The organism is Arthrobacter sp. C152, from assembly GCF_054890965.1.
Genome location: NZ_JBTZSU010000005.1, coordinates 110506 through 165936, shown reverse-complemented (window position 1 = coordinate 165936; position 55431 = coordinate 110506). Strand labels below are relative to the sequence as shown.

General features: G+C 67.3%; 53 protein-coding genes and 2 riboswitches (2 of these 55 cut by a window edge). Of the genes, 23 read left to right on the top strand and 30 right to left on the bottom strand.

Annotation, left to right across the window (positions count from 1 at the left end):
* On the bottom strand, positions 1-32 hold the start of the coding sequence (locus tag ACYSM9_RS05565; protein ID WP_461856012.1) for an MFS transporter. 1372 nt of this gene lie to the left of the window's left edge; the window shows 32 of its 1404 coding nt (coding positions 1-32); its start codon is at positions 30-32; the stop codon falls past the left edge of the window.
* A 194-nt stretch (positions 33-226) separates the two neighbouring features.
* On the opposite strand from ACYSM9_RS05565, the gene ACYSM9_RS05560 reads away from it, so the two are divergent.
* From ACYSM9_RS05560 to mnhG, 6 genes are read left to right on the top strand one after another with little or no spacing between them, the layout of a single operon-like run.
* Positions 227-3277, top strand: coding sequence for a Na+/H+ antiporter subunit A (locus tag ACYSM9_RS05560; protein ID WP_461856011.1), 3051 nt, complete (start codon positions 227-229; stop codon positions 3275-3277).
* Entirely contained in the window at positions 3274-3810 is a 537-nt protein-coding gene (locus ACYSM9_RS05555; protein WP_461856010.1) for a Na(+)/H(+) antiporter subunit C, read from the top strand. The genes ACYSM9_RS05560 and ACYSM9_RS05555 overlap by 4 nt, the downstream gene beginning before the upstream one ends.
* Positions 3807-5408, top strand: coding sequence for a Na+/H+ antiporter subunit D (locus tag ACYSM9_RS05550; RefSeq protein WP_461856009.1), 1602 nt, complete (start codon positions 3807-3809; stop codon positions 5406-5408). Before ACYSM9_RS05555 ends, ACYSM9_RS05550 begins: the two co-directional genes overlap by 4 nt.
* Positions 5405-5950 (top strand): Na+/H+ antiporter subunit E, encoded by a 546-nt coding sequence (locus tag ACYSM9_RS05545; protein WP_461856008.1) that lies wholly within the window; start codon positions 5405-5407, stop codon positions 5948-5950. The genes ACYSM9_RS05550 and ACYSM9_RS05545 overlap by 4 nt, the downstream gene beginning before the upstream one ends.
* Positions 5947-6225, top strand: a complete 279-nt coding sequence (locus ACYSM9_RS05540) for a monovalent cation/H+ antiporter complex subunit F (RefSeq protein ID WP_461856007.1) — start codon at positions 5947-5949, stop codon at positions 6223-6225. The genes ACYSM9_RS05545 and ACYSM9_RS05540 overlap by 4 nt, the downstream gene beginning before the upstream one ends.
* Positions 6215-6625 (top strand): monovalent cation/H(+) antiporter subunit G, encoded by a 411-nt coding sequence (gene mnhG, locus ACYSM9_RS05535; protein WP_461856006.1) that lies wholly within the window; start codon positions 6215-6217, stop codon positions 6623-6625. Before ACYSM9_RS05540 ends, mnhG begins: the two co-directional genes overlap by 11 nt.
* A gap of 3 nt (positions 6626-6628) precedes the next feature.
* Here mnhG and ACYSM9_RS05530 read toward each other — a convergent pair whose 3' ends face one another.
* Entirely contained in the window at positions 6629-6892 is a 264-nt protein-coding gene (locus ACYSM9_RS05530) for a DUF4235 domain-containing protein (RefSeq protein ID WP_461856005.1), read from the bottom strand.
* An 82-nt stretch (positions 6893-6974) separates the two neighbouring features.
* Positions 6975-7517 carry a heme-degrading domain-containing protein gene (locus tag ACYSM9_RS05525; protein ID WP_461856004.1) on the bottom strand — a complete coding sequence of 181 codons (543 nt, stop codon included), beginning with the start codon at positions 7515-7517 and terminating at the stop codon, positions 6975-6977.
* A gap of 87 nt (positions 7518-7604) precedes the next feature.
* A riboswitch (TPP riboswitch) is annotated at positions 7605-7744 on the top strand.
* A gap of 63 nt (positions 7745-7807) precedes the next feature.
* On the opposite strand from ACYSM9_RS05525, the gene ACYSM9_RS05520 reads away from it, so the two are divergent.
* The 5 genes from ACYSM9_RS05520 to ACYSM9_RS05500 all read left to right on the top strand — a co-directional run bounded on the left by ACYSM9_RS05520 (position 7808) and on the right by ACYSM9_RS05500 (position 13696).
* Complete coding sequence (locus ACYSM9_RS05520; protein ID WP_221387407.1) at positions 7808-8431, top strand: ECF transporter S component; 624 nt, start codon at positions 7808-7810, stop codon at positions 8429-8431.
* Positions 8431-9981 (top strand): ABC transporter ATP-binding protein, encoded by a 1551-nt coding sequence (locus ACYSM9_RS05515; RefSeq protein WP_461856003.1) that lies wholly within the window; start codon positions 8431-8433, stop codon positions 9979-9981. The genes ACYSM9_RS05520 and ACYSM9_RS05515 overlap by 1 nt, the downstream gene beginning before the upstream one ends.
* Complete coding sequence (locus tag ACYSM9_RS05510; RefSeq protein WP_461856002.1) at positions 9978-10778, top strand: energy-coupling factor transporter transmembrane component T family protein; 801 nt, start codon at positions 9978-9980, stop codon at positions 10776-10778. The genes ACYSM9_RS05515 and ACYSM9_RS05510 overlap by 4 nt, the downstream gene beginning before the upstream one ends.
* Before the next feature lie 100 nt (positions 10779-10878).
* Entirely contained in the window at positions 10879-12402 is a 1524-nt protein-coding gene (locus tag ACYSM9_RS05505; RefSeq protein ID WP_461856001.1) for a UDP-N-acetylglucosamine 1-carboxyvinyltransferase, read from the top strand.
* Positions 12403-12469: 67 nt separating this feature from the next.
* Positions 12470-13696: a glutamate--cysteine ligase 2 gene (locus ACYSM9_RS05500; RefSeq protein ID WP_461856000.1), complete on the top strand. Its 1227-nt coding sequence runs from the start codon at positions 12470-12472 to the stop codon at positions 13694-13696.
* Here ACYSM9_RS05500 and ACYSM9_RS05495 read toward each other — a convergent pair.
* From ACYSM9_RS05495 to ACYSM9_RS05480, 4 genes are all read right to left on the bottom strand, one after another.
* A complete protein-coding gene (locus tag ACYSM9_RS05495; RefSeq protein ID WP_461855999.1) occupies positions 13693-14319 on the bottom strand; it encodes a hypothetical protein in 627 nt (208 codons plus the stop codon). The two genes, ACYSM9_RS05500 and ACYSM9_RS05495, sit on opposite strands and share 4 nt — an antisense overlap.
* 108 nt (positions 14320-14427) lie before the next feature.
* Positions 14428-15636 (bottom strand): O-succinylhomoserine sulfhydrylase, encoded by a 1209-nt coding sequence (locus tag ACYSM9_RS05490; RefSeq protein WP_461855998.1) that lies wholly within the window; start codon positions 15634-15636, stop codon positions 14428-14430.
* Positions 15637-16047 (bottom strand): rhodanese-like domain-containing protein, encoded by a 411-nt coding sequence (locus ACYSM9_RS05485; protein WP_461855997.1) that lies wholly within the window; start codon positions 16045-16047, stop codon positions 15637-15639.
* Entirely contained in the window at positions 16044-16319 is a 276-nt protein-coding gene (locus tag ACYSM9_RS05480; protein WP_461855996.1) for a DUF1737 domain-containing protein, read from the bottom strand. The genes ACYSM9_RS05485 and ACYSM9_RS05480 overlap by 4 nt, the downstream gene beginning before the upstream one ends.
* Before the next feature lie 13 nt (positions 16320-16332).
* A riboswitch (SAM riboswitch) is annotated at positions 16333-16448 on the bottom strand.
* 169 nt (positions 16449-16617) lie between these two features.
* On the opposite strand from ACYSM9_RS05480, the gene opgC reads away from it, so the two are divergent.
* Positions 16618-19098, top strand: coding sequence for an OpgC domain-containing protein (gene opgC / locus ACYSM9_RS05475; protein ID WP_461855995.1), 2481 nt, complete (start codon positions 16618-16620; stop codon positions 19096-19098).
* Between the two features lie 19 nt (positions 19099-19117).
* Here opgC and ACYSM9_RS05470 read toward each other — a convergent pair whose 3' ends face one another.
* Positions 19118-19372: a hypothetical protein gene (locus ACYSM9_RS05470; protein ID WP_461855994.1), complete on the bottom strand. Its 255-nt coding sequence runs from the start codon at positions 19370-19372 to the stop codon at positions 19118-19120.
* Positions 19373-19597: 225 nt separating this feature from the next.
* Between ACYSM9_RS05470 and ACYSM9_RS05465 the strand changes: the two genes are divergently transcribed.
* Positions 19598-20308 carry a TetR/AcrR family transcriptional regulator C-terminal domain-containing protein gene (locus tag ACYSM9_RS05465; protein ID WP_461855993.1) on the top strand — a complete coding sequence of 237 codons (711 nt, stop codon included), beginning with the start codon at positions 19598-19600 and terminating at the stop codon, positions 20306-20308.
* Between the two features lie 7 nt (positions 20309-20315).
* Here ACYSM9_RS05465 and ACYSM9_RS05460 read toward each other — a convergent pair whose 3' ends face one another.
* On the bottom strand, positions 20316-20780 hold the full coding sequence (locus tag ACYSM9_RS05460; protein ID WP_461855992.1) for a pyridoxamine 5'-phosphate oxidase family protein: 465 nt from the start codon (positions 20778-20780) through the stop codon (positions 20316-20318).
* A 62-nt stretch (positions 20781-20842) separates the two neighbouring features.
* Positions 20843-21772, bottom strand: coding sequence for an aminodeoxychorismate lyase (locus ACYSM9_RS05455; RefSeq protein ID WP_461855991.1), 930 nt, complete (start codon positions 21770-21772; stop codon positions 20843-20845).
* 93 nt (positions 21773-21865) lie between these two features.
* Here ACYSM9_RS05455 and cls point away from each other — a divergent pair, with 93 nt between their 5' ends.
* Positions 21866-23341, top strand: coding sequence for a cardiolipin synthase (gene cls, locus ACYSM9_RS05450; protein ID WP_461855990.1), 1476 nt, complete (start codon positions 21866-21868; stop codon positions 23339-23341).
* A 21-nt stretch (positions 23342-23362) separates the two neighbouring features.
* Here the strand turns inward: cls and pabB are convergent, their stop codons facing one another.
* From pabB to ACYSM9_RS05415, 7 genes are all read right to left on the bottom strand, one after another.
* Positions 23363-25429, bottom strand: a complete 2067-nt coding sequence (gene pabB, locus ACYSM9_RS05445) for an aminodeoxychorismate synthase component I (RefSeq protein ID WP_461855989.1) — start codon at positions 25427-25429, stop codon at positions 23363-23365.
* Positions 25430-25544: 115 nt separating this feature from the next.
* Positions 25545-26084 (bottom strand): low molecular weight protein-tyrosine-phosphatase, encoded by a 540-nt coding sequence (locus tag ACYSM9_RS05440; protein ID WP_461855988.1) that lies wholly within the window; start codon positions 26082-26084, stop codon positions 25545-25547.
* A gap of 142 nt (positions 26085-26226) precedes the next feature.
* Positions 26227-26850 (bottom strand): LysE family transporter, encoded by a 624-nt coding sequence (locus ACYSM9_RS05435; protein WP_461855987.1) that lies wholly within the window; start codon positions 26848-26850, stop codon positions 26227-26229.
* A 33-nt stretch (positions 26851-26883) separates the two neighbouring features.
* Positions 26884-27273 (bottom strand): type II toxin-antitoxin system VapC family toxin, encoded by a 390-nt coding sequence (locus ACYSM9_RS05430; RefSeq protein ID WP_461856051.1) that lies wholly within the window; start codon positions 27271-27273, stop codon positions 26884-26886.
* Entirely contained in the window at positions 27273-27572 is a 300-nt protein-coding gene (locus ACYSM9_RS05425; RefSeq protein ID WP_461855986.1) for a type II toxin-antitoxin system Phd/YefM family antitoxin, read from the bottom strand. The genes ACYSM9_RS05430 and ACYSM9_RS05425 overlap by 1 nt, the downstream gene beginning before the upstream one ends.
* Positions 27573-27635: 63 nt before the next feature.
* Positions 27636-28454: a methyltransferase domain-containing protein gene (locus ACYSM9_RS05420; protein ID WP_461855985.1), complete on the bottom strand. Its 819-nt coding sequence runs from the start codon at positions 28452-28454 to the stop codon at positions 27636-27638.
* Between the two features lie 40 nt (positions 28455-28494).
* The gene (locus ACYSM9_RS05415; protein WP_461855984.1) at positions 28495-29007 is read right to left on the bottom strand and encodes a MarR family winged helix-turn-helix transcriptional regulator; all 513 of its coding nucleotides are present in this window, start codon (positions 29005-29007) and stop codon (positions 28495-28497) included.
* 188 nt (positions 29008-29195) lie between these two features.
* Between ACYSM9_RS05415 and ACYSM9_RS05410 the strand changes: the two genes are divergently transcribed.
* From ACYSM9_RS05410 to ACYSM9_RS05380, 7 genes are all read left to right on the top strand, one after another.
* Positions 29196-31379 (top strand): MMPL family transporter, encoded by a 2184-nt coding sequence (locus tag ACYSM9_RS05410; RefSeq protein ID WP_461855983.1) that lies wholly within the window; start codon positions 29196-29198, stop codon positions 31377-31379.
* Positions 31380-31426: 47 nt separating this feature from the next.
* Positions 31427-31654, top strand: a complete 228-nt coding sequence (locus tag ACYSM9_RS05405; RefSeq protein WP_461855982.1) for a hypothetical protein — start codon at positions 31427-31429, stop codon at positions 31652-31654.
* A 247-nt stretch (positions 31655-31901) separates the two neighbouring features.
* Entirely contained in the window at positions 31902-33773 is a 1872-nt protein-coding gene (dnaK, locus tag ACYSM9_RS05400) for a molecular chaperone DnaK (RefSeq protein WP_461855981.1), read from the top strand.
* A 2-nt stretch (positions 33774-33775) separates the two neighbouring features.
* Entirely contained in the window at positions 33776-34492 is a 717-nt protein-coding gene (locus tag ACYSM9_RS05395) for a nucleotide exchange factor GrpE (RefSeq protein WP_461855980.1), read from the top strand.
* A 94-nt stretch (positions 34493-34586) separates the two neighbouring features.
* Positions 34587-35558: a DnaJ C-terminal domain-containing protein gene (locus tag ACYSM9_RS05390; protein ID WP_461855979.1), complete on the top strand. Its 972-nt coding sequence runs from the start codon at positions 34587-34589 to the stop codon at positions 35556-35558.
* Between the two features lie 15 nt (positions 35559-35573).
* A complete protein-coding gene (locus ACYSM9_RS05385) occupies positions 35574-35999 on the top strand; it encodes a heat shock protein transcriptional repressor HspR (RefSeq protein ID WP_221387433.1) in 426 nt (141 codons plus the stop codon).
* A 195-nt stretch (positions 36000-36194) separates the two neighbouring features.
* Positions 36195-36581, top strand: a complete 387-nt coding sequence (locus tag ACYSM9_RS05380; protein ID WP_461856050.1) for a hypothetical protein — start codon at positions 36195-36197, stop codon at positions 36579-36581.
* Between the two features lie 63 nt (positions 36582-36644).
* Here the strand turns inward: ACYSM9_RS05380 and ACYSM9_RS05375 are convergent, their stop codons facing one another.
* A complete protein-coding gene (locus ACYSM9_RS05375; protein ID WP_461855978.1) occupies positions 36645-38054 on the bottom strand; it encodes an aldehyde dehydrogenase family protein in 1410 nt (469 codons plus the stop codon).
* A gap of 373 nt (positions 38055-38427) precedes the next feature.
* On the opposite strand from ACYSM9_RS05375, the gene ACYSM9_RS05370 reads away from it, so the two are divergent.
* Entirely contained in the window at positions 38428-39987 is a 1560-nt protein-coding gene (locus ACYSM9_RS05370) for a right-handed parallel beta-helix repeat-containing protein (RefSeq protein ID WP_461855977.1), read from the top strand.
* Positions 39988-40087: 100 nt separating this feature from the next.
* Here ACYSM9_RS05370 and ACYSM9_RS05365 read toward each other — a convergent pair whose 3' ends face one another.
* Genes ACYSM9_RS05365 through ACYSM9_RS05335 form a run of 7 tightly spaced genes read right to left on the bottom strand, consistent with a single transcriptional unit; the run spans position 40088 to position 48022 of the window.
* Positions 40088-41596, bottom strand: coding sequence for an NAD-dependent succinate-semialdehyde dehydrogenase (locus ACYSM9_RS05365; protein ID WP_461855976.1), 1509 nt, complete (start codon positions 41594-41596; stop codon positions 40088-40090).
* 21 nt (positions 41597-41617) lie between these two features.
* The gene (locus tag ACYSM9_RS05360) at positions 41618-42439 is read right to left on the bottom strand and encodes an HpcH/HpaI aldolase family protein (protein ID WP_461855975.1); all 822 of its coding nucleotides are present in this window, start codon (positions 42437-42439) and stop codon (positions 41618-41620) included.
* On the bottom strand, positions 42424-43209 hold the full coding sequence (hpaH, locus tag ACYSM9_RS05355) for a 2-oxo-hept-4-ene-1,7-dioate hydratase (RefSeq protein ID WP_461855974.1): 786 nt from the start codon (positions 43207-43209) through the stop codon (positions 42424-42426). The genes ACYSM9_RS05360 and hpaH overlap by 16 nt, the downstream gene beginning before the upstream one ends.
* Before the next feature lie 2 nt (positions 43210-43211).
* Positions 43212-44297, bottom strand: coding sequence for a 3,4-dihydroxyphenylacetate 2,3-dioxygenase (hpaD, locus tag ACYSM9_RS05350; protein WP_461855973.1), 1086 nt, complete (start codon positions 44295-44297; stop codon positions 43212-43214).
* 37 nt (positions 44298-44334) lie between these two features.
* Complete coding sequence (gene hpaE, locus ACYSM9_RS05345) at positions 44335-45846, bottom strand: 5-carboxymethyl-2-hydroxymuconate semialdehyde dehydrogenase (protein WP_461855972.1); 1512 nt, start codon at positions 45844-45846, stop codon at positions 44335-44337.
* Positions 45847-45876: 30 nt separating this feature from the next.
* The gene (locus tag ACYSM9_RS05340) at positions 45877-46566 is read right to left on the bottom strand and encodes a GntR family transcriptional regulator (protein ID WP_461855971.1); all 690 of its coding nucleotides are present in this window, start codon (positions 46564-46566) and stop codon (positions 45877-45879) included.
* Positions 46559-48022, bottom strand: a complete 1464-nt coding sequence (locus ACYSM9_RS05335; RefSeq protein WP_461856049.1) for a fumarylacetoacetate hydrolase family protein — start codon at positions 48020-48022, stop codon at positions 46559-46561. Before ACYSM9_RS05335 ends, ACYSM9_RS05340 begins: the two co-directional genes overlap by 8 nt.
* 225 nt (positions 48023-48247) lie before the next feature.
* On the opposite strand from ACYSM9_RS05335, the gene ACYSM9_RS05330 reads away from it, so the two are divergent.
* Positions 48248-50176 (top strand): FAD-binding monooxygenase, encoded by a 1929-nt coding sequence (locus tag ACYSM9_RS05330; protein ID WP_461855970.1) that lies wholly within the window; start codon positions 48248-48250, stop codon positions 50174-50176.
* Here the strand turns inward: ACYSM9_RS05330 and ACYSM9_RS05325 are convergent.
* The 5 genes from ACYSM9_RS05325 to ACYSM9_RS05305 form a co-directional block, all read right to left on the bottom strand.
* Positions 50149-51003 (bottom strand): prephenate dehydratase, encoded by an 855-nt coding sequence (locus ACYSM9_RS05325; protein ID WP_461855969.1) that lies wholly within the window; start codon positions 51001-51003, stop codon positions 50149-50151. The two genes, ACYSM9_RS05330 and ACYSM9_RS05325, sit on opposite strands and share 28 nt — an antisense overlap.
* Positions 51004-51111: 108 nt before the next feature.
* On the bottom strand, positions 51112-53028 hold the full coding sequence (locus ACYSM9_RS05320) for an alpha-amylase family glycosyl hydrolase (protein WP_461855968.1): 1917 nt from the start codon (positions 53026-53028) through the stop codon (positions 51112-51114).
* A 69-nt stretch (positions 53029-53097) separates the two neighbouring features.
* The gene (gene ppgK, locus ACYSM9_RS05315; protein ID WP_461855967.1) at positions 53098-53952 is read right to left on the bottom strand and encodes a polyphosphate--glucose phosphotransferase; all 855 of its coding nucleotides are present in this window, start codon (positions 53950-53952) and stop codon (positions 53098-53100) included.
* Positions 53949-54884 (bottom strand): carbohydrate ABC transporter permease, encoded by a 936-nt coding sequence (locus ACYSM9_RS05310; RefSeq protein ID WP_461855966.1) that lies wholly within the window; start codon positions 54882-54884, stop codon positions 53949-53951. Before ACYSM9_RS05310 ends, ppgK begins: the two co-directional genes overlap by 4 nt.
* Positions 54881-55431 carry the 3' portion of a carbohydrate ABC transporter permease gene (locus ACYSM9_RS05305; protein ID WP_461856048.1) on the bottom strand. 379 nt of this gene lie beyond the right edge of the window, so 551 of the gene's 930 nt are visible here — the last part of the coding sequence; its start codon lies off the right edge, out of view; the stop codon is at positions 54881-54883. Before ACYSM9_RS05305 ends, ACYSM9_RS05310 begins: the two co-directional genes overlap by 4 nt.

Below are 55431 nucleotides of genomic sequence, written 5' to 3'. Positions count from 1 at the left end.
TGCATCGCCCCGGGAGCGCTGGCGCTGTTCATACGGTGCATCGTATCCGCCCGTGGCGAACACCTGGCGGACGCCGGGCCCCTGACAGCGGGGAATTCCGCGCCAGCACCGGGCGGGGCCAGGGGGTTGGCGCAAGAGCCTTGATAAACTGGCCACTCCCGGATCCAACTTTTTGCCGCCTGCTCCAACTTTTGACAATCGAATCCCTGACGTTGCGGAGAAACCAGTGATAACAGTCCTTGCCGTGCACTTTTCGGTGGCTGTCCTGGCGCCCTTCCTCTTCCGGGTGTGGGGGCGCAACGCTTTCTATGCACTGGCCGCTGTCCCCGCTGCCTCGTTCGGCTGGCTTCTCCTCCAGCACGGCCCCGTCTACTCCGGATCCGGTGCGGTGGCAGAGGTCTTCGAGTGGATCCCCGGGCTGCACCTTGAGCTTGCCTTCCGGATGGATGCGCTGGCCTGGGTCATGTCCCTGCTGGTCCTCGGCGTCGGTTCGCTGGTCCTGGTGTACTGCGCCCGGTACTTCAAGAAGAAGGACCAGGACCTCGGCGCCTTCGGCGCCCAGCTGCTGGCCTTCGCCGGGGCGATGTTCGGCCTGGTGGTGGCCGATGACCTGCTGCTGCTGTTCATCTTCTGGGAACTGACCACCATCCTGTCCTACCTGCTGATCGGCTTCGCCCGCACGCGGCTGGCGGCCCGCCGGTCCGCGCTGCAGGCCTTGATGGTCACCACCGCTGGCGGCCTGGCGATGCTGGTGGGCCTGGTCATGCTCGGCTATGCCGCCGGAACCTACCGCGTCTCCAGCATCCTGTCGCAGGCGCCCACGCTCGTGTCCGGCCCGTACGCCGCCATGGTGGGCACCGCCGTCGTACTCATCCTGGTGGGCGCCATCACCAAGTCGGCGCTGGTGCCTTTCCATTTCTGGCTGCCCGGCGCCATGGCCGCGCCCACCCCGGTCAGTGCCTACCTGCACGCCGCCGCGATGGTCAAGGCCGGCATCTACCTCGTGGCGCGGCTGGCGCCGGGCTTTTCGGACACCGCCTACTGGCAGCCCGTGGTCCTCGGGCTGGGCCTGGCCACCATGCTGGTGGGCGGCTACCGGGCGCTGCGGCAGACCGACATCAAACTCATCCTCGCCTACGGCACCGTCAGCCAGCTGGGCTTCCTCACCATGGTGGTGGGCCTCGGCACGCCCGATGCCGCCCTGGCGGGCCTGGCCATGCTGCTGGCCCACGGCCTGTTCAAGGCCACGCTCTTCCTGGTGGTGGGCATCATCGACCACCAGTCGGGGACCCGCGACGTGCGCAAGCTGTCCGGCGTCTTCACCTCGTCGCGGGCGCTGGGCATCGTGGCGGGCATCGGTGCCGCGTCGATGGCGGGGGTTCCGCTGCTGGCCGGGTTCGTGGCCAAGGAATCGGTGCTTGAAGCGTTTGTCCACCATGCCGCGGACCCGCACTCCGGGCCGTGGGGGATGGTGGTCCTGGCCGGCCTGGTGGTGGGGTCCATCCTGACCTTCGCCTACAGCGCACGCTTCATGTGGGGCGCGTTCGCGGCCAAACCGGGGGTGGAGCCCACGCCGTTCAAGCCCATCAGGCCCTCCTTCCTCGCCGCCCCCGCGGTCCTCAGCCTCCTCACCATCGTGTACGGCGTGTGGCCGGTGCCGGTGGACGCATGGATCCAGCCGTACGCTGCGCTGTTCGCTGCCACAGCGCCCGACGCCGGCACCCCCGGAGAGCAGGCAGGGCACCTCGCGCTGTGGCACGGGTTAACCCCGGCGCTGGGCTTGACGGCCGTCACCTTCGTGCTGGGCGTGGCCATGTATGCCGGGCGCCGGACCGTGGCGCGGCTGCAGTCCCTGGTCCCGGCCTGGGTGGACGGCGACCGCGCCTACCAGCTCACCATCGGCGCGCTGGATGATGCCGCCGTGTGGATCACCGGCCGGACCCAGCGCGGTTCGCTGTACTACTACCTGGCCGTGATCCTCAGCGTGGCGTTCGTACTGCCGCTCGCCGCGATCCTGCTGGCCGGCAAGGACCTGCCGGCGAACATCTACCTGGTGGACCCCAACTCCCCGCTGCAGCTGGTGGCTGGCCTGGGAATCGTCATCGGCGCGCTGGCCGCCGTCCGGGCCAACAAGCGCTTCCTGGCCGTGCTGATGGTGTCCGTGACCGGCTACGGCATCGCGCTGCTGTTCGCCCTCCAGGGCGCCCCGGACCTGGCCCTGACCCAGATGCTGGTGGAGACGATCATCCTGGTGGCGTTCGTGCTGGCCATGCGCAGCCTTCCCGCCGAGCTCCGCGACCGCACCGGCGGCAAATACCGGGTGGTGCGCGTCATCATCGGGCTGGGGTTCGGCGTGACCATGGTGTTCGCGGCCATCTTCGCCATGGGTGCCAGGACCGCCATCCCGGTCTCCCACCAATTCCCCGAGCTCGCCTATGAGGGCGGCGGCGGCCTGAACGTGGTCAACGTGACCCTCGTCGACATCCGGGCGTGGGACACGTTCGGCGAAATCAGCGTCCTGGCGCTCGCCGCCACCGGTGTAGCGAGCCTGATCTTCGTGCGCGGCCGGGGCGAGCGCCTGCAGTCCTCCGCGTCCGTGGCGGAGGGCACGGTCGGTCGCTTCCACGGCGTGGACCCCGGGTCCCGCGACGGCGCCGCGCTGGCCGTGAGCCGGAAGTTTGCCGCCGCCGCGCGCGACCCCTGGATCGTTGCCGGGCGGACGCTCGCTCCGGAACGGCGGTCCATCATCTTCGAGGTGGTCACCCGCCTGATCTTCCACTCCATGATCATCTTCTCCCTGTACCTGCTGCTGGCCGGCCACAACCTGCCCGGCGGGGGCTTCGCGGGCGGCCTCACCGCCGGCCTCGCCCTGACCATCCGGTACCTGGCGGGCGGGAGGTTCGAACTCCGGGAGGCAGCGCCCCTGAGCGCCGGCGCGCTGCTGGGTACCGGCCTGGCGCTCGCCGCCGTCTCCGGCGTGATGCCCCTGCTGCTGGGCGGCCAGGTGTTCCAGTCCGCCATCATCGAAATCTGGCTCCCGGTATTCGGGGACATCAAGTTCGTCACCTCCACCATCTTCGATATCGGCGTGTACATCGTGGTGGTTGGCCTGGTGCTGGATGTGCTCCGGAGCCTGGGCGCGGAAATCGACGAGAACTTCGAGCAGCGCTCAGCCGCGTCAGGGCGCGAACGGGGCCGGCAACACGCCCCCGAACTGCCACCGGAAGAGGCGCCGGGCGCGATGCCTGCCGAGACCACCGCAAAGGGCAAAGCATGAGCATCAACCTGACCCTGCTGATCGTCATGGGTGCCCTGTACGCCTGCGGGATCTACCTGATCCTGGAACGCAGCCTGACCCGCGTGCTGCTGGGCCTGATGCTGCTGGCGAACGCCACCAACCTGCTGATCCTGGCTACGGGCGGCTACGCGGGCCTGGCCCCGCTGTTCGCCAAGGACATCCCGGCCCGGGACTACAACGATCCACTGCCGCAGGCCCTGATCCTGACCTCGATCGTGATCTCCTTCGCGGTCACGGCGTTCATGCTCGGCATCATCTACCGCACCTGGGTGCTGGCGCGCCAGGACGACATCCAGGACGACGTGGAAGACCTCCGGGTGGCCGAAACTCCCAGCTTCGACGCCGAGGACGACGCCGAGGTGCCCGCCGAGACATCCGAGTTCCCGCTGGCAGCGGCCATCGTCGGGGGCCGGGAAATTCCCGCGGAGGATGCCGCGTCGGAGGAACAGCCCGGCTCACTCAACGTCGATCCCCGGCCCATCAAACGCAGCCCGGAAGGAGGCGGACAGTGAACATCGCAACCCTGGCTCCGCTCGCCGTCGTACTTCCCATCCTGGGCGCCGCCCTGACCTTCCTGCTGATCCGGCACTCACGAGCCCAGCGGGCGGTCAGCATCGCGCTGCTGTCCCTGACCCTGGCGCTCGAATGCCTCCTGCTGGCCTCCGCATGGGAGAGCGGGACCGCCGCGGTTTCCATCGGCGGCTGGCTGCCGCCCTGGGGCATCGTGATGGTGGTGGACCAGTTCTCCTCGCTGATGCTGGTGGTCTCCTCCGCGGTGAGCCTCGCCGTGCTGGTCTACGCCACCGGGCAGGGCATGGCCGACGGCGACCAGGACGCCCCCGTTTCGATCTTCCACCCCACCTACCTGATCCTGGTGGCGGGGGTGTCCAACGCCTTCCTCTCCGGCGACCTGTTCAACCTGTACGTCGGGTTCGAAATCCTGCTCACGGCGAGCTACGTGCTGATGACCCTGGGCGGCACCGGCCCGCGCATCCGGGCCGGCGTTACCTACGTCGTGGTGTCGGTGGTGTCTTCGGTGCTGTTCCTGATCGCCATCGCCATGGTCTACGGCGCCACCGGAACCGTGAACATGGCCGACCTCGCCATGAAGCTGGGCGACCTGGACCAGGGCACCAGGACGCTGCTGCACGTCATGCTGCTGGTGGCGTTCGGCATCAAGGCCGCCGTGTTCCCGCTGTCCTTCTGGCTTCCGGACTCCTACCCCACGGCCCCCGCCCCGGTCACCGCCGTGTTCGCGGGCCTGCTCACCAAGGTGGGCGTCTACGCGATGGTCCGGACCGAGACGCTCCTGTTCCCCGGCGACGCCTTGAACACGGCCCTGATGGTGGCGGCGCTGCTCACCATGGTCGTTGGCATCCTGGGCGCGCTGGCGCAAAGCGACATCAAGCGTCTGCTCTCGTTCACCCTGGTCAGCCATATCGGCTACATGGTGTTCGGCCTGGCCATGTCCTCCGCCGCCGGGCTGGCGGCGGCAGTCTTCTACGTTGCACACCACATCACCATCCAGACCAGCCTGTTCCTGGTGACCGGGCTGATCGAACGCCGCGGCGGCAGTTCCTCCGTGGACCGGCTGGGCGGCCTGGCCAAGCTCTCGCCCCTGCTGGCGCTGCTGTTTTTCATCCCCGCCATGAACCTCGCCGGGATCCCGCCGTTCTCGGGGTTCCTGGGCAAGGTGGGGCTGCTGCAGGCCGGCGTGGAACTGGGAACACCGCTGGCTTACGCCCTGGTGGTCGGCGGGGTTGTCACCAGCCTCCTGACCCTGCTGGCCATCGCCCGCGTATGGAACCGTGCCTTCTGGCGGAGCCCCACCGACGCCGAGCATCCTGACCCCGTCCTCCTTGCCTCCCCGTCCAGGGTGTCCGGGCCCGGAGCCAAGCTCAACAACGCCGTGACACTGCTGCCGCGCACCATGGTGGGGTCGACCATGGGGCTGGTGGCCATCGGCGTTGCGCTGACCGTCTTCGCCGGGCCGCTGTTCGAGCTGTCCGGACACGCGGCACGGGACATGCTGGACCGCACCCCGTACATCCAGTCGGTCCTGGGCGGTTCCCCCGTCCCGGCCACGCCCGTCGTGGGAGGAGGACGATGAGCCGGCAAAGAATTTCCCTGCGCCAGGAGCTGCCGCTGCTGGTGTGGCTGGTGATCGTCTGGGGGGCGCTGTGGCAGGACTTCAGCCCCGGCAACCTGCTGTTCGGCGCGCTCCTGGCGGTGGGAGTCGCCAGGCTGTTCTACCTCCCGCCGGTGGAGCTCAGTGGCCGGTTCAACATCCTCTATGCCGTGCCCTTCGCGCTGGCATTCCTGGGCAAGGTGGCGGTGGCCAGCGCCCAGGTCCTCTACCTTGCCGTGGCCCGCGGCCCCAGGGTCACCAACGCGGTCGTCGCTGTCACGCTGCGGAGCCACCAGGACCTGATCGTCACCGCGACGGGGCACGTGATCTCCCTGATCCCGGGTTCCTTGGTGGTGGAGGTGGACAGGTCCACGTCCACCCTCTACCTGCATGCCATCAACATCACCTCCCGGGACGACGTGGAAAGCCTGCGGAACGAGGTGCGGTCCATCGAGGCCGGCCTGATCCGCATCATGGGCTCCCGCGAGGAACTCGAAGCCGTACGAACGGAGGCAGCCGCATGATGCAGGCAGTCCTGGCCGTGACAGCCGTCATCCTTTCCCTGGCCGCCGCGGGGGCGATCATCAGGATCGCGCGCGGCCCCTCGCTGCTGGACCGGGTACTCGCGGCCGACGTGCTGCTCGCCATCCTGGGCGCCGCCCTGTGCATCGACATGGCAGTGAACCGCCACCTGAACAACCTCATGCTGGTGGTGGCCATCTCCATCATCGGCTTCATCGGGTCCGTGACAGTGGCCCGCTTCGTTGCCGACCGGAGGGTTGACCCCAATGAATCCTGACTTCTCCGGCCCCGATGCCTGGATCGACGTGGCCTCGGCCGTCTTTATGGTGGTCGGCGCCCTGATGTCCCTCGCGGCCGCCGTCGGCCTGCTGCGCTTCCCGGACCTGCTGACCCGGATGCACGCGGCCACCAAGCCCCAGGTCCTGGGCCTGTTCCTGCTGCTGGCAGCCATAGGCCTGCAGCTGAGGACGTGGTGGGTGTGGCCGGTGCTGCTGGTGGCCTGGATCTTCCAGCTCCTCACGGTCCCCGTGTCCGCGCACATGGTGGGCCGGGCGGGATACCGCACCAAGCACCTGCACCGGGAACTGCTCAGCGCGGACGAACTCGAGGCCGTCGTGCAAAAAGCCGCCGCCGAGGCTGCCCGCGGGGACGGCTCCGGCGACGGCGGTGCGCGCTAGGTCCTAGACGATGTCCTGGCTCTTGGCGAAGCGTGCGATGGCGCGCTGGGTGCCGCGGTTGGCCAGGACCTGGATGATGGCGCTGACCGACGCCGAAATCAACGCGAAGGTCAGGGCCGAACGCAGGCTGGTGGGGACATCCTCGTTCTTGCCGGTGGGCGCTTTCTGCCCGGTGGTCTTTTCCCAGACGGTGTTGACCACCTTGGTTCCGGCCAGGCCCGCGAGCAGGCTCACCCCGGTTCCGAGCAGCTTGATGAAAAGGTTCATTCCCAGTACTCCTTGACGGCGGAAAGCGGACTGCCTCCAGCCTAACCGCTGACCCCGGGCGGCCCGGCCAGGCCCGCCCGCCCTATCCGTCCAGAGCCGAGCCGAGGACGTCCCGGAGGGCTTCCACCACCAGGTCGTGGTCCTGCACCTGGGGCAGCCCGGAAACGGTGACGGTGGCCACCGCTCCCACTCCCGTGACGAAGATGGGGAAGGCACCCCCGTGCGCGGCGTAGCGGGACTGGTCGAACCAGGCGTTGTCTTCAATCCGGCCGCCGCCCAGCCGGCCCCGCAGGCCCACCAGGAGCGACGGCACCTCGTACCGTGCGGCGGTGCGCTGCTTGGCCCGGATCCAGTGGCCGTTGTCAGGCGTGGCGCCCGGCAGTGCGACATGGAAGAGGACTTGCTCGCCCTTGGTGATGTCGATGGCGATGGGAAGGTCCCGCTCCTTGCCCAGTTCCACGAGGAGGAGGCCAAGGTTCAGGGCGTCATCCGGGGAAAACCCGGGGAACTGCAGCTCCCGGACCTCCGCCTCGACGCGGGCGATCAACGCCTCCAGGGACCCTTCGGGCTGCGTGTCGAGGGAATCCGGATCGAACTCGGTCACATGCGGCGGATTGGCACTCATGCCCCACAATCTACCCCTCGCCAGGTGTAAACTTGACCACGCCCGCAAGGGCTGAAATACACGCCTGAATTGAACCAAAACCACCATTTACAACGACAGGGGAGCGCCGCCGTCGGCATCCCGGCCAGGCCGGGAAACCGCAGGTGGGCGCTGAGAGTGCGGACCGCCGCAGACCCTCGAACCTGATCCGGTTAGTACCGGCGCAAGGGAGTCGAGTTCTCGAAGTGATTGGCAACGGCAGTCAATGCCGGATTGCCTCGCTTTCCCCTCCTGTTACCCAGGAGGATCACATGAGCACAGCAGCAATCAAGAAGACCACCAGCAAGTCCTGGCGCGTCGTGGACATTGTGGTGGCGGCCCTCGTCGCCATCGCCGGCGGCGTCATTTTCTGGGCCTGGTCCCAGGGCGCGGCCGCGGTATCCGTGCCGATGAACGCGGCCTACCCGCCCCTGACCGGCCTCATCGCCGGCGGCTGGATGATCCCGGGTGTCCTGGGGATGCTGATCATCCGCAAGCCCGGAGCCGCGCTGTTCTGCGAAACCGTGGCAGCCACCGGTGAACTCCTCATGGGTTCGCAGTATGGCACGTCCGTCCTGTTCTCCGGCTTCGTCCAGGGCCTGGGCGCGGAGATCGTCTTCGCGATCTTCGTCTACCGCAAGTTCAACCTGCCCGTGTCCCTGCTGGCCGGTGCGGCATCCGGCCTGTTCTGCGGCCTGAACGACTCCTTCGCGCCCTGGGGCTGGAACATCGCCTACTCCGGCGCGGACAAGCTGGCCTACATCGTCTTCTGCATGGTCTCCGGAGCCATCATCGCCGGCGCTCTGTCCTGGATCGCGACCCGCGGCTTGGCCCGCACCGGGGTCCTGAGCTCCTTCGCCTCGCGCAAGGCCGCAACGGAGCCCGTCTTCTCCTGATGCCCGCCGCTTCCCAGGACGCCGGGGCTCCCGCCAGGCCTGCCGCCATCACCGCCCGAGGCTGGGGCTGGCGGCATGCCGGCAGGTCCAAGCCGGCCGTCAACGCCCTCAACCTTGACATCAGCCCGGGGGAGCGCGTGCTCCTGCTGGGTCCCTCCGGCGCCGGAAAGTCCACGCTCCTGCATGCCCTTGCCGGGGTGCTGGGGGATGTGAATGACGACGGCGAGGCGGGGGATGCCGACGAGGCGGGTTCGCTGCTGGTCGACGGGGAGTCCCCGCGCGCCCGGCGCGGCCATGCCGGGCTGATGCAGCAGGACCCGGAGACCCAGGTGGTCCTGTCGCGGCTGGGTGACGACGCCGCCTTCGGCGCCGAGAACCTCGCGGTGCCCCGCGACGCCATCTGGGCGCGCGTACACGAGGCGCTGGACGACGTCGGGCTTGCCCACCTTCCGCTGGACCACCCGACGTCGGCCTTGTCCGGCGGGCAGAAGCAGCGCCTCGCGCTGGCCGGCATCCTTGCCATGCGCCCCGGACTGATCCTGCTGGACGAACCCACCGCCAACCTGGACCCGGACGGAGTGCTGGAAGTCCGCGACGCCGTCGCCCGCTGCCTCGACAAGACCGGGGCCACGCTGGTGGTGGTGGAACACCGGGTATCCGTGTGGAAGGACGTCGTGGACCGGATCGTGGTCCTGCAGCCCGGCTCCGCCACTGAGGATGCCGTACTCCTGGACGGCCCGCCGGACCGCGTCCTTGCAGAGGCCCGGACCATGCTCGCTGCCGCGGGAGTCTGGGTGCCCGGTTACGTGCCGGCAACCCGAAGCCGTGCGGCAGTTCCGGCCGCCGGGGCGGGCAACCTCCTGCTGGCCGCCGAGCAGCTTGCCGTTTCCCGCGAGCGTCCGCGCCGCAGCGGCTTCCGGAAGGTGCCGCCGGTCCCGGTCCAGGAAGGCCTCACGGCCCAGGTCCGGGCGGGGGAGGCGCTGGCCATCACCGGGCCGAACGGTGCCGGTAAATCGACCTTCGCCCTGACGCTCGCCGGCCTGCTGGAACCGGTGGCAGGGACGGTGTCCGCCACGCTGGACCTGAGCCGCGGCGCGGGCATCGATCCGTACAAGTGGAAGGCCGAACAGCTGATTTCGCGGGTTGGCACCGTGTTCCAGGAGCCGGAGCACCAATTCGTGACGGGCAAGGTGCTCGATGAACTGCGCTTCGGCCCACGCCACCTGGGCCACGGCGGGGAACGGGTCGACGAGCTGCTGGAGCGGCTCCGGCTGACCGCCCTGGTGGATGCCAACCCGTACACCCTGTCCGGCGGCGAGAAGCGGCGGCTGTCCGTAGCCACCGTCCTGGCCGCCAGCCCGCAGGTCCTGGTGCTGGACGAGCCCACCTTCGGCCAGGACGCCAACACCTGGGCGGAGCTGGCATCGTTCCTGTCCGAACTACTGGACGCCGGCACCGCGGTGGTCTCCGTGACGCACGATGCCGAGTTCACCGCCGCCCTGGGCGGGGCCGAACTGCGGATGGCCGCGGCGGAAGCGGTGGCGCCATGAGGCAGCAACTCACCCTGCGCGGCAACCACGCGCTCCTGACCCGGGCCAACCCGCTGAGCAAGTTCGCCGCCGTCGTGCTCATCACGGCGGTCCTGGCGCTGTCCATCGACTGGGTCTCCGCCTCGGTGGCCCTGGCGTTCGAGGTGCTCCTGTTCCCGCTTGCCGGCCTGACGCCGTCCCTGTTGTGGCAGCGCGGCTGGCCGCTCATCCTCGCCGCCGCCATCGGGGGCTGGAGCACCTCCATCCTGGCTCCGGACAGCGGGAGGATCCTGCTCGACGTCGGCATCTGGAGCATGAGCGAGGGGTCCCTGCAGCTGGGGATCGGGTTTTTACTCCGCGGGTTCGCCATCGCGCTTCCCGCGGTGCTGCTCATGAGCTGCACCGATCCCACGGACCTCGCCGACGCGCTGGCGCAAAAGGCGCGGCTGCCGCACCGCTTCGTCCTGGGAACCCTGGCCGCGATGCGCCTGGTGGGCCTGATGGCTGAGGAATGGCAGACCATCGGCATGGCCCGCCGGGCCCGTGGCGTTGGCTCCCGCGGCAACGTGGCCCAGCGCGTAAAGGCAACGCTGGGGCAAAGCTTCGGCCTGCTGGTGCAGGCGATCCGCCGTGCGTCCCGGCTGGCGATGACCATGGAGGCCAGGGGATTCGGGGGCGGGCCGCGGACCTGGGCCCGAGAATCCACCTACAGCGCACTGGACGTGTGGGTGCTCGCCGGCGGTGTCCTGGTGGCCGGGCTTGCCCTGGCGGCCGCCGTATCCGCGGGGACGTGGAACATGGTCTGGCTCGGCAGCTAGCGCCGGCAGCCTATCGCATCTACCGGGTAGTACCTGACTCCTTGTTGCTCTCCGGTCGCGTCGGGGCGCCGGGATAACTCATAAATGATATATTTGTGTCATGACGCAGGAGACCGCCGAACACGTTGCCGCCATGCTCAGGGACGCCCGGAGCGAGAAGGGCTGGACCCAGGGCCAGCTCGCCGCCGAACTCGGCACCAGCCAAAGTGCTGTCGCCAGGATGGAGCAGGGCAAGCAGAACCTGAGCCTGAAGATGATCCAGCGGCTGGAGAACATCTTCGAGCGGAGCATCGTCAATGTGGGCAAGCCGCAGATGACCCACCTGCGCGTGGAGGGCGGACGCACCCTGTCCGGCGCCGTGGACGTGAACAGCAGCAAGAATGCCGGCGTGGCGCTGCTGTGCGCCAGCCTGATCAACCGCGGCACCACCGTACTCCGCCGCCTCGCCCGCATCGAGGAGGTCAACCGCATCGTCGAGGTGCTGACCAGCATCGGCGTCGAATGCACGTGGCTTAACGACACCGACCTCCGCCTGCGCCGCCCTGCAGTCCTTGACCTGGACGCCATGGACGTTGACGCGGCACGCCGCACCCGCAGCGTCATCATGCTGCTGGGGCCGCTGCTGGACGAGTCCAGGGAGTACCGGCTGCCCTACGCCGGAGGCTGCGATTTGGGTACCCGGACCGTGGAGCCGCACATGCAGGCGCTGCGCCAGTTTGGGCTTTCGGTGGAGGCCAGCGCGGGTTTCTACACGGTCCAGGCACCGCCCGCCGATACCCGCGACCGCTCCTTCGTCCTCACCGAACGCGGCGACACGGTCACCGAGAATGCGATCATGGCGGCCGCCCACCGTCCGGGAACCACCGTGATCCGCAACGCCAGCCCCAACTACATGGTGCAGGACCTGTGCTTCTACCTCCAGATGCTCGGCGTCACCATCGAGGGCGTGGGCACCACCACCCTGAAGATCACGGGGCGTCCGGTGATCGACGCCGAGATCGAGTATTTCCCCTCCGAGGACCCCATCGAGGCCATGAGCCTCATCACCGCGGGCATCGTCACCAACTCGGAGGTGACGGTCCGCCGCGTACCCATCGAGTTCATGGAGATCGAGCTCGCCACGCTGGGCCAGATGGGCCAGCAGCTGGAGGTCTCCGAGGAGTACATGGCGCGCAACGGCCGCACCCGGCTGGTCGACGTGACCACCAAGCCCTCCGAGCTGAAGGCGCCGGAGGACAAGATCCACCCCATGCCGTTCCCGGGGTTGAACATCGACAACCTGCCGTTCTTCGCGGTCATCGCCGCGAACGCCACGGGCCAGACGATGATCCACGACTGGGTGTACGAGAACCGGGCCATCTACCTGACGGAGCTGAACCGGCTGGGCGCCCAGGTACAGCTGCTGGATCCGCACCGTATCTACGTCAACGGCCCCACCCGGTGGCGTGCCGCTGAGGTGGGCTGCCCGCCCGCCCTGCGTCCGGCCGCCTGCCTGCTGCTGGCCATGCTCGCGGCCAGGGGCGTCTCCGAACTGCGGAACATCTACGTGATTGAACGCGGATACGAGGATCTGGCCGAGCGGCTGAACACCATCGGGGCCAAGGTGGAGTACTTCCAGGACTGACCATTCACGGTTCGTCATGAAGGGCGGGGCGGCTTCACATCCACCGCCACTGTCGCAGAATGAACCTATGCGTACATTCGGCGTCGAGGAAGAACTCCTGATTGTTGATCCGGAGTCCGGAGAACCGCTTGCCCTGGCTGACGCGCTCCTGGCCGGCAAGAGGGTGGCGGCGGACGATTTCCCCGCGGACCCCGCGCTGCACCACACCGGAAAGCAGGGGGAGCACGACGACGAGATGGGCTTGAGTGCCGAGCTCAAGCTGGAGCAGATTGAGACACAGACCCGGCCCTGCCTCGATTACGACAGCCTGCTCGTCCAAATCCGGGCAGGCCGGACGCTCGCCGACCAGGCGGCCCAAAAACACGATGCCCGGGTGGCCGCGCTGGCCACGTCGCCGTTGGCGTCCACCAGCCACACCACCCCCGACCCCCGCTATGCCAGGATGCTGGAGCGGTTTGGCCTGACCGCACAGGAACAGCTGACCTGCGGCTTCCACGTCCACACCTACATCGAATCCCCCGAAGAGGGCGTAGCGGTCCTGGACCGCATCCGGGACAAACTCGCGGTACTGACGGCGCTCAGCGCCAACTCGCCCTTCTGGAACGGCGTCCCCACGGGTTTTGAAAGCTACCGCACGCAGGCCTGGAACCGTTGGCCCACGGCCGGCCCCGCAGGCATTTACGGGACGTACCCGGCTTACCGGCGGGTGGTGACGCGCCTGCTGGAGACCGGCGTCATGCTCGACGAGGGCATGCTGTATTTCGACGCACGGCTCTCCCGCAACCATCCCACCGTGGAAGTGCGTGTGGCCGATGTGTGCCTCCGCGCCGAGGACGCCGGGCTCATCGCTGTCCTGGTCCGGGCGCTGGTGGAATCGGCCAGCAGGGAATGGCGCCAGGAAGTGGACCCGGCGCCTGTTCCGACCGTGCTGCTGCGCATGGCCTCATGGCAGGCCAGCAGCGCAGGGCTCAGCGGTGAACTCCTGGATTTCGGCAACTTCCAGCCGGCGCCCGCCACTGACGTTGTCCGGTCCCTGGTGGACTACCTTGCGCCCGTCCTGGACGAACAGGGCGAGCTTGCCCTGGCCCGGCAGGGCATCGAGGACATCATCGCCCGGGGAACCGGGGCGGCCGAACAGCGCCGGGCCCGCGACAAGGCCCTGGCCGGGCCGCCGCCGGAGGACATGGGCTTCGGCGCCGTGGTCCGGCAGGCCGTCAACGTGACCATGCGCGGCGCGCTGGACCTCGCAGAGGTGGAAGGCGCGCCGGAACTGCTGAGGGTGCGGCAGTCCTAGGCTTCCCGGGCGGCTGTGGTGAAGCGCAGGAGCCTGACGCCGACGGCGATCTCCACCAGGTAGAACACGAACGGGGGGATGTCCTTGTAGCGCACGAGGATGCCGGCGAAGAGCGGCGCACTGGCGGCCGCACCCAGGGAGGTCCTGCCTTTGAGGGGTGAGGACTGCAGCGCCGCGCCCAGCAGGCCGACGCCGCAGGTTTGGAGGCCTGAGTACGTCAGGAAGGGCCACGCTGCGCCCCTTCGGTAGGCGAACTTCTCGATGTCCGCGGCACGGTTGGCCAGCGCCCAGACGAACAAGGGGCTGCCCGCCAGCAGGGCGGCGGCAGCGGCGGCCGCGAGATTCCGGGCCCGTACACGCTCCGCTTCATGGTCTGCGCCGTGGTTTTCCTGCCGCAGTTGCCGGGCAAGCCGCAGGAAACCCATGGGCGCGGCAGCCGTTCCCGCCGCCGCGAGGAACTGCCCCAGGGTCCACAGGCCGCGGTGGCGTTCGAGCATGGCCAGCCGCTGCTCTGCGCTCCTGGTGGAGTGGACGTTGCCGACCATGGCGATTCCCAGCAGCCAGCACGCGCCCGCCGCGATGCTGACCGCTCCCGCCCTGGCATATGGTTTTGACTGGGACATGGCCCGCCTCCTTCATAAACATTTTCGCCGCGCAGATTCCTTGTCGCAGCCCTTATTTTGGCGGCGACAATGACGTTCCGCGTCGAAAACGAAGAAAGTGTGCGGAAACTAGACCTGCTTGAGCGCCTGCTCCAGGTCGCGGATGAGGTCGTCCGCGTCCTCGAGGCCCACCGAGAGGCGGACCACGCCGTCGCCCAGGCCGATGGCAGCGCGGCCCTCGGGACCCATCGCCCGGTGCGTGGTGGTGGCCGGATGCGTGATCAGAGACTTGGAATCGCCAAGGTTGTTGGAGATGTCGATGATCCGCAGCCCGTCCAGCAGCGCGAACGCGGCGTCCTTCGCCGAACGGCCCGCGGAAGGGGCCAGTTCCAGGGTGAGGACCGTGCCGCCGGCACTCATCTGCTTCGCCGCCAGCGAGTACTGCGGGTGGGACTTCAGGAGCGGGTACTTCACCCAGCTCACCGCGGGCTGCTCCTCCAGCCACTCGGCCAGCCGCAGCGCGGTGGCGGAGGAGTGGCTGACGCGCAGGCTCATGGTTTCCAGGCCCTTGGTCAGCACCCAGGCGTTGAACGCGGACAACGCGGGGCCGGTGTGGCGCATCAGCTGCTTCACGGGGCCGTCGATGAACGCCTTGGTGCCCAGGATGGCGCCGCCCATCACCCGGCCCTGGCCGTCGATGTGCTTGGTGCCGGAGTAGACAATGACGTCGGCGCCGAGGTCGCCGCAGCGCTGCAGCAGGGGGGTGGCGAAGACGTTGTCGGCCACAACCTTGGCTCCGGCGGCGTGCGCCAGCTCGCTGACGGCCGCGATGTCCACGATTTCCTGCATAGGATTGGACGGGGATTCGAAGAAGACGGCGGCGGTGGGTTTGGACAGGGCCTCGCGCCACTGGTCCAGGTCCGGGCCGTCCACAAAGACGGTTTCCACGCCCCAGCGGGGGAGGATTTCGTTCAGGATCACGAAGCAGGAACCGAACAGGGACCGGGCGGCGACGACGCGGTCGCCGGCAGCCAGCAGGGCACCCAGGGCGGTGAAGACGGCGGACATGCCCGACGCCGTCGCAAAGCATGCTTCGGTGCCTTCGAGCAGGCGGAGCCGTTCCTGGAAGGTGGCGACGGACGGGTTGCCGTAACGGGAGTAGACGAACCGCTCATCCTCGCCGGTGAACGCGCGTTCGGCGGCTGCCGCGGACTCGTACACGAACCCGGAGTTGAGGAAGATGGCCTCGGACGTTTCCTGGAAGTTGGTGCGGTCGAGTCCGCCGCGGACGGCCTGGGTGTCTGCGCTCCAGCCGGAGGCGTCTGGGTTGAAGGTCACTTAGTTCTTTCCGAGGTTGGTGGGCAGGCCGCGGTTCTTCCAGCCGTTGACGGTCCGTTCGCCGTAGCGGTCAGGCTCCCCCTCGAAGCCCTCCAGCACGTTGTAGGACGTGAAGCCGGCCTGGGTCGCTGCAACGGCGGCGGCGATGGAGCGCTGGCCGGACCGGCACAGGAACACCAGTTCCGCGGTGGGGTCCTCGGGTGCCTGCTCCTTGAGGTCCTTGACGAAGTCGGGGTTGGGGATGCCGCCGGGGAAGGTCCACTGGATGAAGAGCGGATCATTGTCCGTCGCCTTGGTATCCGGGATGCCGATGTGCGCCCATTCACCTTCGGTGCGGACGTCCACCAGGATGGCGCCCTGCTCGAGCTTGGCCCAGGCTTCCTGCGGTGTGAGGTCTCCTGCGTAGCTCATGCGTGGCCCTCGCCGTCGAACTCGCCCTCAAAGTCGCCGTCGAGCTGGTCCACTGCGGTGGCAACCGCGGCGTCGGCGGAGGCGATGGCGGCCGGCAGGACCACTGCCTGGGCGACAATGACGCTGCTGCCGTTGAAGGTGGCGGCCGGGCTGCCGTGCAGCACGTAGCCTTCATCCAGGGCCGCGGAGATCCGCTCACAGAACGATCGGTCGTCCGGGCCAGTAATCAGGCGGTAGGACAGCTTGTCCTCAGGGGCAGGTGCGTCAGACACGACGGATCTCCTTCTCTCACGCTTGCAGCTCGAATCGGTCGATATGCCGAGTATTCACCTGAGGCACCCCGCCGCGAAAGGGAGGGTTGCCGACCGGCCAGTCAGGGCTTAGCGCCGGTACTCATTACTCCCCAGAAACGTAACATCTGACGCGCGGAGCCGCATTGCCGCCGTCGTCATGTTCCGTAATTGAGCGCCGGCCGCGCCCCTGCCCGCCGCCGGGCCCCGGACCGATAAAGTTCGTACCGGGGACCAACGCCCCGCGTCCACAGCATGAGTACCGGGGGGTCTTGCCAGCATGCGAGCATTCACGTCCTATCGCCACCGCGGGACCACCGTGGCCCGGCTTCGTCCGGCAGGAGCACTCCTTGCCGTGCTGCTGATGGCCGTCCTGGCTGTGCTGGCACCTGCGGGGACGGCCCGCGCCGCGGAGGGCGTTGGACCGGCCGCGCCGGAGGAGGGCAAGCCCTGGCTTGGGGCCACGCTGGAATGGGGCGAAGACACCGCCGCGGGCTTCGCGGACCGGCTGGGTGCGGTGCCGGCCGTCTTCGGGCACGACATCGCCATCCCGTTCCGCGACTCCGGGCGGAACGACATCGATGGCTTCCTGCGGCAGACGGCCGGCAAGGGAGCCAACGCCATGTTGACCGTAAAGCCAAGCGTTCCGCTGGACACGATCGGCGCTGCGGAAGCTGACGCCTTCGCCGCCGAAGTACGGGACCAGGCGGCGGGCTTCAACGGCCACTTGCTGGTCCGGTTCGCCCCGGACATGAATACCAGCTGGGTTGCCTGGGGCCAGCAACCGGCCGCGTACCGGCAGGCGTTCCAGGCCGTCGCCGGAGCGTTCAGGGCGTCCGACGGCGGCAAGGTCACCATGGTGTGGGCGCCTTACCTGGGCACGGGCTACCCCTTTGACCGCAGCCGCAGCGCACCGCAACCGGGGAGCGACGGCTTTGCGCTGCTGGACACCAACGGCGACGGCACCTGGAACGGCTCCGACGCCGCCTACGCTCCGTACTATCCAGGCGACGACGCCGTGGACTGGGTGGGACTGACCGCATTCCACGACGACACCGCCGGCGGGGCCGCCGTCAACACCGCTCCCCGTGCCGGCGAGCTCCAGGAGATGCTGACCGGGTCCGGCGGCGAAAACTTCTACGGCACGTACGCGGCCGGCCGGAACAAGCCGTTCCTGCTGCAGACCGCGGCCTTCTACAGCCCTTCCACCGGCGGCGCGCCGGAGGCCGACATCAAGGTGGGCTGGTGGGACCAGGCCGTGGGAACCGCCACGTCATCTGCTTTTCCCAAAACCGCGGCTGTGGTGTGGGACGAACGGACCAGCACCCGGGACACGGGTGTGGCCAGCATCAACTGGCTGCTCACCGGGAGCCCGGACATCGCCAAAGCCGCGCTGGCGAGGCTGAAGGCGTCCCCCATGGTGACCGGGCCGGTCAACGCGGTGGCTCCGGCGGAAGCCTATGTCCGCGCCAACACCCTCGGCGGGGCCGCCGTCTGGACGGTTGCCGCTGCCATGGCCATCCTCCTGGCAGCACTCTGGCAGATTCCGCGCCGGATCGGCGCGGCGACGGCGTGGAGCTACCGGGACCCGTCCGCGAGGGACTCCCGGGTGGACCTGCTGCGGGGCATGGCGATCGTGTTCGTGGTGGTCAACCACCTCGGCATGGCTTCACTGTTCCAGTTGCTGACGCAGGAGGCGGTGGGCTTCGTTTCCGGCGCCGAGCTTTTCGTCCTTTTCTCCGGGCTGGTGGTGGGCATGGTGTACGGGCCCAAGGCCCGGGAGGATTTCGGCACGGTGGTGGACCTGACGTCGCGCCGGGCCGGCAAGCTGTACCTGACGGCGCTGGCTGTGCTGGTCGGCGTCTTCCTGCTCTCGCTGCTGCCGGTCTTCAACGCCGCGGCTCTCACCACATTCGTGGACCAGGGGACAGGCGGCGCGGGGCACACCGGTGCCGGCCGCACCTACAACCTTTACCAGGGGATGGAATCGCTGTTCCAGTTCCCGGTGCCGCCCCAGGTGCTGCCGGCCATCCTGCTCCTGCAGTTCGGGCCATGGCAGTTCAACGTCATGGGCCTGTATGTGGTGCTCCTGCTGGCAAGCCCCCTGATCCTCGCGGCGCTCAACCGCGGCAAGGCGGTCTGGGTGCTGGCTGCCACGCTCCTGGTGTACGCCGTGGGCGCCGCCACCCGGTTCCGGATCCTTCCCTCGCAGTTCGAGGACTCCTTCCCGTTGCTGGTGTGGCAGGTGCTGTTCGTCATCGGCCTCGTGGCGGGCTACCACCGGCGCAGCATCCTGGCCTGGCTGCAGGCGCACACCTGGGTGGTGGCTGCCTGCACCGTGGCCGCCTTCGCGCTGGCCTTCCTGTCCTGGGGCAACCCCTACCTGGCCAACAGCTACGATGTCCGGCTGGCCCTGTTGCCGGACGCGGCCTACCGGTCCATGTACGATTCACTCTTCGCCCGCACGTACCTGGCTCCGGGCCGCCTGCTGAATGTCTTTGTCCTGGTGGTGGCCGCCTACGCCTTCCTCAGCGCGTACTGGACGCCGGTGCAGCGGGCCCTGGGATGGTTCCTGATTCCGCTGGGCCGGGCCACCCTGTACGTGTTCATCATGCACGTGGTGCTGATCGCCGTCGTCGCCAACATCCCGGCCCTGCAGCAGGGCAGCATCCTCCTCAATACCGCGGCCTACGTGGCGGTCCTGGGGTTGCTGTGGGTGATGGTCCGTACCAGGTTCCTGTTCCGGATCATCCCCACGTGAGCCGGGGCGGACCGCGGGCTTAGACCAGCTCGGGATATGAGGTGACGATGTAGTCGGCAGCCGCCGGGCCGGTCATCCGCAGGCCTTTGCGGCCGTCCGGGATCTTGTCCTTCATGGCCGCCCAGAAACTGGATTCGGGCCCAGGAACGTGCTGGTTGATGAAGCACCAACTCATGTAGAGGCCGAAGAACCGGTCCCGGTCAAGGGTGGATTCAGATGCCTGGTCGAAGTAGATGGCTTCCTGGAGAAACAGGTCGAACTGCGAATGCGCCATGACGGCTTCCCTTCGCTAGGTGCGTGGTGCCGCCGTGAGGCTACAGCAGCGAACCTCGATGCCCTGCACGGGGGCAAAGGATGGTGTAGGGGCATCGTCCCCGAAGATTGGGTGATGCATCAGTGCTCACACCACTGTTTCTACACTGTAGACTTTACGCGTAGACTACAGATCCGGCAAGCGACCTACTCCCCGGTACGCGCGCCATCGAGTACAGGAAAATGCATGGTTGCCCCAAAAAATCCCGGCTTGGCTCCGGCCGGAGCCAAAAGGCCACTCAGCAGGGGGATCGTGCTCGCCAAGGCCCTGGAACTCGTGGATGCCGAGGGCCTGGACGCCCTCACCATGCGCCGCCTCGGCCAGGAACTGGGCCGGGATCCGATGAGCCTTTACCGCTACGCGGAAAACCGCGCCGCACTGCTGGACGGGGTCGCGGAACTGGTCCTCGGACAGCTCAGCGTTACCGCCGATGATGCCGACTGGAAAGCCCGACTGCGCACCATCGCCCATGGCCTGCGCCTGCTGGCCCTGAAGCATCCCAATGTGGTGCCGCTGCTGGTGACCAGGCCGCTGTCCACCCCCCTGGGCCTTCGTCCGCTGGGCACGCTCAGGCCGCTGGAACACATCCTGTCGCTGCTGGTGGCGGCCGGATTCCGGCCCGCTGACGCGCTGCACGTCTACCGCGCCTTTTATGGTTTCCTGTACGGCCACATCCTCAACGAACTGCAGGAGTTCGTGGTGGACCCGGAAGAAAACGAGGCGCTGCTGCGGCTGGGGCTCCACCGGCTTCCCGCCAAGGAGTTTCCCCGGCTCCGCGCGCTGGCGCCGTCGCTAGCGGAATACGACGGCGAGGCTGAGCTGGACCAGGGGCTCACCATCCTGCTGTCCGGGCTGGAGGCGCAGCTTTCAGGGCAGGCAGCCGGTTCCGGCGCCTGAGGAAGGGCTACTCGAACGATGCCCTCCGCCGGTCCTGCAGCCGGGTCTTCCAGACGTCGGGACGGTTCACCTTGAACCGCCGGCCTGTCAGGGCCCTGGCGTTCAGCCGGACGTAGTTGGCCTTCTCCCCGGGCTGCCACGGCTCCAGCCCCAGGCTGTCCACCGCGTCCCTGTCCGCCTGGTCCTCGAGGATTTCGGTGTCGCCGCGTACCACCACGCTCCATGCGAGTTCGGTGGCGGGATCGTAGCCGTCGATTTCCAGGGCTGCTGCCCGCTCCATCCTGGCGCCCCAGAACTTGGTGCCCGGGGCCGTGCGGAAGACGATGCTCCGCAGATGGACAACGTAGTTCACCGGGAAGATTTCGGGGTGGCCGTCAACCACGATGGCCAGCCGGCCCACGGTATCGCCGTCAAGGAGGTCCCAGCAGTCGTCGAAGGACAGTTTTTCGATGGGCAGGTTTTGCGAGTCCATGGTCCACACCTTACGGGTGATGCTGAACAGGGAAAAGACCCGGCCCCGGGATGTGCGCGGGCCTAGTTGATGCCGGCGAACAGTTCGCCCAGCTCGGCGGTCAGCTCCTTCTGGACAGCCGGGGTGCCGATGTCCTTGCTGTCGATCCGGTTGACCGGGGCGAGCAGCCGCACGCTGGAGATCAGCCACACAGCATCTGCGTCGAAAAGGTCCTGCGGCTCCAGGGGCCCGTACCCCAGCTCCCAGCCCGCCGCCTTGGCTGCGGTGAAGAGTGCGCCCTGGGAGGTGCCGGGCAGGATGCCGCTGTCCAGCTGCGGCGTGATGAGGCGCTTGACCGTCGTGCCGTCGTCGGACTTTTCCACATGGGCCAGCAGCACCGTGGACGTGGGACCTTCAAGGACGCGACCATCGGAGGACAGGAAGATGACGTCGTCGGCGCCCTGCTTGTGGGCGTGGCGCAGCGCCGCCATGTTGACGGCGTAGGAGAGCGTCTTGGCGCCAAGGAGCAGCCAGGGCGCCCGTTCGGCCACGCCACTGTCGTAGCCCCGGTCAAGGAGGATGACATCTATGCCCGTCTCACGCTGCCGGCGGCCGGCCGCTCCGGCGGGCGAAACCTGCACCCAGGAGGTGGGGGCGGGGGCACCTTCGGCGCCGCGGGTCACCACCAGTTTGACCACCACTTCGTCGGCGGCGGGATCAGCTGGCGGATGCTCCGAGCGGTGGCCGGCAACAGCGGTGGCTATGGCACGCTGCCACTCGTCCCGGCCGGGAATCACCAGGTCCAGCGCCTCGGCAGACCCGGCGAGCCTGTCCAGGTGCGCCTGCATCTTCCGCACCACGCCGCCTACGGCCAGCATGGTCTCAAAGACGCCGTCGCCGCGCGTGACGCCCAGATCCGTGACCAGCAGCTGGGGTTTTGAGGCGTCAGCCACCCGTCCGTCCGGAAACGCGGGGTCGAGGAAGACGAGGGCCACGGGCGCTGGAGAGCTCATGGCACCAGCTTAGTGCGGCCCCGCGGATAAGCTGGGCGGAGTGTCCCGGCCGGAAGCCGTCCGCCGGAACCTCATCTTCCCGGGGGTACTTCCGTGTTGTGGCCTTTTTCGCTTGCCGGCACAGCGCCGACGTGGGTCGTCGTGCTTCTGGGTTTCGTCGACCTCGCCATTCGGGTCCTGGCATTGGGCATCATTCCGGGCAACAGGCGGCCCACTACGGCCATGGCCTGGCTGCTGGGAATCTTCTTTATCCCCTTTGTGGGGATTGTCCTGTTCCTGCTGTTCGGCAACTTCCAGTTGTCCAGCCGGCGGCGGGAGCAGCAGCAGCAGGTCAACAACCGGGTGCGGGCAGGAATCACCGCGCTGTCGGATGCCGAAAGCGACTACCCCGGCCCCGAATGGGTGAAGTCCGCCGCGGAGCTGAACCGCACCCTCGGTTCGCTGCCCATGGTGGACGGCAACTCCGTGGAGCTGATCCCGGGGTACCCGGACTCCATCCTGGCCATGACCCAGGCCGTGCGGAAGGCGAAGAAGTACGTCAACGCCGAGTTCTACATCATGAGCACGGACCACGTCACCAACGACCTGATCACCGCCATGGAGGAAGCGGCCGAACGGGGCGTGGAAGTGCGTCTCCTGTTCGACCACATCGGCACGCTCCGGATCAAGGGCTACAGGAACCTGCTCAGGCGGCTGCGGTCCGGGAAGATCCAGTGGAAGCGCATGCTTCCGCTCCTTCCCATCCACGGCCAGTGGCGCCGGCCGGACCTGCGGAACCACCGCAAGATCATGGTGGTGGACGGGGAGGTCGCCTTCACCGGCTCGCAGAACCTGATCGAGCCCTCCTACAACAACCCGCGCCACCGCAAGGCCGGGCGCGAATGGGTGGAGCTGATGGCGTGCCTGCGCGGACCCATCGTCACCACCCTGAACGTCGTCTTCGCCACCGACTGGCTCGGCGAAACCGACGAGTCGCTGGAGCACCAGCTGCAGCCGCCGTCGGACCCGCATCCCGGCGCCGTCACGGCCCAGGTGGTCCCCAGCGGGCCCGGGTTCAGCACCGAGAACAACCTGCGGCTCTTCAACACCCTGATCTATTCCGCGCAGCACCGGGTCTCCATCTGCAGCCCCTACTTTGTCCCGGATGATTCCCTGCTCTACGCGATCACCACCGCAGCGCAGCGTGGCGTCGATGTGGAGCTGTTCGTCTCGGAGAAGGGCGACCAGTTCCTGGTCCACCACGCCCAGCAGTCCTATTACGAGGCCCTGCTGGAGGCCGGCGTGCGGATCTACCTGTACAAGGCCCCGTTCGTGCTGCACGCCAAGCACTTCACCATTGACGACGAGGTGGCCGTCCTGGGCTCCAGCAACATGGACATGCGCTCCTTCTCGCTGAACCTCGAAGTATCCGTCATGCTCCTGGGCGAGGACATCGTCAACAAGATGCGGGCCGTGGAGGACACCTACCGGGGCATCTCGCATGAGCTGAAATTGGCCGACTGGCGGAAGCGTCCCCTGGCCGCCCGCTACGTGGACAACGTGGCCCGGCTGACGGCCACGGTGCAGTAGCCAGTCCTCCGGGATCTCTGCTCAGTCCTCCGGGAACGTGGTCCCGAGGGTTGAGAGCACGCCGAAGGCCTTGGTGCGGATTTCCTCGTACTCATCGTCCGGGACGGAGTCGGAGGTGATGGCGCCGCCGACGCCGAGCGAGAGTTGCCCGGTTCCGTCACCGCCGGCGTGAATCACCAGGGTCCGGATGGCGACGGCGAGGTCGGTCGCCGCGTTGAGCGAAAAGTAGCCGATGGCGCCGGAGTAGATTCCGCGGGGACCGGCTTCCAGCCGGTCCAGGATGGCCATGGTGCTGATTTTCGGGGCGCCGGTCATGGAACCGGCCGGGAAGCAGGCTGCCACCGCCTCGGCGCGCGGCGAACCGGGCAGCAGCCGGGCGTCGATGGTGCTGACCATTTGGTGCACGGTGGCATAGCTTTCGATGGCACAGAGCCGGCTGACCGTCACCGATCCTGGCACGGCGAAGTGGCTGAGGTCGTTGCGCAGCAGGTCCACGATCATGATGTTCTCGGCCCGGTCCTTCAGGGACGTTGCCAGGTCCGTGCGCAACTGCCCGTCCTCGACCGGATCGGCCGCCCGGCGGCGGGTGCCCTTGATCGGTTCGGCGCGCATGCCGCCGTCGGACGCTATCTTCAGGAACCGCTCCGGCGACGTGCTGGCCACCGTGAGGCTGCCCAGGCGCAGGTAGCTGGCGAACGGGGCCGGGTTCTTGTGCCGCAGGGCCAGGTACGTGGCCCACGGGTCCAACGACTCCGCCGCAATCCGGGCTTCGAGCGTTGTGGTCAGGCAGACCTCGTAGGTGTTGCCCTCGGAAATTTCGTGCTGGGCCGCGGCAATTTTCCGCCGGTACGCGCTGCCGGTGTCCCGGCTGCGGAACGCCGGCCCCCCGCGGACGGCGCCGGTGCTTCCGCCGCCTTCCGCGGCGGCACCATCGGCGGCATCCACCGCCGCCCTGGCCCCGGCGAGCCACAGGTCGGTGTCCGGCGCCTCCAGCGACAGGAGCCAGGTGGTGCCCTCGGTGTGGTCCAGCACCACGGCCCGGCCCGCGAAGATGAGCGCGGCATCGGGGGTGGGGGCGGGGACGTCACTGCCGCCGCTTTCGCGTTTCAGCTCGTAACCCAGGCAGCCGAGCCAGCCCAGGGTGAACTGTCCGGGGTAGCCGTCGGGGGTCCGGACGGCGCGGCGGCCCCAGACCGTGTCCAGCCAGCGGAAGAAGGGCCCGGTAATTTTCGCCGTCGCGGAGCCTGCGCTGATCAGGCTTTCGCCCGCGCGGTGCGTCACGCACTGCCCGAACACGCCGCCGTCGTCCGCCATGATGCTGAAGCGGCTTCGCTCGGCTGCCGTGGCGGCGGTCTCTGACGCGGCCTGCACCTGGGCGGCGCCGGCGTTGGACGAATCCAGCCAGACCGCGTTGGCCGAGCTGCCGTACAGGGACTGGAACAGTGCCGGGGCGTCGGGCGTGGCATCCACGCGCTCGGCGCGGAGGCAGAGGCCGCGGCGGGCCGACAGTTCGGGCGCGAGGACGGGCGCCAGCACGGGAAGGTAGGGGAGGAGCCGGAGCAGGTCGGCCGGGGCGGAGCCGTCCGCAAGGTTCCGGACCCGCAGGTCGGCGTGGCCGGGGACGTCGTCGCGGCCCAGCCACTCCTCCTCCTGCGCCGCCCACTGGTCCCAGTGTGGCTCATAGGTTGCGCCGTCGCGCGCCAGCGCCCTGCTGCGCCGGACGTCGTCGGGCGATTCAGCCCAGACAACGGCGCTCAGCAGCGGGCGGGCGGCCTCTGCGGCCGCCCCCACCCCCTCCACGATGACGATCTCGGCGGGCAGCGTCACCCGGGCATCGCCGTCGTAGTGGTGCTCCCAGTCCCAGCTGGTCCAGCTTGCGGCCTCGCCCCGGCTGAGGGGCGTGAGGACGGTGGAGATGTAGCGTTCGACGCCGGCCGCCAGGCCGTTCCAGCCCGGGTAGATGTCCTCAAGATGGAACAATGAGACTTTGTGGTGCGCCCGCAGGCGGGCGGCGAGCTCGACGGCGAGGGTGGTTTTACCTGCCCCGGAGCGCCCGTCGATGGCGATGATGACGGGCGCTGGATTCATGGAGTAGAGCGTACCGGTTTCCCTTGGGCTCTTTCACCCGCGGGGACGTGCTGCCGCGAAGCGTGACGGCTGCAGCCCAGGTGGGTGCCCTGTCCAGCCTTTGCTTCCGCCTGTGCTAGAGCGCCTGCGGCTGGAGTTGGGCCTTCTGTCCGACTGCTGCCTTGATGTAGCGGACCAGTCCCGGCAAGGCGGCGTGGATCTGGTGCCACACGGCGTCGAAGTCCGAGTGGCCGCCGTACCACGGGTCTTCGATGCCCTGTTCCAGCCGGTCCTTGCCTGCCATGGCGGGGTCGAAACTCCGCAGCATATGGATCTTGTCCAGCGACTCCTGGTCCGGAGCGGCTTCGCTCAGCCACGCGAAATGGTCGATGTCCAGCGCCAGGATCAGGTCGCGCTCGCGGAACCATTCGTGCTCCCATTCGCGGGCAACGTGATGCTTCGAGGCGAGCTGCGTGGCCGCGAGCCGGCGGGCGGCCCGAGGGTCGATGGGGCGGCCGGCTTCGTAGCCGGTGGTGCCGGCCGAATCGACAGCCACCAGCGCGTCCAGCCCTTCGCGTTCGAGCGCTGCCGTGAGCATAAGCTCTGCCATGGGGGACCGGCAGATGTTGCCCGTGCAGACGGTGATGACGCGGTATGGGCTCGACGTTGAGTTCATGGAACTAAGCATGCGCGCTGGAATCCCCCTTGGCTAGCGGGAGGTTCATAAAGTTTTACATCTTTGTAAAGATGCATGACTGTGAATAACAAGGGTACTCACTATGTAGGTGCTACCATCGCCGCGAAGGTTTCGACCGTCCCTAGTGAATCAGGGCCAGCAGGATCCCCACTGCAACGAACAGTGCGCCGAAGACCCGGCTGAGGACAAGCTGGCCCCGTTCGGTGCTGGTGAAGCGGTGGAAAGACCTGGCTGCGGCGGCGAAGAAGAACCACATCACCAGGATGTCGATGGCCACAATCGTGGCGGTCAGCACCGCGTACTGCGTGAAGAGCGACTGCTCGGGCCGGATGAACTGGGGAGTGAAGGCGAGGAAGAAAACAATCGCCTTGGGATTCAGCAGGTTCACCCAAAAACCGCGACGGAAAATGGACCAGGCGGGTTCGTTGCGCAGGGCCGCGGCCTGCTCCTGCTCCATGGCGGGCTTGCTGAGGAACTGCCGGACGCCCAGGTACACCAGATAGGCCGCGCCGGCGTAGCGGATCACGTTGAAGGCCACCGGGGAGCTCGCGACGAGGACGCCCACTCCCAGGGCCACGATGAGCACGTGGACCACCAAGGCTGCCTGCTGCCCCAGGATTCCCCAGATGGATCTGCGGAACCCCTCGTTGAGGGAGTTGCTCATGGTGTTGATGGCCCCGGCCCCCGGGGTGAAGCTGATCAGGGCGCCAGCGCCGGCCAGCGCCAGCCACAGGGAAAATTGCACTGAACAATCTTACGGTGGGGCCGGTGCCCGGCTTCACCAGAGGGTAGCGACAGGGGCGAAGGCCTGGAGTGCTTCGTCGGCGGTGACGAGCGTGAACCCTTCCACCATCGCTTGGGCCACCAACAGGCGGTCAAAGGGGTCTTTGTGATCCCAGTCCAGCTGCCCTGCCGCGAGGGCATGGGGTGCGCTGATGGCTAGTTCGGAGGCGTACAGGTGGGCAATTTGACGCCCGAAGCTGGTAACGATGGCCGCGCCGGAGGGAAGCTTTCCCTGCTGGTGCTTGTAGGACAGCTCGTAGGCAGTGACAGGTGAAACGAAAACCTGGTTCTCAAGTTTCGTAACGGCATTCTTAGCTTTGGGTGAGCGCCTTCTGGGTTCGGCAATCGCCCAGAGGAAGACATGGGTATCCAGCAGCAGCCGCATCACTCGACAATGCCCATTTCCTCGTCGCTCCACGGCTCATAGAAGGCATCGGGGACATGGAGGGGCCCGAGGAAGCCCAGTTCCCGCTTGGAGGGGGGCTCTATTTTCACGAGCCGGGCCACTGGCCTGCCGGACTTGGCGATGACGACGTCCTCGCCGCGTTCCACGAGGTTCAACAGCTCGGACAGGCGGGTCTTGGCCTCCTGGACGTTGTACTGGCCCATGTTGACCAAGTCTAGTTGGTCAACTTCCGCCACGTAAGGCTCGCACCAGTATTCGTTGTCGCCGCAGTACGTCATGACCCGAGGCTACCTAACTCAGAAAAGGGGTCGCCTGGCCAAGTGCGGCTATGTGGACAACTGTCAGGCCCGGGCGATGACTTCGCCGTTCGGGATCAGGAACCAGCCGTCGTCAGTTGACCCCCAGCGGTGCCAGCCCGCGGAGATCCGGGCCAGGTCGGCCGGGTTGGCGAACCCGTACTCCAGGGCCTGCTCGGCGAAGGCAGAATGCAGGACGCGTTCGCCCCAGACCCGCGCCTGCCAGCGTCGCTGCTGGGCCGTGGCGTAAAGCCAGTTGCTGCTGGTGGGGGCGACATCGGTGAAGCCCGCGGACTGGGCCCAGCTGACCAGCCGCCGCCCGGCGTCGGGCTCTGCGCCGTTGCGCCGCGCGATCCGCTGGTACAGGTCCATCCACTCGTCCAGCTCCGGGATGGCGGGATACCAGCTCATACCGTGGAAGTCGGCGTCGCGGACCGCCACGATGCCGCCCGGCTTGGCCACGCGCCGCATCTCCCGCAGCGCCTCCACGGGGTCCGTCAGGTGCTGGAGCACCTGGTGGGCATGGACGACGTCGAATGTTTCGTCCGCGAAGTCGAGGTCGTAGATGTTCCCGGCCACGAATTCCACGTTGCCCACCTCGCGCTCGACGGCGAGCGCCTGGGCCTGGACGATGATGTCCGGTGAGCGGTCCAGCCCGGTGACCTTGCCGGGGCTGACGAGGGCGGCGAAGTCGCACGTGATGCTGCCCGGCCCGCAGCCGACGTCGAGCAGGTTGGATCCCGGCGTGAGGTAGGGGAGGACGAACGCTGCGGAATTCTCGGCCGTCCTGGCGGCGTGGGCGCGGACCACGGACTCGTGGTGGCCATGCGTGTAGACATCATCTTCAGGCTGCTCGGCGCTCATAACCAAACGCTACCCCCAACCCGGGCGGCCGGGGCTGAACCTACCCGTCGTCGGATTCGCCGCGGGCCGCCACCGTTGCCTCGACCATGGCGGTCATGAACCTTATGACGGTTTCCAGCTCCTCCTCTGAGAAGGCAGCCATCGCACTTCCCATGTGCCGGGCCAGTGGTGCGAAAACGGCCCCGCCCTCCTGGAACGCCTTGGGGGTCATCTTCAGCTGGACCTGGCGCCGGTCCGTGCCGGTCCGCTCGCGCACGATGTGCCCGGAGCTGTCCAGCCGGTCGATCAGCGCAGTGGTGGCCGGAGAGCTCAGGTTCAGCTCCCTGCGCAGAACCCCGGGGGTCACCGTGCTGCCAGCGGCGGTGTGCCGCATGATGACGGCGAGGGCGTTCATGTCCGTGCGGTGCATGTCCTTCCGGCCGCCGGCGGCATCCACGTAGCGGTTCGCCTCCATGGTGAACTCCTGCAGGAGGCGGAGCAGCGGGTGCTGTGGACCGCCCGGAGCCCCTGCCGGCCGGGTCGGGGCCGAGCCCGGGGGCGTTTCGCCTGCCATGCCCACCTCCTCCCTGCGATTGCTGATTTCCGCGCCCTCGTTTCGGTCCGGGCGTCCTCAGGGATATTACTGCAGCCGCCCCGCCTGGCGTGCCGCGCCAAAAAACCTCGCCTGCCACTTATCTCTATCATGGAGATACTCTATGCTGGAAGAAATTCTACTCGCCGTCACCCCTCACGGAAGGCATCATGAAACGCACAAGAGCCGCCAAGGAGCGTTCCCCTTTCTGGCTGCGCTGGCTGGTCCCGGTAGTCCTGGTGTTCGTCTGGCTTGGGCTGGCCGGCGTCGGGGGCCCCACCTTCGGCCGGCTGGAGGAGGTCTCCTCCAATGACCAGGCGTCCTTCCTGCCCGCCAGCGCCGAGGCAACCGAGGCGCAGGACTGGCAGGCGAAATTCCGGGACTCCGACGAGGTTCCCGGCATTATCGTCATCGAAAACAGCGAAGCGTTCACCCCGGCGCAGCTGGGCGCGCTGGCCTCGCTGAAGACCAGCCTGGAGGACCTCAAGCTGGGCAGCGCCGTCATCGGCCCCATCCCCTCCAAGGACGCCAAGGCGGTGCAGTTCGTCGCCCCCATCAGTTCCTCTGCCGAAATCAAGGATGCAGTCAAGGAACTGCGGGAAGCCGTGGCGGAAGCGGCGCCGGAGGGAACGAAAACGTTCGTCACGGGACCCGCCGGCCTCGCCGCAGACCTCACCGCGGCCTTCAGCGGCATCGACGGCATCCTCCTGCTCGTGGCCCTGTCCGCGGTGTTCGTAATCCTGCTGGTGGTCTACCGCTCCCTGCTGCTGCCCATCATGGTGCTGCTGACTTCGGTCTTCGCCCTCTGCGCGGCGATCCTGCTGGTGTTCGGCATGGCCAGGGCCGGCTGGATCCAGCTGAACGGCCAAAGCCAGGGCATCCTGTCCATCCTGGTGATCGGTGCCGCAACCGACTACGCACTGCTGTTCGTGGCGCGTTTCCGCGAGGCCCTCACCCACACCACCAACCGCACCGCCGCCGTCCTGGCTGCCTGGAAGGCGTCGTTCGAACCCATCCTGGCCTCGGGCGCCACCGTGATCATCGCGCTGCTGTGCCTGCTGTTCTCCGACCTCAATTCCAACAAGGCCCTGGGCCCTGTCGCGGCGGCGGGCATCCTGTGCGCCCTCTTCGCAGCGCTCACCCTGCTGCCGGCCCTGATGGGGCTGCTGGGCCGCGCCGCGTTCTGGCCGTTCCGCCCCAAGCTGGTCCCGGCGGACCAGCGCGAGCCCGAGCTGGTCACCGGCCTCGAAGGCCAGAAGGGCCCGTGGCGCGCCACCGGCTCGCTGGTTGCCCGGCGTCCCCGGGCCGTGTGGGTGGCATCGGTCCTCCTCCTGCTGGCCGCCGCCGGCGGGCTGCTCCAGCTCAAGGCCAACGGAGTACCCCAGACCGACGTCATCCTCACCGCCTCCAACGCCGTCGACGGCCAGGACGCGCTGGCCCGCCATTTCGACGCCGGCAGCGGCAGCCCCGCCGTCGTGGTTGCGGACCAAAGCAGAGCGGCGCAGGTGCTGGACCGGGTCAAAGCGGACGACGGCGTTGGCGAGGCTTATCTCCTGGCGCAGGGCAGCGTGCCCATCACCGGAGCCCCCGGCGCGCCTACCGCGCCCGACGTCCGCGACGGGAAGGTGCTCATCAACGCCACGCTGAACGACGCGGCGGACTCGCTGGAGGCGGAGGAAACCATCAAGGCGCTCCGCGCGGAGGTGAAGGCCGTGGACCCGGGCGCCCTCGTGGGCGGCGTCACCGCAACGGCGCTGGACACCAATACGACGGCCCAGCACGACCTGGTGGTCATCATCCCGGTGGTCCTCGTGGTGATCCTCTTCATCCTGATGCTGCTGCTGCGCTCCATCGTGGCCCCGGTCCTGCTGGTGCTCTCCGTGGTGGTGTCCTACGCCGCAGCGCTCGGCGTTTCGGCCCTCGTGTTCAACAACCTCTTCGGCTTCCCCGGCGCCGATGCCACCGTTCCGCTGTTCGGCTTCGTGTTCCTGGTGGCGCTGGGCGTGGACTACAACATCTTCCTGATGAGCCGGGTCCGCGAGGAATCCCTGAAGCACGGCACACGGCCTGGCATCCTGCGCGGCCTCGGCGTGACCGGCGGCGTGATCACCTCGGCCGGCGTGGTGCTGGCCGCAACCTTCGCCGCCCTGGGCGTCATCCCCATCATGTTCCTGGTGCAGCTGGCCTTCATCGTGGCGTTCGGCGTGCTGCTGGACACCGTCCTGGTGCGCTCGCTGCTGGTGCCGGCCCTGGCGTATGACATCGGACCGAAGATCTGGTGGCCCAGCAAGCTGGGACGGACCCCGGATGCGGCGCAGGAAGAACCCCTGTTGGCCGAAATCCCCGCTCGGTAGACTGCCAGTGCGGCAGCACGGACACGGGCCTCGAAGGAGAGATCGCCATGACTGAACATTCTGAATCCGCAGCCGAAGAGCCCCGCAGGGGCAGCGCCGCCCCCGGCATGGAGGGCGAGGGCGGGCAGTTCACCGACGGCGACTACGGCGACGCCGAAGCAACCGACGGCGATCCGGCTGAGGGCGCCATCCGGGAGGGACTGACTGACGGGCAGGTCCAGGCCACCCCTGAAGAGCGCGGCCCGCTGCACGGCGACGCGGACACCGGCAGGTAGGCAGCCGGCCACTCCGCACCCTGTTCTCCGGCAGCGAACTGGGCCGGCCGCCGTCGTGCATGCCCCCAACCGGGAAACCCCGCAAAATCAAGGCAAAGCCCGCCGCCGTCCTGCCGCCACCTTCCAAAGTTGAGTGGAGTGCGCTCAACTTTGGGTTGACATCGTGGGCGCCCTGAGTAAAGTTGAGTCCAGAACGCTCAATCACTCGGGGCGCCAGCCAGTTTCCAAGGAAAGAAGGAAGCAACACATGTCACGTGCAGTAGGTATCGACCTCGGAACCACCAACTCCGTCGTCTCCGTTCTCGAAGGTGGCGAGCCCACCGTTATTGCCAACGCCGAGGGTGGCCGCACCACGCCGTCGGTCGTTGCATTCTCCAAGTCCGGCGAGGTCCTGGTTGGTGAAATCGCCAAGCGCCAGGCCGTCAACAACATCGAGCGCACCATCGCTTCGGTCAAGCGCCACATGGGCACCGACTGGAAGGTGGACATCGACAGCAAGAAGTACACCCCGCAGGAAATCTCCGCGCGTATCCTCATGAAGCTGAAGAACGACGCCGAGAGCTACCTGGGTGAAAAGGTCACCGACGCGGTCATCACCGTGCCGGCCTACTTCAACGACGCCGAGCGCCAGGCCACCAAGGAAGCCGGCGAAATCGCCGGCCTGAACGTCCTGCGCATCGTCAACGAGCCCACCGCCGCGGCCCTCGCCTACGGCCTGGACAAGGGCAAGGAAGACGAACTCATCCTCGTCTTCGACCTCGGTGGCGGTACCTTCGACGTCTCGCTGCTGGAAGTCGGCAAGGACGAAGACAATTTCTCCACCATCCAGGTGCGCGCCACCGCCGGTGACAACCGCCTCGGCGGCGACGATTGGGACCAGCGCGTCGTTGACTACCTGCTGAACCAGCTCAAGGTCAAGGGCATTGACCTCTCCAAGGACAAGATCGCCCTCCAGCGCCTCCGCGAAGCTGCCGAGCAGGCCAAGAAGGAACTCTCCTCCTCCTCCAGCACCAACGTCTCCCTCCAGTACCTGTCCGTCACCCCCGACGGCCCGGTCCACCTGGACGAGCAGCTGACCCGCGCCAAGTTCCAGGACCTCACCAAGGACCTGCTGGAGCGCACCAAGAAGCCGTTCCACGATGTCATCAAGGAAGCCGGCATCAAGCTCTCCGACATCAACCACATCGTGCTGGTCGGTGGCTCCACCCGTATGCCCGCCGTCTCCGAGCTGGTCAAGGAACTGGCCGGCGGCAAGGAGCCCAACAAGGGCGTCAACCCGGACGAGGTCGTGGCCGTCGGTGCAGCCCTGCAGGCCGGTGTACTGAAGGGTGAGCGCAAGGACGTCCTCCTGATCGACGTCACCCCGCTGTCCCTCGGCATCGAGACCAAGGGCGGCGTCATGACGCACCTGATCGAGCGCAACACCGCCATCCCCACCAAGCGGTCCGAGACCTTCACCACCGCTGACGACAACCAGCCGTCCGTGGCCATCCAGGTCTTCCAGGGCGAACGCGAGTTCACCCGCGACAACAAACCGCTGGGCACGTTCGAGCTGACCGGCATCGCCCCGGCTCCGCGCGGCGTCCCGCAGGTCGAGGTCACCTTCGACATCGACGCGAACGGCATCGTGCACGTCTCCGCGAAGGACAAGGGCACCGGCAAGGAACAGTCCATGACCATCACGGGCGGCTCCAGCCTCTCCAAGGAAGACATCGACCGCATGGTCCGTGACGCCGAGGAGCACGCAGCCGAGGACAAGGCCCGCCGCGAGGCCACCGACACCCGCAACACCGCCGAGCAGCTGGCCTACTCCGTGGACAAGCTGATCGCCGACAACGCCGACAAGCTGCCCGAAGAGGTCAAGACCGAGGTCCAGGCCGACGTCGACTCCCTCAAGAAGGCCCTCGAAGGCACCGACGACGCCGCGGTGAAGTCCGCATTCGAGAAGCTGCAGGCTTCCCAGACCAAGCTCGGCGAAGCCATCTACGCCCAGGCCGGTTCGCCGGACGGCGCAGGCGCTGCAGGTGCCGAGGGTGCCGCGGGCGCTTCTGCAGGCAGCAAGGCTGACGAGGACATCGTCGACGCCGAGATCATCGACGAAGACGAAGCGAAGAAGTAGCCATGCCGCACCACGGTAACGAGGAAGAGCACAACACATCCGCGGGCCGGCAGAACACGGAGGGCAACGGCCAGGAGCCGGTCATCCGGGACAACCGCAAGGTTGACCCGGTGACCGGGCAGGCCCGGCACCCGGAGGGCAGCCACGCTGAGGGCGGCCACGCCGCCCCCGGTGCCGGCGCCCAGGCCGGCAGCCCGGATTCCGACGGCGACGCGCTGGCCCAGGCCGAGGAGATCCTCAACGGCATGGACGTGCCGGCCGAGGAATCCGTGGCCCAGGGGGCTCCGGCGGGGTCCGCAGGCAACGCCGAGGCCGCGGAACTGCGCAATGACCTCCTCCGCCTGCAGGCCGAGTACGTCAACTACCGCAAGCGCGTTGAACGCGACCGCGCCGTGGCAGGGGAGATGGCCGTCATCGGCGTCCTGAACTCCCTGCTCCCGGTCCTGGACGACGTCGACGCCGCCCGGCAGCACGGCGACCTCACCGACGGTCCATTCGCAGCGATCGCCATCAAGCTGGAGAACGCGCTCAAGACCTACGGCCTGGTCCGGATCAACGAGACGGGAGTCGAGTTCGACCCCACGATCCACGAGGCCCTGATCCAGCAGCCCGGCGAGGACATCGAGGTTGACACCGTCAGCCAGGTGCTCCGCTCCGGCTACAAGTCAGGGGAACGGGTCCTGCGCGCGGCCCAGGTCATCGTCGCAGTCCCTGCGTAGCATTGCATCAGCGAAATGGCAGTTCGCGGCAGTGATTCGAAAGAACATTGGCGCGAACTGCCATCTCGGCACAAATTTTTGAAAGGAAACGCCATTGGCTAGCCAGGATTGGGTGGACAAGGACTTTTACAAGATCCTTGGTGTTGCCAAGGACGCTTCCGACGCCGATATCAAGAAGGCCTACCGGAAGCTCGCGCGGCAGCACCACCCTGACACCAACGCGGGAAACGCTGCTTCCGAAAAGAAATTCAAGGACATCTCCGAGGCTTATTCGGTGCTCTCGGATCCCGACGAGCGCCAGCAGTACGACGCTATCCGGGCCATGGGCAGCGGCGCCCGGTTTGCCCCCGGCGGTGCCGGTGGCGGCAACGGCGGGTTCGAGGACATGTTCGGCGGACTGTTCACCGGCAACACCGGACGCCACGCCGGCGGCTTCAACCCCTCTGCCGGTGGAATCCCGCCCGAGTTCGCCGACCTGTTCGGCGGCTTCGGCGGCGCGCCCGGCTTCCAGCGGACGCCGCAGCGGGGCGCCGACAGGACCGCCTCGACGAGCATTTCGTTCGCAGGTTCCATCCGAGGCACCACCATCGGCCTGCGTGAGCCCAGCGGTGAAGTGATCGACGTCCGGGTTCCTGCAGGCATCAAGGACGGCCAGAAAGTCCGCGTGCGCGGCAAGGGCCAGCCGGGTGCCGCCGGCAACGGCGACCTGGTGGTGTCCGTCTCCGTCCAGCCGCACGCCTTTTACACCCGCGACGGCGACAACCTGCGCATCCACGTTCCCGTCACCTTCCCGGAGGCTGCCCTGGGCGCCGACATCGAGGTGCCCACGATCGACGGCGACAAGGTGAAGGTCCGCGTTCCGGCCGGGACGCCGTCGGGACGCACCCTGCGCGTCAAGGGCAAAGGCGTGAAGACGTCCAAGGCCACCGGCGACCTGCTGGTGACCATCGACGTCGCCGTTCCCAAGAACCTGAACAAGGACGCCGAAGCCGCGGTCAAGGCTTTTGCCGAGGCGACGTCGTCGGCCGATGTCCGTGAGGGCCTGGCAGCCAAGGCCCGGCTCTAGGAGCGGAGGTGAGCGGTGGACATCAATGCTGACCAGCCCATCTTCGTGATTTCCGTGGCGGCTGAGCTGGCGGACATGCACCCGCAGACGCTGCGGCAGTATGACCGGCTGGGCATCGTCAAGCCCAGCCGCGCCCCCGGGAAGTCCCGGCGCTACTCGCAGCGTGACGTGAACATGCTGCGGGAAGTGCAGCGGCTCTCCCAGGAGGGCGTGTCGCTGGAGGGGATAAAACGCATCCTGGAACTCGAGAACCAGGTGGCCGCACTTCAAAGCCGGGTTGCCGAACTGACCGAGGAACTGGGCCGCAGGCCGCAGGCTTTCGACTCGCGCATCTTTGCCGCCGGCGCAGCAGGTGACGTGGTCAGCCTGGCCCGGGGCCAGCGGCCGCGGCCCCGGTCGCAGGCCGTGGTGCTGTGGCGCCCGCGGGCGATCGGCCAATGAGCGCAGGCAGTAAGTACCGCTGGCCGGCGGACCCGGAAAAACTGAGTACCCACTACTCGTGACCGAAAAGGCCCCCAAAACTTGAATGGAACCATCGCCGGACCAACGGCGGTGGTTCCACAAGTTCTGGGGGTTTTCCGTGTTCAAGGTTCTCAATGACGCTCTGAATGGCGGGGCCCGGCCATGAGCCCGGGCATGCAGGCCGTCGCCGCGTTCAGCGGCTCAATGCCGGGCCAGATCCTGCTGGCCATCGGGCAGACCATCGTGGTGGTCTGCGTCTGCTTCGACATGGTCCGGGAGCTTTCCGTCCCGCGGTCGCACCGGCGCTACGTGGCCAGCACGGTGTTCCGGACCCTGGCGATACCGTCGATCATGGCCAATGCCCTGACGGTCTTCATTGCCCTGGTGCTGGCTTCCTGGATTGACGTGGTGATGGGCATGTTCGTGCTCGTGGCCATCGTCTTCCGGTTCCACCACGACCAGGACGAGGACAACTGGTGGAAGGGCAAGGGCAAGAAGCTTGCCCGCTGGGCCCGGCGGCAGTTCGCCGGACGCACGTCCGCCGCCCCCGCGATGGGGTAACCGTGACCAAAAGCCCGGGAGCCCCGCACGTTGAGCATGCGGGGCTCCCGTTTCCAGGACCTCTCAGCCGTTGATGACCTGCGGCACGCCGAGCGCCTTCAGGCCTTCGACGCCAAACTCGACGCCGTAGCCGGACTGCTTCGCCCCGCCGAAGGGGATGCGCGGGTCCACGGCGCCGTGCCGGTTGATCCACACCGTTCCGGCCTCGATGCGGGCGGCGACTTCGCGGGCGGCCTTCCGGTCCGGCGACCAGACGGAGGCGCCCAGTCCGACGTCGAGCGCGTTCGCCTTTTCCACTGCCTCGTCGATGGTGCTGTACCGGATGATCGGCAGGGCAGGGCCGAACTGCTCCTCGGCCACCAGTGGGTTGTCGTTGTCGATGTCGGCCACCAGGGTGGTGGGGTAGAAGTAGCCGGGCTGGTCCTTGTCCGGGTTGCCGCCGAGGAGGACGCGCGCCCCGGAAGTCTTCGCTGCCTCCACGAGGTTCGCCACGACGTCGTACTGTGTCTTGTTCTGCAGCGGGCCGAGGACGTTGTTTTCGTCCAGGCCGTTGCCCATGGGCATGGCCTTGGCCACGGCGGTGAGTTCTTCGCAGACGGCGTCGTAGATGTCGTCGTGGACGTAAAGGCGCTTGAGCGCCGCGCAGGTCTGGCCGGTGTTCAGGAACGCACCCCAGAAGATGTCCTGCGCGATGGCCTTGGGGTCGGCGTCGGGCAGGACGATGCCTGCGTCGTTGCCGCCAAGTTCCAGGGTGAGCCGCTTGACGGTGTCGGCGGAGGATTTGATGATGGCGCGGCCGCCGGCGGTGGAGCCGGTGAACATGATCTTCCCGATGGCGGGGTGGTCGGTGAGCCGGGCGCCCACCTCGCGGCCGCAGGAGACGGCGGAGAGGACGCCTTCGGGAAGTTCCTCGTTGAGGACCTTGACCAGGGCCAGGACCGAGAGCGGGGTGTTGCCCGACGGCTTGACCACCACCGTGTTGCCCATCCGCAGGGCGGGGGCGAGCTGCCAGACGGCGATCATCATCGGCCAGTTCCACGGACCGATGGCGGCGACAACGCCGATGGGCCTGTACTGAAGCACGGCGCGGGTATCGCCGTCGTCCACAATGGTTTCCGGTTCCAGCGGAAGGCCCGCGGTGGCGCGCAGCCAGGCGACGCAGGCGCCCACTTCGAAGCGGGCGTTGGGGCCGTTGAGCGGCTTGCCCTGCTCGCGGGAGAGCAGCTGGGCGAGTTCCTCGGCGGAGCGTTCGACGGCGTCGGCTGCCTTCAGGAGCGCGGCGGACCGGGCGTCGTGGCCCAGGGCTGCCCAGGCCGGCTGGGATGCGACGGCTACGTCGATGGCATTTTCCAGGTAGTCGAGGTCATGGATGGGGGCTTCGCCCACCGCTTCTCCGGTCGCCGGGTCGAAGATGGTCCGGCCGGTGCCGGGGGCGGGGGCAAGGGACGCGAGAAGCGCATCGTAGGTTTCCAAGGTTTACTCCACTTCGAGTAGGCAAGGACGCCAGCCGGGCGGCGTAGCGGGTTGCTTCCCAGTGTGGTGCGTGTCCCCGGCGGGGCTCTTGTCTTTGTGTGCAGAGCACTTGTGCTGGAGCGAACGCTGGCGGCCAAGTGTCACACTGGCCCACTTTTCACGGACCTGTCCATGGCGGGGGCGCGTCCCCACGGAGGCAGGCCTGCCAAAAGTGGGCCAGTCCGGCCGGCGGCACCACCCAAAGTTTTGTGAAAGCGCTTTCCGTCTGCTTGAATCGATTCATCCACCGTCCTCCCCAACCAACCATGGGTTCACCTTGGGCGCGCGGGGACCCGGGGAGCGCCATGAAGAGACTTACAAAGGAGTAGTGTCCGTGAAGAATTCGAAGCCTGTAGCAGTGGCTGTCATTAGCGCCTGCGTGCTGGGAGGGTTGGGCTTCACTGCCCCCGCTAACGCGGCCGACGCAGACAGTACGCAGGATTCTGCGCTCTCAGTACTCAATGTGCTGGGCGGCAGGTCATCGCCCGAATCGAATGCCTATTTCATTTCGCCAAGCGGAGATGACAGCAATCCGGGAACGCAGGACGCACCCTTCAAGACGTTGATGAGGGCGCAGTCGGCAGCGGCGGCGGGAGACACCGTCTATATCCGCGGCGGGATCTACGATCAGTTCGATATACCCGAAACCGCCAATCCGTTTGAAGACGTCTATCACTATGTGAACGACATCTCTAAGAGCGGCATCACCTACGCCGGCTACCCGGGAGATGACCGGCCCGTCTTCGACTTCAGCAATGTGCCGACCGATCAACGCGTGGCTGCCTTCTACGTGGGAACGCAGGTAACCGGAGTGAACTTCGTCGGATTCGACGTGACGGGCGTCAAGGTCGGTGCGCAGAAGCAATCCGAGGCGTTCAGGATTGCCGGTGGTGCCAACTTCGTGAACATGGCCGCCCATGGCAATGAAGCAGTCGGCTTCTATTACACGATGGACGGCACCGGCGTGGTGCTGAACAGCGATGCGTACGACAACATTGGTCCCACGGCCCTGTCGGCCGGCAACACGGACGGATTCGGCGCCCACGCAAAGGACGTGTGGTTCATCAATGACCGGGCCTGGCACAACAGCGACGACGGCTTCGACAGCATCACGTCCCAGGGGCGCGTCACTTACGTGAACGACTGGTCCTTCGACCACCATGGCAACCAGGACGGGGTGGGCGACAAGAACGGGTTCAAGGTGGGGGGATACGCCTACCGCACCCAGGGACTCCCCGACCCCATCCCACTGCATACCGTCATCAACTCGCTGGCTGCGGACAACGGCGGCAACAACTTCTACGCCAACCATCAGCCGGGCCAATCCGCGTTCTGGATCAACAACACGGCCTACAAGCCGGGGTACGGCGCAAACTTCAACATGCTGGAGCGAGTGAGCCCCACCAGCCCGGACAACATTGCCGGGTACCGGGAGGTCCTGCACAACAACCTGGCCTACGCCGGTGCACCGACCTCGAACGACAACACCCCGGCAGAGAACGAGACAAACAATTCCTGGACCATTAACGGTGGCCTCGACGTTGCCGCCGGGGACTTCGAGAGCCTCGACATGCACCAGCTGACAGCACCCAGGAAAGCGGATGGCTCCCCCCCGGACGTATCGTTCATGAAGCCACTGGCGGGCACAGCCCTGCAGCAGAACGGCCTGGGCTACCTGGCCGATCAGGGCGATCCCTATGCAGCGCTGCAGAAGCTCGTGAATGTTTACGGCAGCTCGGGCGACATCGACAGCCAGGGCCTGAAGGACAGCCTTCTGGACAAGCTGGCGGACCACGAGTTGGGCGCCTTCATCCAGGAGCTCGAGGCCCAGTCGCAAAAGCACCTCAGCAGGAACGCTGCCAATACGCTGATCCTGGTGGCGAACACGCTCTAGTGGCTGCCCTGCCACACTGGCCCAGGTTTGGGGCGCCGACAGCGCAGAACCCCCGATTTTTCGGGGTCCTGCTTGTGATAACTGGGCCAGTTTGGCGGGTTCAGTGGCCGGCATAGGGGTCTGCGATGCCGAGGTATTGGGTGGTGGTGTATTCGGCGATGCCTTCGGTGCCGCCTTCGCGTCCCAGGCCGGATTGTTTGACGCCGCCGAAGGGTGCTGCGGCGTTGGAGATGACCCCGGCGTTGAAGCCGACCATGCCGAATTCGATCTGTTCGGCGACGCGCAGAAGGCGGTTGAAGTCGCGGCTGTAGAGGTAGGAGGCGAGGCCGTATTCGGTGTTGTTGGCGAGTGTGATGGCTTCTTGTTCGGTGCTGAAGGTGGTGATGGGGGCGACGGGGCCGAAGATTTCCTGGGAGAGGATGGCGGCGTTGTTGGGGACGTTGGCCAGGACGGTGGGTTGGTAGAAATAGCCCGGCCCATCCACGGGTGCCCCGCCGGTGACCGCCACCGCGCCGGCGTCGACGGCGGCACGCACCAACGCGTGAACGTCGTCGCGGGCGCCGGCGTCGATGAGCGGGCCGACGGTGGTGTCCGGTTCGGTGCCGCGGCCGGTGGTGAGGGCGGCCATGGCGGCGGCGAACTTGGCGGTGAACTCTTCGGCGACGGTTTCGTGGACGAGGAAGCGGTTGGCGGCGGTGCACGCCTCGCCCATGTTCCGCATCTTCGCTGCCATGGCCCCTTCGACGGCGGCGTCGAGGTCGGCGTCCTCGAACACGATGAAGGGTGCGTTCCCGCCGAGTTCCATCGAGGTGCGGAGCACGTTCTGGGCGGCGTCTGCCAGAAGGCGCTTACCGACCGGGGTGGAGCCGGTGAAGGAGACCTTCCGCAGCCGGGAGTCTTTGAGCAGCGGACCGGAGATCCCGGACGCGGAGGAGGATGCGACGACGTTGAGGACACCGGCGGGGAGGCCGGCGTCGAGCATGGTCTGCGCGAAGTACTGGGCCGTGAGTGGGGTGAGCTTGGCGGGTTTGAGGACCATGGTGCAGCCGGCGGCGATGGCGGGGGCGACTTTGCGGGTTGCCATGGCGAGGGGGAAGTTCCAGGGGGTGATGAGCAGGCAGGGCCCGACGGGTTTGTGCTGGACCAGGATCTTGTTTTTGCCTTCGGGGGTGGTGAGGTAGCGGCCGTAGTCGCGGACGGTTTCCTCGGCGAACCAGCGCAGGAACTCCGCCCCATAGGTGACCTCTCCGCGGGCCTCGGCCAGCGGTTTGCCCATCTCCAGGGTCATCAGCAGGGCGATGTCCTCGGCGCGTTCAACGACCAGGTCGAAGGCGCGGCGCAGGATCTCTGCCCGGGTCCTGGGCGCGGTGCGCGCCCAGGAGGCCTGCGCGGCGTCGGCCGCGTCCAACGCAGCAAGGGCGTCCTCGCTGGTGGCGGAGGCGAGCGTGGCGAGCACCTCCCCGGTGGCGGGATCGTGCACATCGAACGTCCCGCCGTCGGACGCCTCCACCCACTCACCGTTGATCAACAGGCCGGTGGGAACGGAGGCGAGCAGGGACGACTCACGCTCCGGCGAGAGGGCAGGGGAAAGCGCAGAAGTGACTGTCATTGCATAAGTCCTAAAAGTTGGTCAGTAACTGGCGCGGGTTTCGCCGTTGGTTGGCTTCACGAACCTCGCCGCGAGGGCTTCGGAGCCGCGGGCGAGGAGGGCGACGTCGGCGCCCACCAGGATGAAGTCGGCGCCGTGGTCGAGGTAGTGCCGGGCGGTGTCGGGGTTGAAGGCGTTGACGCCTGCGGGCTTCCCGGCTGCCTTGGCGGCGGAGAGGCAGTGTTCGACGGCGGCGCGTACCTCGGGGTGTTCCTGCTGTCCCAGCAGGCCCATGGACGCGGCGAGGTCGGAGGGGCCGACGAACACGGCGTCCACGCCGTCGACTTTGAGGATGTCCTCCACCGCTTCGACAGCGGCGGTGGATTCGATCTGGACGGTGACGCTGATGGTTTCATTGGCGCGGGCGAGGTAGTCCGGGACCCGGTTCCAGCGGGCAGCCCTGGCCAGCGCCGAGCCGACCCCGCGGACGCCCTGCGGCGGATAGCGGGTGGCAGCCACCGCGGCTTCGGCCTCGGCGACCGAGTTGACCATGGGGATCAGCAGGTTCTGCACGCCCAGGTCCAGGTACTGCTTGATCACTACGGTGTCGTTCACGGGCGGCCGGACCAGGGTGTGGACCGGGTAGCCGTGGATGGCCTGGAGCTGGGCGAGGATGGACTCGAGTCCGTTGGGGGAGTGTTCGGCGTCGACCAGCAGCCAGTCCAGGCCGGACCCGGCGCACAGCTCGGCGATGAGTGGGCTGCCGGAGCAGACCCACATGCCGGCCAACGGCCGGCCTGCCTCGCCCTGGTTCTTCTGCGCGGCAAGGGCGTCGCGGAAGGTATCCGTTATCCGAAACGGCACGTCACGCTCCCCAGTGGTCCGTAGTCGGCGTGGACGGTGTCGCCCTTGTACACCCACATGGGGCGGGTGAAGGACCCGGCAAGGATGATGTCCCCGGCCTTGAGGGCGTCGCCGTGGGCGGCGATCTTGTTGGCCAGCCAGTGGACCCCGTTGGCGGGGTGGTCCAGGACGCCGGCGGCGACGCCGGTTTCCTCTACGGTCTGGTTCTTGTAGAGGATGGCGGAGACCCAGCGCAGGTCCACGGCGTCGGGCTTGACCGGGTTTCCGCCGATCACCATGGCGCCCATGGCCGCGTTGTCCGAGATGGTGTCCACGATGGTCCGGCCCTCCATTTCGATCCGGGAGTCCAGGATCTCGAGGGCCGGAACCACGTAGTCGGTGGCCTTCAGGACATCGAAGATGGTCACGCCGGGGCCCTTGAGCCCGTCCTTGAGGACGAACGCGAGCTCCACCTCCACCCGGGGGTGCGTGTACCTGTCCCATTCCACGGAGCAGCCGGTGTCCAGGACCATGTCGTCGAAGATGGCGCCGTAGTCGGGTTCGGTGATGCCGGTGGCGGCCTGCATGGCCTTGGACGTGAGGCCGATCTTGCGCCCCACCAGGGTCCGGCCGGCTTCCTCGTTCCGGCGCCGCCACAACTGCTGGACGGCGTAGGAGTCCTCGACCGTCATCTCCGGGTAGCGGGCCGTCAGGCGGGGGACAGGGGTGCGGGTCCGGCCGGCTTCCACCAGCTCGTCCGCGATGGCCTCAATCGTCGTTGGCTCCAGCATAGCTAGACCTGGACTCCCAGCTTGAAACCGGTGCGGTCACCTTCGGGGTTGCCGTCCTTGCGGGTGTAGGAGAAGCCATCGGCGCCCACGGTCACGGCCATCTCGGACTTTTCCTCGCGGACGATGACGGGCTGCGGGTTGCCGTCCAGGTCCAGGACCAGGGAGGCCTCGGTGTACCAGGACGGGACTACCGGGTTGCCCCACCAGTCGCGGCGCTGGTTGTCGTGGACGTCCCAGGTGATGGTGGGGTTGTCCGGGTCGCCGGTGTAGTAGTCCTGGGTGTAGATCTCGATGCGGTGCCCGTCCGGATCCAGGATATAGAGGTAGAACGCGTTGGACACGCCATGCCGGCCGGGTCCGCGTTCGATCCTGTCACTGATGCGCAGGGCGCCCATCTTGTCGCAGATCTGGATGATGTTGTGCTTCTCGTGCGTGGCGAATGCGACGTGGTGCATGCGCGGGCCGTTGCCGCCGGTCAGCGCGGTGTCGTGCACGGTCTGCTTGCGGTGCATCCACGCGGCGTACGTGACGCCGTCGGCATCCTTGATGTCCTCGGAGACGCGGAAGCCCAGGTCCTCCAGGTAGGCGCGGCCGCGCGGGACGTCCGGGGTGACCTGGTTGAAGTGGTCCAGGCGGACCAGTTCCCCGGCGGAGTAGAGGTCGTAGCGCTGGGTGAGGCGCTCCACGTGCTCCACGTCGTAGAAGAACTCGTACGGGAACCCGAGCGGGTCCTCGACGCGGACGGAGTCGCCGATGCCCTTGGTGAAGCCTTCCTTGCGGCGCTCCACCCGGCAGCCGAGTTCCTTGTAGTAGGCCTCGGCGGCGTCCACCTCGGCCGGTGATTTCACCCGGTAGGCGAAGGCGGCGACGGCGGCGATGGGGCCCTTGCGCAGCACCAGGTTGTGGTGGATGAACTCCTCGAGGGAGCGCAGGTAGATTGCGTTCTCGTCTTCCTCGGTGACGTGCAGGCCCAGGACGTCCACGTAGAACTCGCGGGACTTGGCGAGGTCGGTGACCACAATCTCCATGTAGGCGCAGCGCACGATGTCCGGAGCCGGGACGGTGGGGGTGGGAACGAAGTTGGTCATGGTGTTCTCTCTTCTTTGAAAGGTGGGGAAGGAGCGCTTAGGCGCCGAATTTGGGGGTGTGCACGGAGCCGAGCGTGATGTGGACGGCCTGCTGGTCGGTGTAGAAGTCGATGGAGCGGTAGCCGCCCTCGTGGCCCAGGCCGGAGGCCTTGACGCCGCCGAACGGGGTGCGCAGGTCGCGCACGTTGTGGCTGTTCAGCCACACCATGCCGGCCTCGACGTTCTGGGAAAAGTTGTGGGCCCGGGTGAGGTTCTGGGTCCAGATGTAGGCGGCCAGGCCGTACTTGGTGTTGTTGGCCAGGGCGAGGGCTTCGTCGTCGTTCTCGAACGGCGTGATGGCTACGACGGGCCCGAAGATTTCCTCCTGGAAGATCCGGGCGTCGGGCGCGACGTCGGCAAACACCGTGGGTGCGATGTAGTTGCCTTCGGGCAGGTGGCCGGGGCGGCCGCCGCCGGCCAGGAGCCGGCCTTCGGACTTGCCGATCTCCACGTAGGAGGCCACCTTCTCGTAGTGCTCCGGGTGGACCAGGGCGCCCACCTGGGTCTTGGGGTCGTGGGGATCGCCCACCACGATGTTCTTGGCCCGGGCGGCGTATTTTTCGCAGAACTCGTCGTAGATGGCCCGCTCCACCAGGATGCGGGAGCCTGCCGTGCAGCGCTCGCCGTTGAGGGAGAAGACGCCGAACAGGGCCGAATCGATGGCGGCGTCCAGGTCTGCGTCAGCGAACACGACGCAGGGTGACTTGCCGCCGAGCTCCATGGACAGCCCCTTGAGGTTGGCGGCGGCGTTGCGGAAGATCGTCTGGCCGGTGGTGGTTTCGCCGGTGAAGGAGATCAGCGGGACGTCCGGGTGCTTGACCAGCGCGTCGCCGGCTTCCTCGCCCAGGCCGTTGACCAGGTTGAAGACGCCGTCCGGCAGGCCGGCTTCCTTGAAGATCGTGGCCCACAGGGACGCGGACAGCGGGGTGAACTCGGCCGGTTTGAGGACCACGGTGTTGCCGGTGGCCAGGGCCGGGGCGAGTTTCCAGGACTCGAGCATGAACGGGGTGTTCCACGGGGTGATGAGCCCGGCGACGCCGATCGGCTTGCGGTTCACGTAGTTGATCTGCGAACCCGGAACCTTCATGGCATCGTCAAACTGCGCCACGATCAGGTCCGCGAAGAAACGGAAGTTCTCGGCCGCGCGCAGGGCCTGCCCCTTGGCCTGGGTGATCGGCAGGCCGGTGTCGAAGGTTTCGAGTTCGGCCAGGCGTGCTTCCTGGGCCTCGACCGCGTCGGCGATTTTGTTCAGGACGCGGGCCCGTTCACGGGGCTTCATCTTCGGCCACGGGCCGTTGGTGAAAGCTTCGCGGGCGGCGGCGACGGCGAGGTCGATGTCCTCTTTCTGCCCGGCCGCGGCGGTGGCGTAGTTCCGGTTGGAGACCGGGTCCAGGACGTCGAAGGTCTTCCCGGACACCGAATCAACGAACTGGCCGTTAATGTAGTGCTGGATGTGGGTGGGCAGGTCCTCAGGGACATAGTGCTTGCTGGTTTCTACAGAGGTCGTCATCGTTGAAGTCCTAACTGGGTGTCAGTGGTGTCAGTGGTTGGTCTGGGCGAGGTAGGCGTCCAGGGTCGCCGTTCGGTGCAGCCGGGCGGCTTTTTCGATCGTGTCGGCGTCGGCGCCGGTTTCGATGAGCTGGAGCAGGTTTTCGTGTTCCTCGACGGAGTCGCGGGCGCGGCCGGGGACGAAGCGGAACGTGGAGGACCGCAGGGCTGCCAGCCGGTTCCAGCCGCGGTGCACCAGGTCCAGGATGTGCGGGTTGGGGCAGTGCTCGAACAGGACGCTGTGGAAATCCTGGTTGAGCTGGGTGAACCGCACCGGATCGAAGTGGTCCAGGCATGCGCGCATCTCCTCGTTCACGGCGCGGGCCCGGGCCACGGCCGCGGGATCGATCAGCGGTGCGGACAGCGCGGTGGCGGCACCCTCCACGATGCTCAGGGTCTGCATTGTGTAGAGGTACTCGGTGGGGTCGATCCCGGCCACGGTGGCGCCCACATTGCGTTCGAAGGTCACCAGCCCCTCGGCCTCGAGCCGGCGGATGGCCTCCCGGACCGGGACCACGCTGAATCCCAGGTCCTTGGCGATGCTGCCCAGGACCAGCCGGTACCCGGGAGTGTAGGTGCCTTCCACGATCCGGGCCTTGACCGCCCGGTAGGCCTGCTCGGCCTTGCTGCCTGCGGGGGCAGCGGAGAGCTCCGGCCCGCCGGTCAATGCTGTCTCAGTCATCGGCGTTGCCTTCCCATTCCTTGTACCGTGCCTGCCACTCCTTGTTCATGGGGTAGAGCCCGTCCACGCTGTTGCCCTGCTTGACCATCTCGAAGATGAAGGCCTCTTCCTTTTCCTGCTGGATGCAGTCGTCTACGAGTTCGTCGGCGATGGCGGGCGGGACCACCAGGATGCCGTCGGAATCGGCCACGATGATGTCGCCCGGCTGGACCGTGGCGCCGCCGCAGGCGATGGTGATATCCGTGTCCCAGGGGATGTGCCGGCGGCCCAGGACGGCAGGGTGCGGGTTGGCGAACCAGGTGGGCATCTCGAGGTCCGCGACCGCGCTGTAGTCGCGGACGCCGCCGTCGGTGATGATGGCTGCGGCGCCGCGGACCTGGGCGCGAAGGGCCAGGATGTCGCCCACGGTGCCGGTGCCCTTTTCGCCCCGGGCTTCCATGACCAGGATTTCGCCCTCGTTGACGGAGTCGATGGCGCGTTTCTGGGCGTTGAAGCCGCCGCCGTGGGTCTTGAACAGGTCCTCCCGGTTAGGCACGTAGCGCAGGGTGCGGGCCAGGCCCACCACCTTGCGGTCCGGGCGGGTTGCCTGCAGCCCGTCGATACTGACGTTGTTCAGGCCGCGCTTGCGCATCTGCGAGGACAGGGTGGCAGTGGCCACGGATTCCAGCTTCGCTTTCAGCTCCGGGGAGAGGACGGGCCCGACGGCGGGAAGCCCCGCTGCTTCGCGGGACCCGTAGGCTTCCTCGCGCTGCAGGTCGTCCACCTTGGGCTGGGCACCAAAGTCCGCGAACGCCGTCGTGCCTTCCTTAACCGAGGTGACCAGGCGCCCGGTGGTGAGGCCGCCGTCGAGCGTGCCCACTTCGACTTCCAGCACGTCGCCCGGCTTGGCGACGGAGGCGCCGGCGGGGGTGCCGGTGAGGATGATGTCGCCTTCTTCAAGGGTGAGCAGCTGGGACAGGTCCGCGACGAGCCGCGCGAACGGGAACAGCAGGTCTTCAGTGGTGTCGTCCTGCACCAGGTCACCGTTGTGCCAGGTGCGGATGCGCAGTTGTGAAGGGTCGACGGCGTCTGCCGGGATCAGTGCCGGGCCCACCGGGGTGAACCCGTCCCCGCCCTTGGACCGGAGGTTGGAGCCTTTGTCCGCCCAGCGCAGGTCGTATACGCCGAGGTCGTTGCTGGCGGTGATGGCCGCAACGTGGCTCCAGGCATCCTCGAGTGAAACACGGCGGGCGGCCTTGCCGATGACCAGGGCGATCTCGCCCTCGTAGCCGAGCAGTTCGCACCCGGCCGGGCGCTCCACGGCGTTGCCGCTGAGGGAGAGGGACGACGACGGCTTGAGGAAGTAGGACGGCTGGGCCGGAGTGCGGCCACGCTGGGCGGCCCGGCTGGGGTAGTTGATGTGCACTGCGATCACCTTGTGTGCTGCTGCCAGGGTGTCGCCGTTGACCTGCTCCAAAGCCTTCTCCTCATCAGGTACGAAATCGTATACGATCACTATCCCCGTCTTCCATTCCTTCGTCAACCCCCGGTTTTTCCGCAGCCCCATCGGCAAGGCGCCGCCCACTTGTCGCCTCCGTCACATCCGGCGTACAGTGGAAGCCACACTCCAAGTTTTCGATTATCGAATTTGTTGTTCTGATATAGAACAATCCTGATTACCACAACGAAGTGAGGACATCCCGTGCAGTTCCACCACCACGGCTACGTATCCGGTGACCCGAGGGTCCAGCCAGCAGCCGGCATCGGCCTCAACCGCCCCGAGGAACTCCCGGAGGAAATGGACGTGCTGATCGTGGGCACCGGCCCCGCCGGCATGCTCGCCGCAGCGCAGCTGTCCATGTTCCCCAACGTGAGCACCCGCATCATCGAACGGCGCCCCGGACGGCTCGCCATTGGCCAGGCGGACGGCATCCAGGCACGCAGCGTCGAGACCTTCCAGGCCTTCGGCTTCGCCGAGCGCATCATCGCCGAGGCGTACCGCATCACGGAAATGGCCTTCTGGAAGCCGGACCCCGCCAACCACGCCAACATCATCAGGGCGGCCCGCGCCGTGGACGACGAAACGGGCATCAGCGAATTTCCGCACCTCATCGTCAACCAGGCCCGCGTGCTGGATTACTTCGCGGAGTTCGCGGCCAACGCGCCCACCCGCCTGAAGCCCGACTACGGCTACGATTTCGAAGGCCTCGAGGTCACCGGCGAAGGCGACTACCCGGTGACCGTGACGCTACGGCACACCATGGGCCCGAATGAGGGGCAGGAACGCATTGTCCGGGCCAAGTACGTGGTGGGGGCCGACGGCGCCCGCAGCAAGGTGCGCCAGGCGATCGGCTGCACGCTGGCCGGGGACCAGGCCAACCACGCCTGGGGCGTCATGGACACCCTCGCCGTCACGGATTTCCCGGACATCCGCACCAAGTGCGCCATCCAGGGCGCCGAGGGCAGCATCCTGCTGATTCCGCGCGAGGGCGGGCACCTGTTCCGCATGTACGTGGACCTGGGCGAGGTGGACCCCGCCACCCACCACGCCGTGCGGAACACCAGCATCGAGGAGATCATCGCCAAGGCGAACGCGATCCTCCATCCCTACACGCTGGACGTCCGCAACGTCGCGTGGCACAGCGTCTACGAGGTGGGGCACCGCCTCACGGACAGGTTCGACGACGTCCTGCCGCAGGACCGCGGCACCCGCACCCCGCGCGTGTTCATCACCGGCGACGCCTGCCACACCCACAGCGCCAAAGCCGGCCAGGGCATGAACGTTTCCATGCAGGACGGCTTCAACATCGCCTGGAAGCTGGGGCACGTCCTGGAGGGCCGCAGCCCGGAAAGCCTGCTGAGCACCTACTCCGGGGAGCGGCAGGTGGTGGCGAAGAACCTGATCGACTTCGACAAGGAATGGTCCACCATGATGGCCAAGAAGCCGGAGGACTTTGACCACCCCTCCGACCTCGAGGACTTCTACGTCCGCACCGCGGAGTTCCCGGCCGGATTCATGACCCAGTACGCGCCGTCGCTGATCATCGGCAGCGCCGGGCACCAGGACCTCGCAACCGGCTTCCCGGTGGGCAAACGCTTCAAATCAGCGCCCGTGGTCCGCGTGGGCGACACCAACCCCATCCACCTGGGCCACCACGCCACCGCTGACGGCCGCTGGCGGATCTACGTGTTCGCCGACGCTGCCCTGCCCGGCACGGAGTCGGCCACGGACAAGCTGGCCGGATGGTTCGCCAACTCGCCGGAATCGCCGCTGTCCGCCACCCCTGCCGGCGCCGACCCGGACGCGTGGTTCGACCTGAAGGTCATTTACCAGCAGCCGCATACCGCCGTCGACATCGGTGCCGTCCCTGCCGTCTTCAAGCCGCAGGTGGGCCCGTTCAAGCTGACCGACTACGAAAAGGTCTACGCCACCGACCCCAAGGCGGACATCTTCGACCTGCGCGGGCTCGACCGCAACGGCGTCGTGGTGGTGGTCCGCCCCGACCAGTACGTCGCCAACGTCCTGCCGCTCACGGCAACAGCGGAACTTGGCGCGTTCTTCGGGCCCCTGCTCCAGCGCCCCGGCGGGGCGAACCAGCCGCGTCAGGCCGTGGCAGCCGCCGCCCGGTAGTCCGCCGCCGGATACACGCCGAGGATCCGCACCTCGGTGGTGAAGAAGTCCAGTTCCTCGAGGGCCAGCTTCAGCGGCAGGTCCTCTGGGTGGCCTTCGACGTCGGCCATGAACATGGTGGCGGCGAACTCGTTGCCCACCATGTAGCTCTCCAGCCGGGTCATGTTCACGCCATTGGTGGCGAAGCCGCCCAGCGCCTTGTAGAGGGCGGAGGGGACGTTGCGGACGCGGAACACAAAGCTGGTGACTGCCGGGCCGGGAAGTTCCTCCCGGGCCGGCAGTGCCGTTTCCCGGGCCAGGACCACGAAGCGGGTGGTGTTGGAGGGGTCGTCCTCCACGCGTGAGGCCAGGACCTCGAGGCCGTAGATCTGCGCGGCCAGCGGGGGAGCGAGGGAGAGCTTGCGGGGATCGTTCCACTCGGCCACCTCGCGGGCGGACCCGGCGGTGTCACCGGCGATGACGGGCTTGAGGGCGTGCTCGCGGATCAGCTTCCGGCACTGCCCCAGCGCGTGGATGTGGCTGTGCACCTCCGTGGCGGCCTCGATGCTGCTGCCCGGGATGCCCAGCAGGTCGAAGTGGATGGGCAGGAAGTATTCGCCCACAATCTGCAGGTTGGACTGCGGCAGCAGGATGTGGATGTCCGCCACCCGGCCGGCGATCGAGTTCTCGATCGGGATCATGCCCAGGTCCGCCTCGCCGCTGGCCACCAGTTCGAAGGCGTCCTCAAAGCTGGCGCACGGGACACTTTCCATGTCGGGGAACATCTGCTTGCACGCGATATTGGAGTTGGCGCCGGGCTCACCCTGGTACGCAATCTTGGAGGCCATGATCCGTATGGTTTCACGGCCCGGCGCCGCCTGCCCAACTGGGTCGCAATTGTTGTCGTTATGGGCGCTCAAAACGACAACAATTGCTACCCAGTTGGGTGGCGGGGGCTAAACGGGAGTGACGCGCAGCCAGAGGTACTGGCGGGGGAGCAGCGTGACGCCTTCATTCAGGTGCAGGGCTGCCTCGGAGAGAAGGTCGACGGCGGCGGGGGCGTACCCGCCGAAGGTTTCCGCGGGCAGGGCCTGGGCGGAGTCGCTGAAGTTGGCCAGCGCGAGGATGGTGCTGCCCTCTCCGGCGTCGTCGCCCGGCCGCTGGTACGCGAGCACCGAGCGGTTGTTCGTGGCGAAGTCCACCAGCGTGGTCCCGGCCAGTTCGGGGGTGGCCGCCCGCACCTCGATCATCCGCTTCAGGCCCGCATAGACGGCGCCTTCGGGAGTGGACGGGTCCGTGCGGCGGGCGTACTGGGCGGCGGGGTAGTGCGGCCGGTGCACCCAGCGGCTGTCCGCCTCGTGCCCCGGTTCGGCCGCGTAGGCGTAATCGTTGACCTGGCCCACCTCGTCGCCCAGGTACAGCAGCGGGACACCGCCGGTGCTGAACGGCACCGAATGGGCCAGGAGGATCCGTTCCACCGCCTCCGCCGGGTTGACCTCCATGCCGCACAGCGACGCCGCCGTGCCTGAAATCCGGCAGTCACCTGTCTTGGGGTTGTCCTGGAAGGGGACGCCGCGGGCGAAGCTGCCCGGGAAGCGGTTCACGTAGAAGGAGTTCAGGAAGCGGCGGTGGTCGAAGCCGTTGATGCCCAGCTCAGCGGCGTCCTCGTCGGCGAAGGTCCAGCCGATGTCGTCGTGGCTGCGGACGTAGTTCACCCAGGCGGTGCCGTCAGGGATGTTGTGCCGGCGCTCCAGGGCCTGTGCCAGGAGAGAGACGTCCCGCGTGGCCAGGGATTCCCAGATCAGCGCCATCTGCAGCGGGTTGTAGGACAGCTGGCATTCTTTGGGGTCGATGTAGAGCGCCACCTCGTCCGGATGCACGATGGCCTCGGATTTGAACAGCAGCGACGGCGCCGCCAGCCGGCACACGGCGTTGAAGGCCCGCAGCAGCGTGTGGGCCTGCGGCAGGTTCTCGCACGGGGTGCCCAGCTGCTTCCAGATGAAAGCCACCGCGTCCATGCGCAGGATGTCCACACCCTGGTTGGCCAGGAACAGCATCTCGCCTGCCATGGCCCGGAAAACATCCGGGTTGGAGTAGTTCAGGTCCCATTGGTAGGTGTGGAACGTGGCCCAGACCCAGCGGCCGTCGTCCATCCGGATGAAGGACCCGGCGTGGTTTTCCGGGAAGATTTCCCGGACGTTCTCCTCGAAGGCGTCCGGCATGGTGCGGTCCGGGAAGATCCAGTAGTAGTCGCTGTACTCCGGGTCCCCGGCGGCGGCTTTCCGTGCCCACTCGTGCTCGTCGGAGGTGTGGTTGAAGATGAAGTCCACCACCAGGCTGATGCCGTTGCTGCGAAGTTCCGCTGCCAGGGACCGCAGCTGGTCCATGGTCCCCAGCCTGGGGTTGACCTGCCGGTAGCTGGACACCGCGTACCCGCCGTCGGAGTGCGGCTCGGGCGCCAGGAACAGCGGCATCAGGTGCAGGTACGTGAGGCCGAGCTCCTTGAAGTAGGGGATCCTGGCCCGGACCCCCTCCAGGCTTTCGGCATAGCGGTCCACGTAGCAGACGCCGCCCAGCATGCCGTTGGACTGGAACCAGTCCGGGTTGGCCTCCCGTTCGGCGTCCAGGACCTTCAGCTCTTCCGGGCGCTCCTGCCACGACCGTGCGCTTTGGACCACCAGGGCGGTGAGCTGGTCCAGCCAGTCCTGGCGTGCGCCGTAGAGGGAGTGGAAGAGGCTGCGGAGGGTGGGGAAGTGTTCTTCGAAGCGCCGGTCAAAGTCCGGATCTGCGGCGAGGCCGAGCGTTCGTTCCCGCGATACTTCGGACAGCACATGCCGGCGCGCTTCCTCGTCCTCGTTAACGGTTCCCTGCATGCCACTGCCCCTTTCGGCCGGCGCCGGCACGTCCGGCGGCACTTGTACTGAAGTATTCCACGTCACACTTCAGTGGATTTGGATGATTTGACCCGCGGTGGCGGTCGCCTGCAGGGCTGCGCCCACCACGCCCGCCGAATTTTCCAGGCGGGCCGGAACCACGGGCGTGCGCAGTGACAGGCGGGGCAGGTATTCGGCGCTGCAGGCCGAAATACCCCCGCCGATGATGATGAGGTCCGGCGAGAACAGGAACTCCACATGCGACAGGTACTGCTGCAGCCGGCCGGCGTACTCCACCCAGCCGAGGCCCTCGTTTTCGCGGGCGACGGCGGACGCCCGGGATTCCGCCTTGACGCCCCCGACTTCCAGGTGGCCCAGCTCGACGTTGGGTACCAGGCTGCCGTCGACGATCAGTGCCGATCCGATGCCCGTTCCCAGGGTCAGGACCAGGACAACGCCCTTCTTGGCAGACCCGGCGCCGTACCGGGCTTCCGCCATGCCGGCAGCGTCCGCGTCGTTGACGACGCAGACAGGCCGGCCAAGCCGGGACCGCAGGTAGGACTGGACGTCACGCCCAATCCAGCCGGCGTCCATGTTCGCCGCCGATATGGCCACCCCGTGCTGGACGATCGAGGGGATGGCGATGCCGACGGCCTGGCCAGCAGCCCCGGGACTTTCCGCTTCGAGCTCCGCGATGAGCCGGTCCATGGTGTCCGCAACTGCCTCCACGCTCCCGCCGGGAGGCGTCTGCAGGCGGCGGACGGTACCGGCAGGAACGCCGCGTGCCACGTCAATGAGCGCACCCTTGATCCACGTCCCGCCGACATCGATTCCAATCCGGACATCCGTGCCGGCGGGGGTTTCGACGGCGGGAGGCGGGGTCTGTTCCGCCAGTTCCATGGAGGCGGTTCCCGCGGGCGTCACTTGACGGCTCCCTGGGTCAGGCCGGCCATCACCCAGCGCTGGGTGAACAGGTACACGACGATGGCGGGGGCCATCGCCATCAGGTAGGAGGCGAAGGCAACGTTGTAGCTGTTGCTGAACTGCGTCTGGAACATCTTCTGCAGCACGGGAATGGTCTGCAGTTCGGGGTCGGAAATGATGAGCGAGGGCATCATGAAGTCGTTCCATGAGCCGATGAAGGCGAAGATGCCGATGGTGGCGCTCATGGGGCCAAGCAGCGGGAATACGAGTTTCCAGAACACCTGCCACGTTCCGGCGCCGTCCATCCGCATGCTTTCCTCCAGTTCCAGCGGGATGGAGCGCAGGAACGCCGTAAACAGCATGGTGTTGAAGGCCAGGGCAAAGACGATGTGCAGGATCGCAACGCCGAGCGGGTTGTCCAGTCCCACCAGGCCCGTGAGCTGGATCTGCGGCAGCGCCACCACGGGGAACGGGATGAACATGGCCGCGAGCAGGTAGAAGAACGACCAGCGGAAGAGCCGGCGGTCCCAGTTGCGGACGATCGCGTAGGCGGCCAGCGCCGACACCACGATTTCGCCGGCGACGGCGGTCACGGACACGAACACGGAGATCCCGAAGCCGCGGGGGAAGTTCGTGAGCGTCCACGCCTGGGCGAAGCTGTCGAAGGTCAACGGGCTTGGCAGGGAGAACGCATTGCCGTCCACGGCCTGGCCGGTGGTCTTGAACGCCATGCTGATGGTGACGTACAGCGGGATGAGCACGCCGAGCGTGCAGACGATCAACAGGGCGGTGGCGGGCCAGTTGGTGCGTTCAGGGCCGGTGCGGATGCGGCGACTGCCGGCGACGGCCGGTCCGGCGTTGCCGGGTCCTGCGTCGCCGGCGGGTCTTGTGTTGACGGGGGATGCGGGGATGGTGCGGGTCGCGTCGCTCATGCGGCGATCCCTCCTTTGCCACGTGTGAAGCGGAGTTGGATGAGTGCGATGGCGACGCTGATGAGGAAGAAGATCACGGCATTGGCCATCTGGTAGGCGTAGTCGCCGCCTTCGAAGCCGCGGAAGATCGCCATCGCAACGCTGCGGGTGGATACTCCGGGGCCGCCGTCGGTGAGGCCCACGATGATGTCGTAGGCGTTGAGGTAGTTCTTGAAGCCGAGGACGGTGTTGATGACGGCGTACCCGGCGACGAGCGGCAGGGTGATGTGGCGGAGGTTGTGCCAGGGCGTTGCCCCGTCGATGGAGCTCGCCTCGTAAACCTCCCGCGGGACCGTGAGGAGCCCTGCGATGTAGATCAGCATGGCACTGGGAATCGACTGCCAGGCGGTGACGAAGACGATGCCCAGCCAGGCCAGGTCCGGGTTGGCGAGGATGCTGGTGGCGAGCGATCCGATGCCCAGGCCCTTGCCCAGCAGCGGCAGCGAGTTCGAGAAAAGATACTGGAAGACAAAGGCGATGACGATCCCCGAGATCACCATCGGGATCA

What these genes read in the sequence shown, in the direction of transcription:
- ACYSM9_RS05505 (WP_461856001.1), top strand. Translation starts at nt 10,879, where the DNA reads ATGACGCAGGAGACCGCCGAACACGTTGCCGCCATGCTCAGGGACGCC.
- ACYSM9_RS05415 (WP_461855984.1), bottom strand. Translation starts at nt 29,007, where the DNA reads ATGGCAGGCGAAACGCCCCCGGGCTCGGCCCCGACCCGGCCGGCAGGG.
- ACYSM9_RS05540 (WP_461856007.1), top strand. Translation starts at nt 5,947, where the DNA reads ATGATGCAGGCAGTCCTGGCCGTGACAGCCGTCATCCTTTCCCTGGCC.
- ACYSM9_RS05460 (WP_461855992.1), bottom strand. Translation starts at nt 20,780, where the DNA reads ATGGACTCGCAAAACCTGCCCATCGAAAAACTGTCCTTCGACGACTGC.
- ACYSM9_RS05465 (WP_461855993.1), top strand. Translation starts at nt 19,598, where the DNA reads ATGGTTGCCCCAAAAAATCCCGGCTTGGCTCCGGCCGGAGCCAAAAGG.
- pabB (WP_461855989.1), bottom strand. Translation starts at nt 25,429, where the DNA reads ATGAATCCAGCGCCCGTCATCATCGCCATCGACGGGCGCTCCGGGGCA.
- ACYSM9_RS05455 (WP_461855991.1), bottom strand. Translation starts at nt 21,772, where the DNA reads ATGAGCTCTCCAGCGCCCGTGGCCCTCGTCTTCCTCGACCCCGCGTTT.
- ACYSM9_RS05470 (WP_461855994.1), bottom strand. Translation starts at nt 19,372, where the DNA reads ATGGCGCATTCGCAGTTCGACCTGTTTCTCCAGGAAGCCATCTACTTC.
- ACYSM9_RS05510 (WP_461856002.1), top strand. Translation starts at nt 9,978, where the DNA reads ATGAGGCAGCAACTCACCCTGCGCGGCAACCACGCGCTCCTGACCCGG.
- ACYSM9_RS05430 (WP_461856051.1), bottom strand. Translation starts at nt 27,273, where the DNA reads ATGCGGCTGCTGCTGGATACCCATGTCTTCCTCTGGGCGATTGCCGAA.
- ACYSM9_RS05530 (WP_461856005.1), bottom strand. Translation starts at nt 6,892, where the DNA reads ATGAACCTTTTCATCAAGCTGCTCGGAACCGGGGTGAGCCTGCTCGCG.
- ACYSM9_RS05485 (WP_461855997.1), bottom strand. Translation starts at nt 16,047, where the DNA reads ATGAGCTACGCAGGAGACCTCACACCGCAGGAAGCCTGGGCCAAGCTC.
- ACYSM9_RS05380 (WP_461856050.1), top strand. Translation starts at nt 36,195, where the DNA reads ATGCAGGCCGTCGCCGCGTTCAGCGGCTCAATGCCGGGCCAGATCCTG.
- ACYSM9_RS05520 (WP_221387407.1), top strand. Translation starts at nt 7,808, where the DNA reads ATGAGCACAGCAGCAATCAAGAAGACCACCAGCAAGTCCTGGCGCGTC.
- mnhG (WP_461856006.1), top strand. Translation starts at nt 6,215, where the DNA reads ATGAATCCTGACTTCTCCGGCCCCGATGCCTGGATCGACGTGGCCTCG.
- ACYSM9_RS05310 (WP_461855966.1), bottom strand. Translation starts at nt 54,884, where the DNA reads ATGAGCGACGCGACCCGCACCATCCCCGCATCCCCCGTCAACACAAGA.
- hpaD (WP_461855973.1), bottom strand. Translation starts at nt 44,297, where the DNA reads ATGACCAACTTCGTTCCCACCCCCACCGTCCCGGCTCCGGACATCGTG.
- ACYSM9_RS05420 (WP_461855985.1), bottom strand. Translation starts at nt 28,454, where the DNA reads ATGAGCGCCGAGCAGCCTGAAGATGATGTCTACACGCATGGCCACCAC.
- ACYSM9_RS05425 (WP_461855986.1), bottom strand. Translation starts at nt 27,572, where the DNA reads ATGACGTACTGCGGCGACAACGAATACTGGTGCGAGCCTTACGTGGCG.
- ACYSM9_RS05525 (WP_461856004.1), bottom strand. Translation starts at nt 7,517, where the DNA reads ATGAGTGCCAATCCGCCGCATGTGACCGAGTTCGATCCGGATTCCCTC.
- ACYSM9_RS05410 (WP_461855983.1), top strand. Translation starts at nt 29,196, where the DNA reads ATGAAACGCACAAGAGCCGCCAAGGAGCGTTCCCCTTTCTGGCTGCGC.
- ACYSM9_RS05340 (WP_461855971.1), bottom strand. Translation starts at nt 46,566, where the DNA reads ATGACTGAGACAGCATTGACCGGCGGGCCGGAGCTCTCCGCTGCCCCC.
- ACYSM9_RS05515 (WP_461856003.1), top strand. Translation starts at nt 8,431, where the DNA reads ATGCCCGCCGCTTCCCAGGACGCCGGGGCTCCCGCCAGGCCTGCCGCC.
- ACYSM9_RS05545 (WP_461856008.1), top strand. Translation starts at nt 5,405, where the DNA reads ATGAGCCGGCAAAGAATTTCCCTGCGCCAGGAGCTGCCGCTGCTGGTG.
- ACYSM9_RS05500 (WP_461856000.1), top strand. Translation starts at nt 12,470, where the DNA reads ATGCGTACATTCGGCGTCGAGGAAGAACTCCTGATTGTTGATCCGGAG.
- ACYSM9_RS05495 (WP_461855999.1), bottom strand. Translation starts at nt 14,319, where the DNA reads ATGTCCCAGTCAAAACCATATGCCAGGGCGGGAGCGGTCAGCATCGCG.
- dnaK (WP_461855981.1), top strand. Translation starts at nt 31,902, where the DNA reads ATGTCACGTGCAGTAGGTATCGACCTCGGAACCACCAACTCCGTCGTC.
- hpaH (WP_461855974.1), bottom strand. Translation starts at nt 43,209, where the DNA reads ATGCTGGAGCCAACGACGATTGAGGCCATCGCGGACGAGCTGGTGGAA.
- ACYSM9_RS05325 (WP_461855969.1), bottom strand. Translation starts at nt 51,003, where the DNA reads ATGGCCTCCAAGATTGCGTACCAGGGTGAGCCCGGCGCCAACTCCAAT.
- ACYSM9_RS05405 (WP_461855982.1), top strand. Translation starts at nt 31,427, where the DNA reads ATGACTGAACATTCTGAATCCGCAGCCGAAGAGCCCCGCAGGGGCAGC.
- ACYSM9_RS05555 (WP_461856010.1), top strand. Translation starts at nt 3,274, where the DNA reads ATGAGCATCAACCTGACCCTGCTGATCGTCATGGGTGCCCTGTACGCC.
- hpaE (WP_461855972.1), bottom strand. Translation starts at nt 45,846, where the DNA reads ATGACGACCTCTGTAGAAACCAGCAAGCACTATGTCCCTGAGGACCTG.
- ACYSM9_RS05395 (WP_461855980.1), top strand. Translation starts at nt 33,776, where the DNA reads ATGCCGCACCACGGTAACGAGGAAGAGCACAACACATCCGCGGGCCGG.
- ACYSM9_RS05440 (WP_461855988.1), bottom strand. Translation starts at nt 26,084, where the DNA reads ATGAACTCAACGTCGAGCCCATACCGCGTCATCACCGTCTGCACGGGC.
- ACYSM9_RS05320 (WP_461855968.1), bottom strand. Translation starts at nt 53,028, where the DNA reads ATGCAGGGAACCGTTAACGAGGACGAGGAAGCGCGCCGGCATGTGCTG.
- ACYSM9_RS05365 (WP_461855976.1), bottom strand. Translation starts at nt 41,596, where the DNA reads ATGACAGTCACTTCTGCGCTTTCCCCTGCCCTCTCGCCGGAGCGTGAG.
- opgC (WP_461855995.1), top strand. Translation starts at nt 16,618, where the DNA reads ATGCGAGCATTCACGTCCTATCGCCACCGCGGGACCACCGTGGCCCGG.